Raw genomic sequence first — 54759 nt, 5'->3', positions numbered from 1 at the left:
TCGTGCCGGTGTGGATCAGCGCGGTCAGCCGGCCGTCTGGGTCGGCGCCCAGCGCGACGCGCTGTTGCGTCGGCGAACGGCCGCCGACGACGCGGTAGACGCCCTCGCGCGAGAGGACGAGCCGCACGGGCCGGTCCGCCAGCTTCGCCGCGGCGGCCGCGAGGATATGGTGCTGCCACAGGGTCTTGCTGCCGAAGCCGCCGCCGACGAAGGGCGAGGTCACGACGACCTGATCCTCGGCGATGTCGAAGACCTTGGCCAGCGTCCAGGCGGCATGGGCGACCATCTGCTGGGTGTCGTGCACGCGCAGCGTCCCGCCCTGCCAGGCGAGCGTCACGGCGTGGAGCTCGATCGGGTTGTGGTTGTGACGCGGCGTCGTATAGACCGCATCGACCTTGACGGCTGCCGTCGCCAGCGCCGCCTCGGCATCGCCCTTGGCGTCATGCAGCGGCTGGCCCATGAACTGGGCCGTGCGGGTGCCGCGCTGTTGCGCCTCCGCGAAGTCGGTTGCGGCTGCGTCGGTTTCATAAGCGATGCGGATCAGGGTCTTGGCGTGGTCGGCCTGCTCCTGCGTTTCCGCGAGTACGACGGCCAAAGGCTGACCGTTCCAGTAGATGCGGTCGTCCTGCATCACCGGAAGCGCATCGCCGCCCGAGGCCTTCTGCGACGACATGAAAACCGGAGTGGGCTTCAAACGCGGCGCGTTGCGATGGGTCATGACCAGGACGACCCCCGGCGCGGCCTCCGCCGCGGCGGTGTCGAGGTCCGCGATCCGGCCCTTGGCGACGGTACTGTAGGCGAGAGCCGCATAGACCATGCCGTCCATCGGGAACTCCGCGGCGAAGGGCGCGCCGCCTGTGACCTTGAGCGGGCCGTCCAATCGCGAGACCGGCTTGCCGACATGGCCGTGGCGCTGCTCGATCAGCGGATCGGGCTCGCCGCCGGGAATCCAGCTATCCGGCGCCAATGCGATGGCCTTCGCCATCGCGGCCTGGGCGACGCCCTGTGCGAGCTGCTTGGCGTCCTCGAGAATGCTCATGCGCGATCTCCCGCCAGTTGTTCAAGTGCCGCAATCATCGTCCGACGCAGCAGATCGACCTTGAAGGCATTGTCCTTCAGCGGCTCGGCCGCAGCGAGTTCAGCTTCGGCCGCGGCGGCGAAGGCGCCCGCCTCGGCGCGCGCGCCGCGCAGCGCGGCTTCCGCCTTCCAGGCCCGCCAGGGCCTGTGCGCGACGCCGCCGAAGGCGAGACGCACATCCGAAACGCGACCGTCGTCGACCGAAAGCGCGGCGGCGACCGAGACCAGCGCAAAGGCGTAGCTCGCCCGGTCGCGCACCTTGCGGTAGTCGGACCGCGCGGCGAGCGGCGCGGCCGGCAGGCTGATTTCGGTGATGAGCTCGCCGGGTTGGAGCACGGTCTCGAGATCGGGCCGATCGCCCGGCGGCCGATAGAGCTCGGCCAGCGCCACGCTGCGCTCCCCGCCCGCGCCGCGCAGTTGGACCCTCGCGTCCAACGCCACCAGCGCGACGGCCATGTCGGAGGGATGCGTGGCGATGCAGGAGGGCGAGGCGCCGAGGATGGCGTGGTTGCGGTTGAAGCCGCCGATGGCGTCGCAGCCCTGGCCGGGCTCGCGCTTGTTACAGCGCGAGCCTTCGTCGTCGTAGAAATAGATGCAGCGGGTGCGCTGGAGGATGTTGCCGCCGACGGTCGCCATGTTGCGGATCTGGGCGCTTGCGCCGGCCAGGATGGCGCGCGCGAGCACGGGGTAGCGCCGGCGCACGAGCCGGTCCTCGGCGACGGCCGTGTTGCGCGCGGCGGCGCCGATGACGAGACCGCCATCGGCGTTCTCCGCGATCTCCGCCGAGAGCCCGGTCACGTCGACCAGCCGCTGCGGCCGCTCGATCGTCTCGCGCATCAGGTCGACGAGATTGGTGCCGCCGCCGAGATATTTGGCGGCCGGCCCGGCGGCACGCCGCACCGCATCGGCGGCGTCGGCGGCGCGCTCGTAGCTGAAGGGCGTCATCGCGCGGCCTCCCCGTAGACGGATGCGATAGCGTCGATGATGCCGTTATGGGCGCCGCAGCGGCAGAGATTGCCGCTCATGCGCTCGCGCAGCTCGTCCCGATCGGGTACGATCGCGTCGGCATCGAGATTCGGCGTGACATGGCTGGGCAGGCCGCGCTTCAGCTCGTCCTCCATCGCCACCGCCGAGCAGATCTGGCCCGGCGTGCAATAGCCGCACTGGAAGCCGTCATGCTCGATGAAGGCCGCCTGCAGCGGAGCGAGCGCTTCGAGCGCCCCCAGCCCCTCGACGGTCGTGACCTCGTGCTCCTGGTACTGGACCGCCAGAGCGAGGCAGGAATTGATGCGCTGGCCATCGACCAGCACCGTGCAGGCTCCGCAGGCGCCCTGGTTGCAGCCCTTCTTCGAGCCCGTCAGGCCGAGATGGTCGCGCAGGAGATCGAGCAGGGACGTTCGCGGATCGACGTCGATCTCGACCGACGCCCCGTTGATGGAGAACCGCATGTCACGCTCCCGGACTGGAGTTTCACTTCATTCCAGTTCGCAACGCGGGGATGGGCGATCGGTTCGCTTCCCGAGAGGCGGGCGACCGACGGCGCTCTCGCCCTCCTACCGGGCCCTGGCGATGCAGAGGGCTGCGCAGCTACCAGCAATAGGAGCCGAGGCTGGCGCATCATTTATGGCAACCGCTAATGCGATAGGCTCGCCGCTCGCCCCGACGTCCCGACAACACGGTTTTGACGCATCCCTCTTTTGAGGGGGGCGTCAACACTTCCTCCACGCTGGAGCTCTCAATCATGAAGAGCACGAAACTCGGCGGGTTTGACGATCCATCCCTGCGAAGCTTGCTGAGACTGCCCGGCAAACCCGTCACAGCTATATCGCCGGCCGTCACGACCCGTCATCCTCTTCGGGACGATGGGCGTTCTGACCCTGTGAGCGTTATCAAGCCGGTTTACTGCACAGGCTGATGCTTCGCCTGCTCCTGACTCGCCCTGGCGAGCATTGCTTCCAATTCGATCAGGGCGATCATCGGCAAAACCAACAGCACATCAGCGTCTGCGGTCGTCTCGAATGTGATTGTAGCATCACCGCGGGGGTCGCTGCTCAACGCGAACGGAACTTAGAGCAATTCCACTTTGTTTAACTGCGGAATCGACCGCTCCGTGCGTGGTTGTCGCGCAGGTGTCGTGCCGCGCATCGCTCCGAATTGAATGAAGGATACCAAGCATGGCTCGCTCTCCGCGCTCAGGTTCTACCCCTGCGAAACCCAAGCCCGGCAATGGCGGCGAATTGCATCAAACGGCCTCGGCACCGGATCCTCGTATCACAACCAATCACGGGGCTCCCGTCAGCGACAACCAGAACTCTCTCAAGGCCGGTGGTCGTGGCCCGGCGCTGCTCGAAGATTTCGTGTTGCGCGAGAAAATCCAGCACTTCGACCACGAGCGAATTCCTGAGCGCATTGTCCATGCACGCGGCTCTGCAGCCCACGGTTTCTTTGAGCTGACGAAATCGCTGGGCGAATTCACGCGCGCAAAGGTGCTGACCGAGGTCGGCGTCAAGACCGAGGTCTTCACCAGGTTCTCGACCGTCGCTGGCGGCGCGGGCTCTGTCGACACGCCGCGAGATGTCCGCGGCTTTGCGGTCAAGTTCTATACCAAGGAAGGGAATTGGGACCTCGTCGGCAACAATATCCCGGTTTTCTTCATTCAGGACGCCATCAAGTTCCCCGACCTGATCCATGCCGTGAAGATGGAGGCCGACCGCGGCTATCCGCAAGCGGCCAGCGCGCACGACACGTTCTGGGATTTCGTCGGTCTGATGCCGGAATCGACCCATATGATCATGTGGGCCATGTCGGATCGAGCCATCCCCAGATCCCTGCGGATGATCGAGGGGTTCGGCGTGAATACGTTCCGCCTGCTCAACGACAGGGACGAACCGACCTTCGTCAAATTCCACTGGCGCCCCAAGCTCGGCACCCAATCGACGTGCTGGGACGAGGCGGTGAAAATCGCTGGCGCTGATCCCGACTACCATCGCCGCGATCTGTACGAGGCGATCGCCAAGGGAGACTTCCCCGAGTGGGAGTTTGGCGTTCAACTGCTCAGCCAAGAGGAGGCCGACGAGCTTCCGTTCGACATCCTGGACGCGACCAAGCTGATTCCGGAGGAGTTGGTGCCGATCCGCATCATCGGGCGCATGGTGCTGAATCGAAACCCCGACAACTTCTTCGGCGAGACCGAACAGGCCGCCTTCCTGCCCACCAATATGCCGCCAGGCATCGATGTCTCGGAAGACCCGCTCCTCCAGGGCCGCCTGTTCTCCTACCAGGACACGCAGCTTTCGCGGCTCGGAACCGTCAACTTTCACCAGATCCCCGTCAATCGCGCTAAGGGTTGCCCCTTCCAGAACATGCAGCGCGACGGCCAGATGCAGACGCAGGTCTTCACCGGCCGTGCCAATTACGAACCCAACAGCCTCGCCGAGGCGGGTGAAGATGGCGGTCCGAGGGAAGATCCGGCGGGCGGCTTCCGGACGGCGCCGATCCCGGTCGAGACGCATAAAGTTCGTCTTCGCGCGGAAAGCTTCGCGGACCACTACAGCCATGCGCGGCTATTCTTCCGCTCGCAGAGCAAGATCGAGCAGGCCCATCTGGCCAGCGCGCTCGTTTTCGAGCTATCGAAGGTGACGCTTGAGCATGTTCGCCAACGCGTGCTCTCCAATCTGCTGAATGTTGATGAGGAGTTGGCGCAGCGCGTCGCCACCGGCCTGGCGATGACATTGCCAAAGCCGTCGGCCGCGGCCGTCGCCGCGATGGACATGGAACCTTCGCCGGCATTGCGGATCGTTGGCAAATACCCCGAGACGCTGCGTGGCCGCGCCGTCGGCGTCCTCGTCTCGGACGGCGCCGACGGTGCCATCGTCGCAGCCGTCAAGGCTGCGGTGGAGGGAGAGGGCGGGACGGTGAAGATCGTGGCGCCGAAGATCGGCGGCGTGAAGCTCAAGGATGGCAAGATGCTGAAAGCCGACGGGCAGTTGGCGGGCTCGCCTTCAGTCATCTTCGACGCGGTCGCGATCATCCTTTCCGAGGACGGTTGTCAGGTTCTCATGACGGAAAGCGCCGCGATCGATTTCGTCAGGGATGCTTTCGGGCACCTTAAGGCCATAGGCCATAGCGTCGAGGCGAAGCCTTTGCTCGATAAGGCGGGCATCGAGACGGACGATGGCGTCGTAACCCTCGGAAAGCAGAATGAAGATTTCCTGGCTTCGGCTCGTACGCGCCAATGGGCGCGAGAACCCAAAGTTCGCACCCTGGCGTGAAGACCTGTCTGGCCACGCGAGAGTTCAGCTTCTCGGTGGTATCGTAGTCGTCCCCCATCGATGAGGTTCAGAAAGGGAGTTTCACATGGCTAAGCAACCAGAAGCGCTTGCGACATTCGCAGCAGCAGCGCGTAAGGACGGCAAGAAGCCTGCAGATATCGGGCTGGAGGCCACGCCGGAGACGGCCCCGATCCCGACCGATTCTGCCAAAAAGGATGACGCCGCGACCAAAGTCCTGCGCGAAGGCGTCTTGAAGACGGATCAAGGCGCCGAAGAGGCAATCGATGCACTGCCAGACCGGACGCGCGATCTTTGAGCCGATGCTGCTGCTGAGTCATCCAGCGAGGAAATGTGGCCTGAGGCGACCCATTATTATTGGGCCGGTTTGAGCTGGAGCATGCCAGGATGATCCGCTTCGAGGCGATACTGCGTGCGACAAGTTCCATCGTCATGATCGACGGGCGATCGCTTCCAGGCTCGTGACGGCTTCCCGCCAGCGCGACACGCCGGAGGAGCAACAGGCAATCAAGGCCGAGCGAATGCCGCGGCTTGGAAAAAGACGAACCGCCAAACTCCGGCGTAACGATGTGACGGTCGCCGGATGGACGACCGAAGGTCTGGGAGCGAATTTCACGAAAGCTAAGTCGCAGGCGAGTGGCCCCTTGCCACAGATCGATGCCGTCGTTCCCTCGTCGGCTATCAGTTCCATGTGTCAATCAACCGTCAGCGCGGGAAATCACCGGTATGAATGTTGCCGGAAAATGCCTGGAATCGAGGGGGATGGGCTATCCCCGCGCTCAAATGATTACCGCACTTATCATAAGCTAACATCGATACGTCCTCGACCTGATAACCTCGCCGGCGGCTCCGGGGACATTTTCAGGAGCGAGACAATGCCGCATCGATTCAAGCTCGGCGAACGCGTCGGCTTAGCGTTTGGCTTCCACGACCAAGACGCGAGCGGGTTATACGAGGTCACGGCGCTGCTTCCCACGCGGCCCGATGGCGATCCACAATACCGTGTCAAGGGAAGTGACGAGCGGGAGCATGTCATTGGAGAACGCCAGATCGGCGCTCCACACAGTGTTGAACGGCCGCCGCGTCGCCAAAGCTCCCATAACCCCATCACGAATGAGCTCAACCGTGTTCGTGACGGACAACGAGATATCGACCCGCAATCGATGACGCGGAAAGGTCAGTCTGCAGACAAGCTGTTCGGCGCCCCAGTCTTTGATCCGACAGGGAAGAAAATCGGGACTGTGCTACAGATCCAAGGAGCCGGGCGGTCCTTGTTGGTTATTGTTGAAGTCGGGGGATTTCTCGGTATCGGCGCTCGCCCGATCGCTCTCGGAGAAAGCGAGATCGCGTTTAGCAAAGCTGAGGATGGCTCGGTTCGCTGGGAGACGACCCTGACGAATGAATCTTTGAAGGATCGCGCGACTGTTCACGAGATTTAATAGCCGCCTTGCGGCGCGTCCCAGTGCTGCAGAGACGGAGCTTCAGGCGGCGACCTCGACCGGAGGCTAGAGCGGAACGAAGCTCGGACCTGCCGCGTATTACTGGAATGCCCCTGCATTGGTTTTCATCGCCGGTCTATCTCGCACGCCAAATGCCGGCGAGCGGTTCGCCGTCTACGAACAGACGTGGCGACGCGCGGTGGTTCGTGCATGGCGGCGATCAAGGGGAAGGATCAACGGCCGATACCCGATTGGCGCTCCCGGTCAAGCGGAACGCTTTTCCAGCAAACTCTTGAGGCGCAGGTTATGACCATTGAGACGGAAGATGAGTACCAAGCAGCTGTCATTCGATTAAAGGCCCTCGCCGACATCCCTGTCGGCGAGCGGGACCAGGCAGAATTCCTGGATATCTCGGCCGCGATGGTTACCTACGAAACACGGCTTGCCAAACCTTCAGAAGGATAGGAGGCACAAGTGTTCTCATTCCTCTCGCCCAGCGGCGCAAGTGGTATTGACCCCAAGCGGGCCATCGTCCGCTGCGTTGACGACTACGAGAGAGCGACCCAGCGCGTATCGGAACTCGGCAGCCCTCCACCTGGAACGCCCGAGGAGATGGAGCTGATTGGCCTCATCGAAGCAATCGAGAAATGGGAAGCCCGCCACGATGACGAAGAGGGCTGGTGTTAACTGCGCCGATCGATGACGCTATTTTCCCACGGAAAGCGCGGCAGCGAGATCATTTGCGCCGTAGGGTTTCGCCACCAGTCTCGTTCTGTCATCCATCGCGAAACCTTCTAGCTGACTGCGGCCGGTAGCGAAGACGACAAGCAGGCCGGTATCGCGTTCTCTCAGCTGGGTCGCGAGTTCCATGCCGCTCATGTCTGGAAGCCCTACGTCCGTCACGAGACAGTCTATGTCGTGCGAATCTGCCAGAGAGATCGCTTCAAGCCCCGAACCAGCCTCGAGCACGTTATGACCGAGAGATTCGATCATTTCGGCTGCGTCCATGCGAATGAGGGCATCGTCCTCAACAAGCAGGATCCTCAACCGAACCGATCCGTCCGATACGGACAAGCTGTCTGCAGACTGTATGGTCTTATCCGCAGCTAGGACATGTCGAAGCTTCCGCGCCAGGGCCTCACGCGTATAAGGCTTCGACAGGAGATGAACGCCTTCATCCAACCGCCCACCGTGAACGATCGAGTTCTCGGTGTAGCCGGAGGTAAATAGTACGGCGAGGCGCGGGAGGAGCCGCGTCGCGCTTCGCGCGAGTTCCGCGCTTTTCAGCGGGCCGGGCATGATCACATCAGTGAACAGAAGATCGATTTCCGTGCCGCTTTCGATGATCGACAGGGCGCTCTGCGCATTGGGAGCTTGCAGAACGCGATAGCCCAGTTCTGCAAGCATGTTCACGACCGTCTCTCGAACCGCATCGTCGTCTTCGACGACCAGGACCGTCTCGGTCCCGCCGATGACCGGGTGATGGTCGTTCTGGTCGAGAACATCTTCCGCGCCATGCGAGCGCGGAAGGTAAAGCTTGATGGTCGTCCCATGTCCGACCTCGCTGTAGATTTTTACATGACCGCCGGACTGCTTGACGAAGCCATAGACCATCGACAGGCCAAGACCGGTCCCCTTGCCGACCGGCTTCGTCGAAAAGAACGGCTCGAACACCTTCGCCAGCACGTCTGGCTGCATTCCGTTACCCGTATCCGTCACGCTGACGACAACATATTGCCCAGGTGCCGCTTCCGGATTCCAACGGACATAAGCATCGTCGAGAAAGCTGTTACCCGCTTCAATCGTGAGCCGCCCCGCTCCATCCATCGCGTCGCGCGCATTGATCGCCAAATTCAAGATGGCGTTCTCGACATTTGTGGGGTCGACGAATGTGTGCCACAGGCCTCCCGCGACGATGGTTTCGATCTCGATCTCCTCACCCAGCGTTCGCCGCAGCAGATCATCCATGCCGCGGATAAATCGCCCGACGTTGATCACCCTAGGCTCAAGTGCCTGACGCCGGCCGAACGCCAGCAGCTGGGCGGCCAGTTGAGCCCCTCGCGAAACACCGGCCATGGCATTGGCGATGCGGGTCTGGGCTTTCTCCGTCAGCCCGGATTCCTTTTTGAGCAGCTCGAGGTTGCCGCCGACGACCTGCAGCAGGTTATTGAAGTCATGCGCGACGCCGCCGGTAAGATTGCCGACAGCCTCCATCTTTTGAGCCTGGGCAAGCATCGCCTCGACGCGCTGGCGTTCGGCCGCCTCCGCCTTCACCAGTTCGCTGGCATGCGCGAGTTCTGCGGTTCTTTCCACGACTTTGGCCTCGAGTTCCAAGCTGCTGGCATTCAGCTTTTGCGACGCCTCCGACATCGCGTCCCGCAACGCAATGAATTCTGTTAGCTTCGTCGGAACCTGGACTGGACCTGAGAACGTCCCTAGCCTTGCGCTCACGAGAGTGAGGCGACGCAATGGGCTTGCGATCAGCCGCCAAAGAAGGGTTGCTGCGATCAGCATCACGATGAGGCTCGCGACGCCGCCGGCGGTCAACGCAACGACAGCGCTTCGAAGCGGCTGCTCGACCACGTTTTGACGGATATTGGCGGCAACGAGCCAATCGGACAATTCCGAATGCGCGTATCCGACTAGGACGTCTTCACCCAAGGCACTCTTACCGACGAAAGTGCCTTGCTTACGCACGGCTTGAGCGAGAAAAGCAGGTGCTCCGGGTTGCCCAGTGAACCTGTCGTGATCTTCCGAACGCGTGACGTAGACCCCCTCACGATCCCCGATCGCCACGAACCAGCCGGATGGAATGATGGGCTTGATGACATCGGCAAATAGTGCCGTTTCCGCGCCGGCATGGAGGAGGTAACGCGGCGTGCCGTCGACGAAGACGGGGACGATTACAGCAACCAATGGCCGCTGGGCAATTGCACCGGTAAACACGTTTGAGACGTGAGGCTTTGCGGACGCGATCACCTGCTGGTCGACGGGAAACGGCGTGAAGGGCAACGGCTGCCCCCACGCTTGTCTCGTATTGACGAGTTGCTGACCGCTGAGGTCCCGCAGTCCGATGTCGGCACCAATAAATCCTTTGACCTCAAGGGCCTGGCGATAAAAGCTCTCCAGATCGCCGGCCTTCAGCGCTTTCGATGTCCCGAGTGTCTGGAGCGTGATCTGCCAGCTGCGAATGTGACGATCCACGAGGGCGGCCGCCGTTGTTGCGACCTCGATCGCCTCTTGCTGATAGCGGCCCCGCTGCGCTTCGGAGTATCGATGCAGGAGAATGGTTGCGAAGACGATGCCGGGGATAATGATAACGGCGAGCACGCCGGCTATGACAAGCCTCGCAGGAATGCCGGAGCTGAAAATGCGTGACATCCGGCTCGATTCCCTAGCCCATGGAGCGCGCATCGCACAGTTCTCGTCGCGTGCCAACCTATCGGTACATTGGCGGCTCCCGACTCCGTCAGGCCATCCGGCTGCGAGGCCCGGAGCGAGGCATGCGGGCCGGCAAGGCGCAACGGGGGAGGGGCCCCGCAACCTGATGACCGATCAGCGGGCGCGCCACTAAAGATCCGGGGACTTCGAAACCGTGCCGGGTGCAGATCGTTGCGCCCATGCGGAGAGTATGAATGGCAGCGCATGCAGGATCGCCAAAGGTCATCTATGCGGCGCTGATCGCAAACCTCCTGATCGCAGGCACGAAATTCATCGCTGCAGCCTGGACCGCAAGCTCGGCCATGCTGTCGGAGGGTGGTCATTCCCTGGTCGATACAGGCAATGGGGCGCTCCTTCTCTACGGACCCGCGACACATCGAGACCATTCTCGACGCTGATCTTGCGGAGATGCGGCGGGCGGAGGGTATCCAAGCCGCGAAGGAGGATCGTCGTCGGGCGGCCGGCCGGGCCGCGTTGACACGCGGCAAGAAGCAGCAGGTTAAATCGAACCCCGTTTCAGCCGCTTCGGAAGCATCTGATCCACAGTTGGAGGGACTGGGAGGATTTCGACCCGGAAGGCCTCTTGCGTTGACCTCCGCCGGACCAGGTCCCACGCGTCGCGCGCGTTTTAAAAAGTCTTTGCTCCCGGCAAGACGCTGCGGCAGCGGCTATATCCGCAATAGCCGGTCCGCGATGCAATGTTTCTGCGGCGTCGGCCGACGGCAACAAGATGCGGGGAGAGCGCGTTCAATGTCGGCACGGAATCGAGCTGTCGAGGAGAGCATGTCTGAGCGAGCTGTGGCTTTTGTTGAGAGGTGGATCTCGGACAACGTGTCTTCCGAGGCTTTTCTGAAGGATGGGAACGACCGCCGTCCAGGGTGCCGCCGATCGCCAGCTCCGCCGGTAGATCGACAATGATGAGTAACGGGTCCGAAAAGGGCGGCGCAGCCTCGCGATGGATGAGCGTGCTGGCTGTTGCTGTGGGCGCCGCCGGCGTCTGCCTGGCTCTCAATCTCGCTATCCGCGGCGGCCGCCCGGATGCCCGCGAGCGGAAATTTGCTGCCAAATCCCGATCGCGTTCCGAGGAGGGGAGGGCAGCTTCGGCGCCAACGCAGATTCCGCCGCGAGGTTGGTGGGAAATTGCCCGCCGAACCTATGAGGAGATGAACCGCGACCGGGTGCAAGCGGTTGCGGCGGGCGTGACGTTCTATAGCCTGCTCGCTCTCTTCCCGGCATTGACCGCCCTCGTTTCGCTTTACGGCCTCGTCAGCGATCCGGCTTCGATCGCCGGCCAACTGGAGAATCTCGACGCGTTCCTCCCGACCGGGACAACTGCGTTCCTGGCGGAACAGATTGCCCGTATCAGCACGGGAAACGGCGCGACGCTCGGCTTCGCCTTCTTCATTAGCCTGGGAGCCGCACTTTGGAGCGCCAATGCCGGCGTCAAGGCGCTGTTCGATGCGCTGAATGTCGCCTATGGCGAGGACGAGAAGCGCGGCTTTTTCAAGCTCAATGCAATTTCGCTCGTGTTCACCGCCGGCATCATCGGGTTCCTACTGATCGCCCTCGGCGCCATAGCCGCTATACCCATCATGCTCGACTATCTCTTTCTCGGTTCGGCGAGCGAGTGGCTTATATCGATCGGCCGCTGGCCCGTGCTCTTCGTCGTGCTCGTCATCGGCCTAGGGATTCTCTATCGCTTCGGACCCAGCCGCGACGATGCGCAGTGGAAATGGGTAAGTCCCGGCGCTTTGATCGCTGCGGTGGCCTGGGTGCTCGGATCGGTTCTTTTCTCGTGGTACGTGGCGAATTTCGAAGACTACAACAAGACCTATGGCGCGATCGGCGCAGTCATAGGCCTGCTGATCTGGATGTGGCTTTCGGCGACTATCCTGCTCGTCGGTGCGGAGCTGAATGCCGAAGCCGAGCGCCAGACAGATCGCGACACGACGGAAGGTACACCCATGCCGATCGGCCTGCGCGGAGCCGATGCCGCGGACCGCAAGAGCTGACAGGCGCCGCGCTCACGATTCAGGACCGAGACGGCCACTGCATCAGTTTTCGTAAGAATCTATCCACATCGAGCCCAGACGCACCAGCGGTGACGTTGACAGCCCCGCCGGAAGAGCACCTGTGCGGCTCGGTCGCCGAATCCAACCGGCACGATTTAACAATGCGCATTCAAAGCGGTTCCGTGCCTACCGGCGAACCAATAGCGGGACCAAGAAAACGATCAGTGCCATCATGAGCAAGACGAAGGCGAGCCGAACGGCAATGGCTTTAGACTCTGCGCTAATCTTCATCAGGCTGTTCGCATCGTTCTTTTCGGCTTTCAAGCGGTCCATCAGCTTCGCCAAACCTTGTCGCGCTCCCGCTCTGGCACTGAGTCCCTTATTTCGTTCCAGACCATTTCCAGTGCGGCAAAGGCGCGAGCGAGATCCGCAGGATCATTCAGCAACGAAAATGGCATTGTTCCGTCCTCCAAATCCGTCTCCCCGAGATGATTTAAGAGCGTTGCACACGGCTTCAAGAGGCGGGAAAATCTGCTGGCCAGCCATCTCGGAACTCTAATCGAGGGGCCGCTGACCTCGCCAAATTTGAGAGCTCCGCTGCCGGTTCAAACATCGTGAAATTTTGCCCCCGAGAAGCGCGCCTCGATACCTGAGCCGCTCTTCAGGGCTTGCGGAACTGAGCTATTGACGTCGCGTTGTAGGCGAATGCGGATTCTGAGCATCTTTACAGTCGTTCTGGTGATTGTTGCGCTGGTGGCCGCGGTGACCACCGCTCTTCTGGTTTGGTTGTTGTAGAATGCAACCGTGTCTTCATGGACATGGGCCGCGCACGCTGAAACCGAACGAGGTCGCCGCCCTTCCCGGGCGAAACAGCAAACGCCGCCGCCAGCCGGATCTGACGCTCGAAAATTGGTTCCGTCACGCAGCACGGGCAGCGACCAGATCAGCCTCTCGGATGATCAACCGCAATTAAGGTTGCGTTAACCGTCCAGCGCAAAGCATAAATAGCGTGTGGGCCAGCAAGGAGGCGCGTATGAAATCTCTTCTCTAGGCGGCCGCCATCACGCTCGCAGTGAGCTTTGCGGGGGCGGCAGGCGTAGCGGACCGTCGATCCCGCACCTGTGGAAGCGCCCGTTTACTTGCCACCGGCTTTCACATGGACCGGCTTTTACGTCGGCGCCAACGCAGGGTACGGCTTTGGCCAAGCGACACGAACATCGGCTGCAGCGGACATGGAGGGCTTCGCCGGCGGCGGCCAGATCGGCTACAACTATCAGATGGGCCAATTCGTCCTCGGCCTCGAGGCTCGCCTCCAGGGTGCGGATCTTAGCGTGAGCGGCCCCGGTGGGATCATCAAGACTGATTATTTCGCTACAGTTCGTGGCAGAGCCGGCGTCGCTTTCGATCGCTTCATGCCGTACATTACCGGCGGCTGGGCGTATGGTAACGCGAAGACCTCGGTATCGGCCGTGGGCATTTCGTCTGACAATTCGCATTGCGGCGGATGGGCCCTCGGCGAGGGCGTCGAATACGCGATCACCAATAATCTCATCACCGGCGTCGAATATCTTTATGTCTACCTCGGCGAAAAGGGCGTGCTCAACAACGGCCTCAAAGTCGGTACCGACTTCTCAGTCGTTCGGGCTCGCCTGAATTATAAGTTTTGACCACACATGGGCCCCCGCCGGCATCGCTGGCGGGCCGCAAAACTCGAACGGCTTGCCCATCAACCTGATCGAGCCGCTCCTCGACCGGTCATCTCACGCCTCTGGGCCAAAGCTGCGGCGAGGAGCGCGCCCAGCGCCAATGGACTAAGCCGCCCTCGCGGCAGGGCGCTGCGGCACGCTCATCCGTGAGATTTCGCCTGTGAGGCACTGCATCCGAGGATTTGGTGGTCGTTACCCTTATCCTTGGAGACCTCCATGATCGATCCCGTCACCGTCGCTCCTCTGCGCCAGCGGATGATCGAGGACATGACGATCCGCTGGTTCGGCGAGTATACGCCGCGCGATTATGTCCGGCCGGTCCGCGAGTTAGCGGCCTTCCTTGGCCGCGGAAAACTCTAGCTCAAAGTGACCCAGCTTTAAGGGCTCAGATCAACGTCGATCGACTGTGACGCGTGCTTGACCAACACGGATACTTAGGAGTTGGGACCTCCAACAAACCCAGTGCGCACTGCATCGGCACGCAAAGACCCCATAGACGCGATCTTCTGAAAACCATGCGATCGACAAAGTCGCGATGGTACCGTTTTGGCAATGAGTTAGTGAGGCGCTAACGACTGATGAGATAAGTTGCCCTCGCCCGAGACTTCGGTCGCCGCAACGGGCCGCCGCTGATAGGCTTGGCTTCCCCCAGCACCTGTCGGCGGCGTTACCAGCGGGGCGCTGTCACCGAGCATTTCATATGTGGCGCATATTTGTTCAAGGCATTATCCTGCCGATCTAACTTGAAGGAGATTCGGAGAAATCACGTTGTCCTATGCGGGCGCTTATAGCATTGAAGAGTTAGTTTGCGCGTGTAATCCGGCTGAAGAATTATGTAACGTAAAATATTTACCGGGAAGCCTGTCTAGAATCTTTTCCGATATCGGTAGCGCGCGTACTTTTGCTTCGGATGAAACCCTGTTCAGGGCCGGACAACCGAGTCGGTTCTTCTACCGGATCGAAGCTGGGATGGTGCGGCGGTATGTGGCGGTCTCTGCGCGTTGTCGCCAGATCACCGGCTTTTCACTGCCCGGTGACTGGATCATTCCCTCGCTAACAGGCCAGAGCCGGTATTCCGCAGACGCCATTGATGCGGTCACGGCAACATCATTTGCGCAGTCATCAGTCGCCAGGGCGTGGCGCGAATATCCAACGATACTGGAAGAATTTCATCGGCTCGCACACGATCAGTTAGCTGCCGCAGAAGATCACCTGCGGCTTCTCGGACACCGACGCTCCGAAGACAAGATCGCAGAATTCCTGCTCATGATGCGCGATCGATGGGCGCAGGCTGGCATCAAATCAATCACCGTTCACCTGCCGATGCCCCGTCGCGACATTGCCGATTACCTCGGTGTCACCGTAGAAACGGTTAGCCGAACACTAGCGCGCTTCGCCCGCGAGCGGGTCATTCTCTTGGTTCCCCAGGGCGTGAGATTGATGGAGCCCGACATTTTGAGGCGCGATTTGGCAACAAGATAGATCGTGGTTTTAGGTATCGGCTCATTCCCGCTTTGCGCTTGTTGGGTGTTCGCCGTTATTGATCTCCACTTCATTAACGCAACGTCACATTGACACCGCAGCTTTGGGGTCGCTCAATAGCTACAAGCCGACTACCCCGCTTGGGCGGTTAGCATTCTCAGTTCCCGCGTCGCACGCGGACGATCGGCTTAATCATGAACCCGTCTTCCCAATCTTATACAATCGCTATGCCGTGGTACGAACGTACCGATTTCGAGGAACTTTGGGCTCTGTCTGCTGACAAGGACGAGGTGCCGTGTGATTATGATCGTTGGCACGCAGAGGCATCCCGCGTGATGAGAGATCATCTCGCTCGCGGCGTAGCAATCCAGTTCATCAGGATTCGGCCTGTCGAATATATGGAATGGCTCGCTGGTGCACCCAACACGGCATCAATGCGTCGGACCTATGTAGAGTATCTCGCGGCGGGCGTCGCCCGCCAGAGCGAGATCATCGACGCTGCTTAGATCGCAAGAGCCTCTTCAAGCTTGCGAGGCATAATCGGCTTGCTAAGGAACTGAGCGTCTTCGGGAAGCTCGTCGGCTGCGGGTTTCATCCGGCCACTAATGACGATGATTTCGACCAGTGGCCAACGGTCTCGCGTCAATCGGGCCAGCTTCAGACCATCCATCGATCCCGGCATATCAATATCGGTGACCAAACGTTGGATCGCGGGTTCGCGTTCGAGCACCGTCACTGCTTCGTCGGCGTCTCCGGCTTCGATCACATCGAACCCCGCGTCCTCGACCATCGTGGCGATGTCCATGCGGATGAAGGGGTCGTCCTCAACAACCAGTACGCGGGTTTTCAAATCCAACTCCTGTGCGCGCGCAACGGCCCCTAACGCGTCTAGTTAGGGCGTAGTTCCACATGCCTTTCAAATTTCAAAACGGAACGGCGCAGCGTGATTTATCACGGGCTTCCGACCACCAGCCCGAGCGGGGGAATGACGAAAAGCGCTTGGGTCCCAGAGTGCTTGTAGAAGCTTCCTGAGCTTCGCAGCGCCTGTTCGATTCCACGGGGCCATAGCCAGGAGCCGGTGCGCCCACAATGGAGTGAGAACGCCGAGCCGTCCTTGAAAAACGATGAGGGCAAGGGCGTGGGCTTCCATTCACCTGAGAACAGCGGCCGCTCAGCGCGATGGCCCTCCCTCTCGATGTCCGCAAAATACGCGATCCCCTGCGCCTCGATCGCCGAAACTGTGGTCTGAGCCAAGCCGAATGCGTAAGACCGCTGAAAACCGGGAAACGCGCCGCAACTGCCCTCAGCGTAGAACCACCCGAGTTGGAGCTTTGACGGCAGTGTCTGGCGCTGAATTTCTCGATTGATCAGGAGATAGGCAGCGTAGGCGGTCAAAAGGAGCAGTGCGAACGCTGCTACGATGTAAAGGACTGGCTGGGCAGCGGATGCGCGTTCCTGTTCGCGGTCAGTGCCAAGCGCTGCCGTGTGCAGGTATGCGGCAACGTCGTTCTCATCGGGGCGTGAAGGCATATCCAAGGTTCACGCCCGTCAAGGGGTGGAGACGAAAAAGCTTTGCCCGATCCAAGAATGTGCTCAAGACGAAATGGCCAGGGTGGTTGATGAGTGATTGGCGAGATCATCCAATCCGGCATGTGCCTGCGGAAATCGATATGGTCGCGGCAAATACGGGGCAGTCATTTGAGCCAGCGGATAACTGACCAAATTACGGCGAATCCGGCGGATAGATCACTCTTCCTGCGGCCGTTCTTTTTGCCGCAAGCGTCGCAACAGCGTGGTCAATTTGGCCCGGCCCCATCAGGTGATCCACAGCATGGCCGTTTAAGAGCAGGTAGTCGGTGATGATCCGACGATGACATCGCCACCAAACGGCCTCCGAGCACATCAACGAGACGCGCCGCCCCGTGCCCAGATGCACCAGTTCCTGGAAAGCGTTCCAAAACTCGGCACTTAGCGCGTAGTCGGCGTAGTTATGAAAGCTCTGAACCCGCCATGACGCGTTTAATTCCTCGTCTACGCCATGCTGCTTGCGCCTCCGCCCGCCAAGTTCGGGCACGTGGCGATACCCAATCTGGAAGCGCTCCAAGGCTCCGGGTAGGGAATCAATATTGAATACGGGATTGGTTCTTGATCGCGGGAAGGCGCGTACACCGAGCAGCAGATCGACACCAGCTTCGCGCAGAATCGGCACGAACTCGGAAAGCGTTCGATTGGAATGGCCAATGGTTGTGAACTGCGCCACCATCAGCCGATCTTCGTAAGAGCCGTGCCCTTATGAGCCGCCACGTGGTCGGTCCTGTCGCTTTCGATCTCGTACTGCGGCTCTTCCCTCGAAGCGCGATGTCGATGGCCCTTATAGTCGAAGTCAGCGCGATGGACCTTGACGATCCTTCCACTCACCATCCCGGCTTCTGAGTTCCACCGAACGTGATCGCCTACCTTGAATTTCATCATGAAAGAAAGGCCTCCGTTTGAAAAATGCGTCGCGGGAGAAGTTGTTCCGGGAGGCTCGGCGCGGAGCGTCGCGTGACAAGCCGCACGGAACAGTTCGGCGAAATTGGTCGTTGGAGACCATGCTGGGGAATGACGTGAGCGGGAGAAGAACCGTCTTCTGCCTCCAATTTCAAATCCCTGCATGGAGACAAAAATGGCCGATGAGACCGAAAACGTCAGCGGAACAGGAATGGAGCAAATCAAGATCGTCCTGAACTCGATCTATCTTTGTCTTTCGTTTGCGATGAAGCATATAGCTGAAAACGAGGGAGAAGCATCCGCCGCGACGTTCAAAGCCAAGATGCTGGAAGCTTTGAAGAACGGCGATATCGACATGGCGCTGCTGGAAGAGTCGAGGACCTACGAGTTTGTCGTGTCCAAGATCGAGGCGCTGGGAAACACCAGCGACGGCTAGAAGTCCGGTTTCTGCCCGTATGAAGCCGGGATGAGGCATCAATGAGCGCTTCTTCAATCAATGGAACAGATCAGGCTGAGCGGCGGGTATGTTCCGACGTTTCCGCGGCCAGGCGTGAGCAATCAATGCGGCGCTAGATGACGAGCATCGGGAGCTTCGAGGATCTCACGCTCTTCGGCGATTTGAGGAGCTTTTCGGGCGCGAGAGGGCTCGGGTGAAGCGCTTGAGTTTTTCAACCCGTCATGCGCTTTTCCATCCTTCGAGGGTGAGGTGGCGGCCGAGGTTGGCCCTGAAAAGATGGCGGCTAGCACCTGGCTGTAGCCATTCTGCGAGAGCTGTCCTCCACCCGCAAAGCTAGCACAGGCATTCTACGGTGCTCGCGAACAAGCAGCTGGTGTCAGCAAGGCGCCGTTCTTGTGCGGATGAAAAGATGGCGCCCTAGTTGTTGCTCCAGGGCCTTGACGCGCGAGCTGACGGCGGTCTGGCTGATGTTGAGCTGCTCGGCGGCGCGCACGAAGCTGCGCATCCGCACGATCTCCAGACAGTTCGGGCCAGCTCGATATCCATGCGCAGCGCCTCCACGGTCTTTGTAGTACAATTAATGCACTCAACCTGCCCTTAAATTCGTTTGTTCGCTTCTTTTAAATGCGCAACATGGCGGAACTGGGCAACGCCATCGTCCATGTGGAACAGCTGACCGGCGGGATTCCCTGAGCATAGCGGGCCCAGTCTTCTGGGATGGGGATGCCATGGGCGTGCGCGCCGCCGATTTTACCGGAACGGATATCCTCCTGCTGGCTGCCGAACTATCTGCTGCCAGCCGCGCCTTCGCGCTCGGAGTCGTCGTCGAGGCGCAGGGTTCCAGCGCAGGCCGCAGTGGCGCGAAAGCGCTGTTCGATGTCTAGGGCGGGGGCATCGCCGGCTGGGTCTGCGGCGGCTGCGCCGAATCCACGGTCGCTCATGCCGCGGTCGAAGCCTCTGCGACCGGTATGCCGCAACTCGTCGAGGTCGATCTCGACAGCGAGGTGCTCGGCGCGGGCATGCGTTGTGGCGGCCGGTTGCGGGTCTATCTTGAGCCGGTCTTGGCGCGACCAGCGCTCTGGATCCTGGGGCATGGCCGCGTCGCCGAGTGCCTGTGCCACTTCGGCGCCCTGCTGGGGTTCGCGGTCATCGTCGATGACACCATGGCCGTTGCGGAACGGTTTCCCGAGGCCTCCCGCATTATCACCGACGATCCCGACTATGCGGCGGCGACGCCGGCCGCCGGCGATTTTGCGGTCGTCGCGACGCAGCACCGCGGCGACCATGAATCACTTCGCCGCCTGCTTTCGAACGAGGTCGGTCATATCGCGTTGATCGCCAGCCGCAAGCGCGCCGGGTTGGTGCTGGCCCATCTGCGCAAGGTCGGCTTCGACCGCCAGGCGCTTGATCGGATCCAGGCCCCGGCGGGACTCGCTCTCGGCGCGCGCACGCCTGAGGAAATCGCGTTGTCTGTCATCGCGGAGATCGTGCTCGTCCGCCGCAGCCGCGTCGAGCGGGTAGAGGCGCCGCAAGCGGGGGATCTGGCCGCGACACGGGCCGAGCCACTGCGCCTCGTAGGGAGAATGAGATGACAGCTCACGTCGAGACCGCCGACCACCGGCCCGGCTTTTGGACCCGCTGGTTCCTGTCGACCAACCACAAGGACATCGAAACGCACTACCTGATCTTCTCCTGCCTGGCCGGCGTGCTGGGCACGGCCCTGTCGGTCGCGATGCGGATGGAGCTGCAGCAGCCGGGCATGCAGATCTTCGCCAGCCCGGCGGTGTTCAACGTGGTCGTCAGCGCCCACGGCCTGATCATGATCTTCTTCGTGATCATGCCGGCTCTGATCGGCGGCTTCGGCAACTGGATGGTGCCGTTGATGATCGGCGCGCCGGACATGGCCTTCCCGCGCATGAACAACATCTCGTTCTGGCTATTGGTCGCGTCCTTCGTGCTCTTCCTCTGCTCGCTCTTCGTCGAGGGGGCACCGGGCACCTCCGGCCATGGCGGCGGCTGGACACTCTACCCGCCCTTCTCATCCGCGGTCGGCCAGCCCGGCCCGGCGGTCGATTTCGTCATCCTGTCGATTCACCTCTCAGGCGCGGCTTCGATCCTGGGCGCGATCAACTTCATCACCACGATCCTGAACATGCGCGCGCCGGGCATGACCATGCACCGCATGCCGCTCTTCGCTTGGGCGATGCTGGTCACCGCCTTCATGCTGCTCTTCGCGCTACCCGTTCTGGCGGGGGCGATCACGATGCTGCTGACCGACCGCAATTTCAGCACGACCTTCTTCGATCCGGCCGGCGGCGGCGACCCGATCCTCTACCAGCACCTGTTCTGGTTCTTCGGGCACCCGGAGGTCTACATCATGATCCTGCCGGCCTTCGGCATCGTCAGCCACGTCGTCTCGACCTTCTCGAAGAAGCCGATCTTCGGCTATCTCGGCATGGCCTATGCCATCGTCGCGATCGGCCTGATCGTCTGGGCGCACCACATGTACACGGCGGGGCTGTCGCTCAACACGCAGCGCTATTTCGCCTTCGCCTCAATGGTGATCGCGGTGCCGACCGGCATCAAGATATTCTCCTGGCTCGCGACGATGTGGGGCGGCTTGATCCGTTTCAGCGTGCCGATGCTCTGGGCGATGGGCTTCATCATCCTGTTCACCATCGGTGGCGTCACCGGTGTGGTGCTGGCGAATGTCGGCATCGACCGCGTCCTGCACAACACCTACTACGTCATCGCCCATTTCCATTATGTGCTGTCGCTCGGCGCCGTGTTCGGCATCTTCGCAGGCTTCTACTACTGGTTCCCGAAGATGAGCGGCTACCTGACCAATGAATGGCTTGGGCGGCTGCATTTCGCCCTGATGTTCATTGGCGTGAACCTGGTGTTCTTCCCGCAGCATTTCCTCGGGCTCGCCGGGATGCCACGCCACTATGCCGATTACCCCGACGCCTATGCCGGCTGGAACTTCATTTCCTCGGTCGGCTCCTACATCTCGGCGGCAGGTTTACTGGTCTTTTTCGTGATGGTCGGCGAGGCGTTCTGGCGCAAGCGCCCGGCCGGCAACAATCCGTGGGGCGAGGGCGCGACGACGCTGGAGTGGGCGTTATCCTCGCCGCCGCCCTTCCACCAGTTCGAGACGCTGCCGCGCATCGTCGGCACGGACCATGAAGCCTGACGCGCGCCGGGAGCCGGAGCCGGGACAAGGAGGTCGCGATGCCCCATGAAGCCGACAGCACCGGGCTGAGCACGCTGCTTTGGCTGATCTGCATCTATTGGAACCTCGTCTGGTTCACACAGCAGTTGACTTCGCTCGGACAGGCGGGGAATGGCGAGCCGGCCGAGCAGACTGCCGGCGATCAGGCGCAGCAGAAGCCCGACCCGCGTGCCCTGTCCGCGATCGCATCGCGCACAGCCGCCGCCATGCGCGAGATTTTTGCAGCGGGATGGCACGACCTCGGTCGAGGCTTTCGTCGGAAAGGCGCTCGCCACCTATGAAGTGGTCGTTTCTGCCTTCGACGCCGGGGCTCGGGGTGCTTTGAGTAGCTGGCTCTCGCCCGAGGTCTACGATGCCTTCAGCAAGGCGATCGGCGAGCGCGAGGAGGTGGGTGAAGCGACGGTTGAAACCTTGTTTTCGAGCATCGAGCTCGAGATCGTCGAAGCCCGGGTCGAAGAGGAGCGGATGGAGTTGTCGATCCGCTTCACTAGCGAATCCTTCAAACTGCTGCGCCGCCCCGTGAGCCTGTTCTTCCGCAATGTCTCGACCCCGTTGCGCAACGTCGGCATCTGGACGTTCGCCCGCAACCCGGCGGTGCCGGACGATCTCTGGCGCGTCGTGGCGACGCAGACGGAAGGATGATGACCGACGATGACGATGACGAGCCGCGCGGTTACGCCTCGCCGCTCTGCTTCATGCGTGAGGTCGATCCCGCTTATTTCGGCCTCGCTCCTCCGCCATCGCCCACGCAGGGCGTCACGGCCTGGCGCAAGGTCCAGCGGGAACGGCTGATCGCGGAACGCCTTGCGCTTCCAGCCTCGGTCCGTGCCGAAGGGGCGGAAAGGATCGCGCGGGCACTGGACACGCTGATCGGCGACCCCGACGGGCGTGTCGTCAGTGCCTATTGGCCGTTCCGCGGCGAGCCGGATCTGCGGCCCTGGCCAGCGGCGCTCCAGGCTCGCGGCGCGCGCACGGCACTACCCGTGGTGGTCGCGAGCCGGGCGCCGCTCATCTTCCGCAACTGGCGACAGGGAGACCGCCTGGCGCCCGGCGTCTGGAACATCCCAATCCCGGCGGATGGCGAGCTGGTCGTGCCGGACATCGTGATCGCACCACTCGTCGGCTTCGATCCCGACCTCTACCGACTTGGCTATGGAGGCGGCTTCTTCGATCGCACTGGCGCAATTGCCTGCAACCGCGATCGCGATTGGCGTCGGTTATGAGCAAGCGGCAATGGCTTCGATCATGCCGCAGCCCCTCGACATCTCGATGCGTCACATCATCACTGAAACCGGCATCAGGATCGGTCTTCCGCGCATGCCATAAGGCCGCCATGCTCCACAGGATCGGCCCATCCTCCACCGGCCGGTTGACGCTGACGGAGTTCAATGCAACTCGCGTGGTGCAGCAGCGATGCGGGTACATTGCTTGCTTTGCCAATGCTGCTCTGCGGCGCAGTCCGAGCTATGGCTTCACGGCGAGCAGTACGCCGGTGGCGCCGACCATCCAGTCGTCAACGGCGTCTCGTCCAGAATGATCCGCTTGCTGTCGTAGGACCGCGCCAGTTGTTGCGCGGCCATCGACGACCTGTACGACGGACAGGGAGGACCTAAGCTGCTTGGCAACAAGCGTAGTCCGCCTGAATGCCCGATCCGAACTGGTCGACAGGTCGGTGCTGACCAGAATTCGTCTCATCGATCACTCAGTTTGTTTCGCCAGCATCACAAGCCCTCAGAATTCGCGCCCGCTCGGCCCATATCCCTGCCTAAGTCTTGAAGGAGGCCGTAGATTGCGACCGTGCAATGGATCGTCGGGCGCGCCATCGAAGCGACATCATGAATCACATGCCGATCCTTCGGAGCATGGTCGGAATCCAGTACGGAAATGTTGCTATGGCTATCGCGATCAGCAACATATTGATCAATATCGTCAGAAGCCTAACGTATAAGCCGAGGCATCTCAGAAGTTTGTAAGGTATCGTTCCATATATCCAGTAGTTGTCGTTTCTCATTTTATTCTCACTCAGTTTCCGATTGCATCGTTGAATGGTGATATCAATGAGGCAGGACATCACGGCACTCTGTCGCTGGAAACGATGCCGCCTTCACCTTCCAGGCGAGCGATCCGCTTGGCTTCCGATTCCGTGAATTTCAGGCGCACGCCGATGCCGCCGCCATTGTCCTCGATGAACACGGCGCCGAGCGTCTCGAGCGCGGCCTTGAGGGCACCGATCTCTTTCGGCTCTGGTTCTTGAACTTTGCGCTCGAACTGCTCGATGACGGCTTCATGCACGCCAGAGCGGCTGGCCAGCTTCGCCCGGGTAACTTCGACGAGCGCGCGTCCTGCACGACATTGCGAACCTGTGATCATAAAGGCTCTCCTTCTCACGACAATAAGACCAGACAGCGAGAAATGTTGGCAGACGGTGTGTGCCGGCCGTGTTTCGGCGGGGACATGTACGGGAGGCTCTTTCGAAGTGCCTCCGAGGCGAGGCGGAGATCGAGCGCCTACGCCAGATCATCAAGGCATTGCGTCCGGCTGCGGGCGCGAATAATCTCCACGACGTCGCTGGCGGGCGACCGGCCCACCAGCTTGTTTCTTGGACGCCCGGCTTCGCTATTTCCCGCCCTTCTTCCTAGGCTGGCTCTGCAACTTGCCGAGTTCGGCGATGGAGGTCGCGGTCTGCACCGGGAGTTTCGGCTGCTTGGGTTTCTTCGGCTCTCGGTTTCCGCTGCGGTTCTTCTTGCTCATGATCCGTTCTTTCAGCTGGGAAGCCGCTCCTGCGCCGCATGCTTCGGGCGCCAGGGCTCATGGTTTGCTTTCTCGAGCAGCTTCCTATTGGCATCAAATGCCCGGGTTCTCGTGCGCTCGCGGGGCTTGCCGGCGAGAAATATGGCACATCGCCTCTCGAGAATTCCGGGCCAGCTAGTTTACCCTGGCTCGGACGCGCTCAAATGCCTTCAGGCGGCGTCGAACCAGGGCTACTGGCGTGCGAGCTGGCTGCCGGTGCAGAAAACACCGGCCAGAAGAACGGTTTTGATCATAGCGCAGAGATGTTGAAGCATAAGAAAAATAAAGTCAAATCTCAGATTGGTGCTCTGAAGTTATTTTTGTGGTGCGATTGAAGATCGTCGCGGCGCGATTATGTACGGTCTATGGTAAAACGAATTCAGACGCTGATGACTACGGAGATCCGTAAAGAATATGTCTTTACCGGAGGGGCTCCGTGGCAGTCTGATAGTGCTGACGCCGATCTCCTCCGGGCCTCGACCAATGTCAGACCGTGGTGTTCCGCGCCGTTCGCTGGCGCACAGGGGAGTTGGATCCGTGACTTTTCGTTCCAGATTGGTCTGTGCGAGCTGCAATCGCAGCGTGCCGCGGGCCGCCGCCCGTTGTCCGTGGTGTTCGAGCCTCGTCAATCCGTTCGGATATGGTGGGCTCGTTGGGGGGCATCGGTCCTCTGGAGATACCGGCGGTATGCAGCCGTCAACCATCACGCCGGATCGACGGCGGCCCGAACGCTCATGAGCGTGCATATTCTGGTCGCCAACGCCGTCCGGCGGCTTTCGAGTGCGCTAAACTGTTCCGCGGCAGTCTGATACCCGGTTCGCAAGGCGTTGCCGGCTCCATCCAGGCGACCGGAACCAGTTCCTCGGCGCGCCTTGTCGCGCGGGCACGCTCCTCGGCGTAGCTCAGCGGCCGGTCGCCATCGGCGTCCTTGATGTGGGTGGGCAGTCCCATGCGGTCGAGCAGGGCGAGGAAGGGCCTCGGCGCCAGCTCCTCGACATTGACAATCGTCCGCACGTCCCAGTTGCGCTTGGCGATGAGCAGCGTCGCAGCAGCGGCCGGAACGCCCGCCGCATAGGAGATCGCCTAGCTGCCGACTTCCGCGAAGGCCTCTGCGTGGTCGGCGACGTTGTCTATGAAGACTTCTGCGGCTTGTCGTCGCGCCGTCGATGAGGCCGCGCAAGAGGTCGAAGACGGCCCGGGTCGCGAAGCATTTGAGCGCCAGCACGACCTTTGTCCTGGAGTGCTTCCGGAATGCTCGATCCCTCGCTGATTGCGCAGCAGCTTGATTTTGTCGATCAAGTAGTAAGGGAGCTCGATCATCGGAACCTTGTGCCGCTTGCGATAACGATTGCGGCTGCCGTGTCATGGTGGGCGACCGTGCCGAACGACGTTGCGGATGAGGATGCGGCGCAGCGTTTCCACAGCCGGCCTGCTTGGAGGAGATCTGGGATGGGCGCCGCCGACAGGCGGTCGGCGCATACGCGCTCAAAACGCGGAGCGAAGAGCCCCTGTCGCCTCGCGAAACGCGAGCACTTTCGCTCGTTTCCCCTCCGCCTGGCCCGCCAATGAAGCCGATTGGCCAGCGCCCGCATGGCGCGCCGAGAATCCAGCCCAATCAGCGAGACCCAATCATCGAGCAAGCGGCCATATTACCATGTTTCACATGGTCACCCGTCCGGCTGCGACTGGGGAAAATGCAATCGCCTTACTCGTTCGGACGCATTCTGAGCCAGGCGGTCAGCGCTTCCCGAGTCGGGTCCGTCAGCTCGAGTGGACCAGGTCTAGCGGTCATCTGCTGGACGATCGACGTCCCAAACCTCACGGTTCCGCCAAAGTACGACATCGCCCACACGCAGGCGAACCAGGTCACAGCCTCGCAGCTTACTGTCGAGATTGAACATCGCCAGGTCTCGAACCCGCCGATCTTGCTGCAAACGTGTTCGGATTGCCCAGATGTGGCGTGGCGCAAGTGGCGGCTTGCGACCAACGATACGACCGATGTTCCACGCGGGGCGCTGATCGATCTGTTGAGCTTCGACAGGCATGACGCATCCAAAATTGGAGCCGTATCCGAAGCTATTTTACCTTATCGGCGGTGCAATCGCGCCAACTTCCGACATCCGGCCTATGCCTGACCCGTGACCGGTGCCGTTAGGCAGCGAGTTCGGTAGAGGGCCGTAGGAAGCGCTTCTCAAACTCCGCAGCTCGGATCGGACGGCTGATCAGATAGCCTTGGCCCTCGTCGCAGCCCTCTGCGGTAAGCATCGCTGCGACCTGTTCCGTCTCTATGCCCTCGGCGATGACAGACAGGCCGAGTGCATGACCTAGCCTTATCGTGGCGCGGACGATCGCCGCATCGTCGCTGCCGGGCACAAGGTTGCGCACAAATGACTGGTCGATCTTGATGGTGTCGAGCGGGAATGCCTTGAGGTAGGTCAGACTGCCGTAACCCGTGCCGAAATCGTCGAAGGCGATTTTGACGCCAAGGGCCCGCAGCGAACCGAGCATGGCCTGCGCGGCGCCGGCGCTTTCCAGGATGATGTCCTCGGTCACTTCCAGTTCGATGAGATCGGGACGCAGCGCCAGGCTGTCGAGGTGGGTTTTAACGTCCGCGACCAGATCGCCGACCGTGAACTGCGACTGCGTCAGGTTGATCCCGATGCGGATCGGGTTGCCGCGTTGCTGCCAGGCAGCGGCTTGCCGACAGGCCGTTTCCAGGACCCACGCTGCGACACTCTCGGAAAGGGAGCTCGTATTGACCACCGGCATGAACTCGCCGGGGGAGACAAACCCACGTTCGGGATGGTGCCAGCGGATTAGCGCTTCGGCACCGATAACCGCTCCGCTGCGCAGATCGGTCTGCGGCTGATAGAACAGCTCGAACTCGTTGCGTTGCAGGGCAAGCCGCAGCTCCGCCTCCAGAACCTCACGACGCTCGATCGCAGCGCGCATGTCGGGCTCGTAGGTCTTTGGTTCGGCAGCTGCTGCAGCCTTGGCCGCGGAGAGGGCGAACTGCCCGTTGCCCAGCCAGTTCTCCGCGTCGGTCGCCTCGGCCTTGTTGGCAATGCCAATCGACAGGGGCACGCGGCGAGCACGATCGCCGAACGTGATCGCCTCCTGCCGGAACGTCTCCATTGCCGCGGCGGCAACGTCCTCGGCTTCATTCGGTGATGACGCCAGAATTGCGAACTCGTCACCGGCAAGGCGTGCAATCATCGGACTGTCGGGGAAAAGCCTCTGAAGGCGGCGAGCAACAGCTATCGCTATGGCGTCGGCTGCCGAGGCGCCGTGAAGCTGCGTGATCTGTCGATAGCGATCAATGGACAGCAGAACGATGGCAGCGTTCCCGGCGCGACCATCGCGATGCTCACGATCCAGGGTCGCAAGCAGCGAGTTGCGATTGGGCAACCCGGATATCGGGTCGCATTCGGCGAGGTAGCGAATGCGCTCCTGCTGGCGCTTGCGCTGCGAGATGTCGCGCAGAACGGCGCCGTGCTGAAAGCCCTCGGGCGTCTCCCATCCTGAGAGACTGCATTCCAGATCGAACATTTCTCCGTTCGATCGCAAGCCGACAAGTTCGGTCAGGATGCCACCGCCGTCTTGCAGGGCGCTCCTTGGTAGGTCGCTCAAGCCGAATGGCCCTACGCCAGACCGTTTTTCCTGCCCTGCCAACAAGGTCTCGAACGGCTTGCCGATAATCTCGTCCGAATTGTAGCCGAAGATGCTCTGCGCACCGTTATTCCAGAGTGTGATACGGCCCGCCGCATCGGTGCAGACCAGCCCGTCGCGAAGCGACATGGCGATGCGATGGAAGCGGCGCTCCGCGACCATTCGCAGCAGCCCGCGTATGTCGATCTCATCGAGCGCAGCGGCCAGTGCATAGGTCAGCCCTGCGGCGACAACGAGCGTCGTGTCGATCGCGATCGGCCAGTGCATCTGCACGACAAACGCGGTGGTCTCGGTCGCGATGGCGATGACAATCATGCTCGTTGCGAGTTTGCCGACGCTGAGCCGGCGCCACGCCCACGTCACGCCAAGCGATATGATGAAGAGGCTAGCAAGCGAGGTATAGCGCGAGGTTAGGCCGATCGCGCGTCCCTGAAGGATCGACTCGGCGGCGAGCACCTGGATCATCGATCCCGGCATGATCCTGCCGTTGGGTGTCAGAAAATGGTCACCGAGTTCGGCGGCTGTCCCCGAGACGATGACGCGTTTGCCTTGAAGGGTCGCCAATGCCCTCGCATCGGAATTGAGAACGTTGATGACCGGCACGGACGGGACCGTTTCAGTTCGGATGCCGAAGTCGATCCGGAAGCTCGGCGCAGTGTCGTCGTGCCGGCTCGCGAGCAGCGACCCCACGGACGGGATGAATTCGCCGTTGATGCGCGCGCCGAACGGATAACGCCGAATGACCCCGTCCCTATCCGGCAGGACATTGACGAGTCCGGACCATGAATGCTGGGCGAAGGCGGCAATCGGGCGATTGATGTAGATCGATTTCCCATCGGCGCTCGGGCTATGCCGCTGACGAAAGGCCGGAAGGATCGTGGAACCGCCGGCCGCCTCCAGGGCCGACGCAAATGCCGCGTCATCCTGACTATTGGACGGGGAGCTGAAATCCACGTCGAAGACGACATCGCTGACACCCGCCTTTTCGAGCGCCTGCAGCAGCTTAGCGTGAACGCTGCGCGGCCAGGGCCACTGCCCAATTGCGGAGATCGACGGCGGATCGATTTCAACGAGCGCGATAGTGGCGGAGGCGGGCCGGGTCAGCAGACCGTAGCGCAGATCGATCAGTCGTTCCCGTAGCCAGCCATGCCCGCCTGACAGCACGAGGGCAGAGAGCACGATCCCGACCAGCAGGTGGATACGCAGACGCGACATCTTCTTCCCCCGTGCGCCGGAAGCCAGCCTGGCTACTTCTTGCCGTTTCCGTTGCCGTTCCCGTTGTTCCCGTTCCCGTTGTTGCCGCCGTTCCCGTTGTTCCCATTCCCGTTGCCGTTGTTGCCCCCGTTTCCGTTGCCGTTCCCGTTGGTCCCATTCCCGGTGCCGTTGTTGCCCCCGTTTCCGTTGCCGTTCCCGTTGGTCCCATTCCCGGTGCCGTTGTTGCCCCCGTTTCCGTTGCCGTTCCCGTTGGTCCCATTCCCGGTGCCGTTGTTGCCCCCGTTTCCGTTGCCGTTCCCGTTGTTCCCATTCCCGTTGCCGTTGTTGCCCCCGTTTCCGTTGCCGTTCCCGCTGTTCCCATTCCCGTTGCCGTTGTTGCCGCCGTTTCCGTTGGATCGCCCCGGCGATCTCGCGGGTCGCGGCATAGACATAGGACAAATCGGCGAAGCCGTCGCCGCGGCGCGAGGGCGTGCCGACCGCGATGAACACCGCATCCGCGTCCGCGACGGGCCCGGCGAGATCGGTGGTGAAGGACAGGCGCCCCGCCGCCGCGTTGCTGCGCACCAGTTCCGACAGGCCGGGCTCGAAGATCGGGATCTCGCCGCGCTTCAGCGCCGCGACCTTGGCCTCGACCTTGTCGACGCACACCACGTCATGCCCGAAATCCGCAAAGCAAGCCCCGGAGACCAACCCCACATAGCCAGACCCAACCATTACGATCTTCATCGGTCACTCCCTGGAGCCGCCTCTTCATGGCAACTCGTGGATTGCTGTTCGCATGTGCGGCATAGCGCAATCCCCGCAAAACCGGAATTGGCTTCTTCCCGACGGCCCGCCGCGTCGATCTCTGCCATCGCCGTGACGTCGTATCGTTATCGCTTGACAGCGGGGCCCGCCGCTCGTCATCTGCATCCGTTCCCAGGGGGGCCTCGCTAGGAGGCTGAGATTCCGCCGGCCGGGCTTTCGAGCCCAAGCAACGCGGTGACCCTCCGAACCTGATCCGGATCATACCGGCGTAGGGATGCGGGACATGCGGCCGTCACAGGCCCTGATTCCAGCTTGCGCTCGTGATCCTCCAGCGATCGACGCTCCCGGCCTGGCCGCGCGTCCGAACGGAGTGGGTTTAAGTGACGCAAGCCGAGATCATCGCGGCGCTATCGGCGTTCATCGCGCTTCCCGACGCGTCGGAAGCCGAATTCGAGGCGATGGCGCTCAAGGTCTTCGCCTATCAGTTCCGCAACAACGAGCCCTATAAGCGCTTCTGCCTGCAGCGCGGCCGCACGCCGCTTTCCGTCCGGCACTGGCGCGCTATCCCGGCCGTACCGATCACCGCCTTCAAGGACCTGACGCTGAGTTGCAGCCCGCCTGAGCAGGCAAGCCACGTCTTCATGACCAGCGGCACGACGCAAGGCATTCGCGGCCGCAGCTATCACCCGACGCTCGACGTCTGGAAGCGCTCGATGCTGGTGAATTTCCGCGCGCGCTTCATGCAGGGCCGCGAGCGCATCCGCATGGGCATTCTCTTCCCGAACGAGACGGAGCTGCCGAATTCTTCGCTCGCCACCTATCTCTCACTCGCCAAGCGCGAATGCGGCACGGCGGATTCCGAGACCTTCATCAATTCGGCCGGGCTCGACCTGGACGGGCTTCTGTCGGCGCTGGAGCAAGCGGAGACAAGCGGCGAGCCCTACGCCCTGCTTGGCGCGAGCTATTCCTTCGTGCCCGTGCTGGACGCGCTCGCCGCGAGCGGCCGGCGCTTCGCCCTGCCGGAAGGCAGCCGCATCCTCGATACCGGCGGTTTCAAGGGCCAGTCGCGCGAGTTGGGACCGGACGAGTTCTATGACGGGCTCGCCAGCGCCTTCGGCGTGCCGCGCGCGTCCTGCATCAACATGTACGGGATGACTGAGCTCAGCTCGCAGCTCTATGACGACGGCAACGCCGTCTGCCCGTCCGTGAAATCCGGACCACACTGGATCCGCAGCCGCGTGGTCGATCCGCTGACCGGGGCTGACCTGCCTCAAGGCCAGCGCGGCGTGATCGTCCATCACGACCTCGCCCATTTCAACTGCGTCGCGGCGATCCTGACCGAGGATGCCGGCGAGATCGTGCCCGGCGGGTTCAAGCTGCTCGGCCGCGTCGATGGCGAGGCCTCGAAGGGCTGCTCGGTCGCGGTCGCCGAATTCCTCGCGGCAGCACGGGGCTGACCACGGTGATCGAGCATGCGGGCCACCTGCCGGGCCTGAATCGCGAAGCACTGCGCTGGCGCGAAGTCAGCCACAGCGCCTGGGGCGAGAGTGCCGTCATCGCGCTGCCGGAACTCGACGAAGCGCAGGCGGCAACGCTCTGCGCGCATGTGCGCGACAATGCCCGCGCCCGGCTGAAGCGGATGGAGACGGCCCGCATCGTCGCCGCGATCGATGCCGCCATCGCGCGCCTGCTCGATCGCACGCACCCGCTGCGGCGCAAGGCCGAGCACCTGTTGCCGATCGTCACCGGCTATGATCGCGAGACGGTGCGCCTCGGCCTGACCGGCTATCTCAAGACCTTCCGCAAGCCGCAGCTCCAGCGCTTCCTGGCGGAGGATTTCGCCAATCCCGCCGTGCTCGACGGTTTCCAGCCGACGCCCAAGGGCGGTTATCTGCGCGCTCATGGTCCGCAGCTCCTGCTGCATGTCTGGGCCGGCAATGTCCCGGCGCTCTCGCTCTGGAGCCTGATCTGCGGATTGCTGGTCAAGGCCGGCAGCATCGGCAAGCTCGCCTCGGCCGAGCCGCTGACGGCCGGATGGTTCGCCAGCCTGCTCGCAGAGGTCGATCCCGAGATCGGCGAATGCCTCGCCATCACCTGGTGGAAGGGCGGCGAGGCGACCACCGAGCCGATCTTCCTGCGCGAGGCCGAAACCGTCATGACGTATGGCGGCAACAAGACCCTGACGGCGCTGCGCGCCAAGCTGCCGATCACCACGCGCTTCCTGCCGCATGGCCACAAGATCGGCTTCGGCGTGATTGCACGCGAGGCGCTCGACAGCCGCAAGGCCCCTGCCCTCGCCCGCCTCGCGGCCCATGACGTCACCCGCTACGAGCAGCAAGGCTGCTACTCGCCGCAGATGCTCTTCATCGAGCGCGGCGGGCGAGTCGATCCCACAGAGTTCGCCCGCTACGTCGCGCAGGAGCTTGCCGCCCTCGCCTCTCGCCATCCGCGCCGCGCTCTTTCACAGGGCGAAGCCGCCTCGATCGTGTCATGGCGCGCGGCGCAGGAAACCCGCGCGATGGACGGCACGGCCAACCTTCTCGGCGACCCCACCGATGCCTGGAGCGTCGTCCATGTCGAGACGCCGGAAGCCCTGAGTCCGACCGGGCTCAACCGCACGCTCAAGCTCGTCACAGTCGAGAGCCTCGACGATGTCCCTGCCCTCGTCGCGCCCTATCGCAGCTTCCTGCAGACGGCCGGCGTCGCAGCCTCGCCGGAGCGGTTGTTCCGGCTTTCCGAGCAACTGGGCGCAATCGGTGTCAGCCGCATCGCCCCGCTCGGCCGCATGACCGCGCCGGAGGCCGGCTGGCATCATGACGGACGCTTCAGCCTGCTCGACCTCGTCACCTTCACCGAGATCGAACAATCGGCGGAAACCGCGGCAGAAGGGTTCGCGCCCTATGTCGACTGAACCGCACAGGTCCGGCTTCGTCACCATCGAGCGCGCCAGCTATCGCTATGCCGCGAGCGGCCCGGCCGTCGTCGACGCGGTCGACTGGACGATCCCGCGCGGCGAGATCCATTGCCTGCTCGGCCGCAGCGGCTGCGGCAAGACCACCTTGCTCAAGCTCGCCGCCGGCCTGCTGATGCCGACCGAAGGCACGGTCCGCATCGGCGGCGAGGCGCTGACCGGCCCGAGCCTGCGCGCCGGCTTCGTCTTCCAGGCGCCGACGCTGCTCGACTGGCTGAGCGCCCTCGACAACGTCCTGCTGCCGGTCTCGCTGAAGCGCCGCCCGACAATCGCTGACAAGGATGCCGCGCTCGACCTGCTGGAGCGTGTCGGCCTCGCCGATTTTGCGATGCGCCGGCCGGCCGAGCTCTCCGGCGGCCAGCAGAGCCGCGTCGCGGTTGCCCGCGCGCTGGTCGGCAATCCCGACCTGCTCCTCCTCGACGAGCCCTTTGCCGCGCTCGACGCCCTGACGCGCGAGGAATTGCAGGACGACCTGCTGCGGCTCTGCGCGCTCAACGGCACCACCGCGCTCTTCGTCACCCATGATATCGGCGAGGCCGTCTATCTCGCCGATACGGTCGCGGTGATGGCGGCCGGCCGCGTGACGCATGTGCGCCGGATCGAGCTGGCCCGCCCGCGCCATCGCGACATGCGCTATGCGCCCGGCTTCATCGCCGCCTGCCGCGAATTGCGCGACGCAATGGACGGCGCAGCCGCCGTCAGCCGGAGGCCGGCGGCATGATCGCCCGCCTGCCCTCGCTCCTGCTGCTCATCGTCCTGATCGCCGGTTGGGAAGCCTGGTGCCGGTTCGGCGGGCTGTCGCCGCTCGTTTTGCCGCCCCCCTCGGCCGTGCTCGCGACGCTGTGGAGCGAGATCATGACCGGGCGGCTCTGGCCGCATCTGGCGATAACGGCCACGGAAATGGCGCTGGGCCTCGGCATCGGTGCCGTCGTCGGGCTCGGCACCGGCATCCTGCTGGCGGAATTCCCGGCGCTGAGCCGCCTGCTGCGGCCCTATGTACTGGCGAGCCAGCTCGTGCCGAAGCTCGCGCTCGGGCCGCTCTTCATCATCTGGTTCGGCTTCGGCATGACGCCGACCGTCGTCATCACCGCGCTGATCTGCTTCTTCCCGCTGATGGAAAACACGCTGACCGGCATCAGCGAGGTCGATGCCTCCCGGCGCGAGCTCTTCCGCATGCTCGGCGCCGGCCGCCTCCAGACCCTGCTGCGCCTCAAGCTGCCGGCGGCGCTGCCCGTCATCATGGCGGGCCTGCGCGTCGCGGTCGTGCTGGCACTGGTCGGCGCGGTCGTCGGCGAGTTCATCGGGGGGCGCACCGGGCTCGGCGCCTCGATCATCGCCGCGCAGAGCGTGATGGATTCGAGCCTGATCTTCGCGCTCTTCATCGTCATCATCGCCCTTGGAATGCTGCTCTACGAGGCCGTGCGCCTGATCGAGCGCCGCGTCCTGCATCGCTTCTCGAAAGGCTGAATACCCATGCGCGCTTTGCCTGCCCTCCTCGCTCTTGCCCTATCGTGGCTGGCCGTCGCGCCCGTAAGCGCGCAGGCGCTGGACAAGGTCACCGTCGCCGGCTGGAGCCAGCCGATCAGCGAGATCACCAACCTGCTGGCCGAGCCGGACAAGGGCTTCTTCAAGGCCAAGGGCATCGCGCTCGACTATATCCCCGGCAATGGCGGCGGCGCTGCCTTGCAGAACATGCTCGCGGGGCAGGCGGACATCGCCTTCACCGATCCGGCCGCGCTCTATATCGCGCTCGACAAGGGCGAGAAGCTCGTCGCGATCTACAACATCTATCCGCAGAACGTCTTCAACGTCGTCGCGCTGAAGAGCAGCGGCATCCGCACGGCCGCCGATCTCAAGGGCAAGCGCATCGGCGTCTACAGCCTCGCCAGCGGCACCTATCAGAACCTGCTCGTGCTGCTGCATCAGGTCGGCCTCGGCGAGAAGGACGTCACGGTCCAGCCCACCGGCCTGCTCAATTTCGCGCCGCTGATGCAGGGGCAGGTCGACGCCACCGCCGCGACCGATACCGGCCTGCTCGTCGCCCGCGCCAAGGGACTCGGCGAGGCCAACGTCATCGAGGTCCGCGACCAGCTCAACCTGCCGAGCGACATCTTCGTCGTGAAGGAAAGCTATTACGAGCAGAACAAGCCGCTGCTGAAGCGCTTCATCGCCGCCTATCGCGATTCCGCCACCTGGATGATCGCCAAGCCGGAAGAAGCGGCGCGCATCGCCGTCACCCGCGCCATCAATGGCCGTGACGAGGCGGTCAATCTCGAGATCATCAAGCTGCGCAATGCCTCGAGCGTCTCGGCGACGACGGAGCGCGAGGGCCTCGGCCGCTTCGATCTCGATGCCCTGCAGAAGGGCGCCGACACCTTCCGCAGCCTCGGTCTGGTCAGCCGCCAGATCGACATGAAGACGGTGGTGAAGAGCGACCTGATCCCCGCGAAGGACAACGCACCGTGAAATTCCGCGACAGGGCCATCCTCGTCACCGGCGCGAGCCGCGGCATCGGGGCGGCGATCGCGAAGGCCTTCGCCGCCGAAGGCGGGATCGTCGTCGTCAACTACCGGACGAACGAGGCTGCGGCCGAGGCCGTCGCCGCGGAATGCCGCGCGCTCGGCGGCGAGGCAATCGCCATCGCGGCCGATGTCACCTCGCCCGAGGCCGCCGCCGCCATGGCGACGCGCATCGCCGAGGAGGTCGGCCGGCTCGACGTCGTCGTCAACAACGCCTTCGCGCCCTATCGCTTCGACCCGGACAACCGCGCCCGCTTCTGGGAAACGCCCTGGGAGGCCTATGAGCAACAGTTCGAGGGGGCGGTGAAGGCAGCCTATACGGTCAGCCGCGCGATGCTGCCGCTGCTCCAGCGCCGCAGCGGCGGGACCATCGTCAATCTCGCCAGCGATCTGGTGACACGGCCGAGCATTCCCTATCACGACTACACGACCGCCAAGGCGGCACTCACCGGCTTCAGCCGCAATCTCGCGGCCGAGCTCGGCCCACTCGGCATCCGCGTCAACTGCGTCGCGCCGGGGCTGGTCTACCCGACGCAGGCGAGTGCGGAGACGCCGGAGGAGGTGCGCGAGATGCTGATCGCGCAGACGCCGCTCCGCCGGATCGCGACGCCCGAGGATATCGCCGGCCCGGTACTCTTCCTCGCCAGCGACTGGAGCCGCTTTGTGACCGGGCAAGTTCTTCATGTCGATGGCGGGCTGGTCATGGCTTGAGGGCCAGCCGTTGAAACAGGGCTCCTCTCCGTCAGGAAGCTGTGGCATCCCTGAGCAAGCATCCCCCGGGAGAAGGCCATGGCCGGGCTCGATTTCATCTTCATGCTCACCCGCCATGACCGGACGGTGCCGGAAGCCATCGACCATATCGCGACGGCGCTGGAGGCTGGCATCCGCCATATCGGCTTCAAGGATATCGGCCTGCCCTTCGGAGAGCTCAGGACCATCAACCGCCTGATCAAGGCCGGCGGCGCGACGAGCTATCTCGAAGTCGTCTCGCTGGATCGCGTCAGCGAAATCGCTTCGGTGAGGGCCGCGATCGATCTCGGCGTCGACAACCTGCTCGGCGGAACCCATGTCGAGGACGTGCTGCCGCTGCTACGCGGCACCGGCATCCGCTACTATCCCTTCCCCGGACGGGTTTCAGGGCACCCGAGCATTCTGGAAGGCTCGGTCGCCGAGATCGCCGGCAGCGCCCGTGCCATCGCCAGCCGGGACGGCGTTAGCGGGCTCGACCTCCTCGCCTACCGCTCCCGGACGGATGTGGAAGCGCTTATCGCAGCGGTTTGCGCCGCGACGCGCAAGCCCATCCTCGTCGCGGGCTCGATCGAGCGCCCCGAGCAGATCGCAGCGATCCGTCGATGCGGAGCCGCCGGCTTCACCATCGGCACGGCCGCGCTGGATGGTCGCTTTCCGGCTGCCGGCCCAGCTCTCAGCGCGCAACTGGAAGCCATCGCCGCCTGCATCTGAGCCGACGGCGCGAGCCACCTTACACCGCCGGGCTACGAAATCTCGTCACTGCGCCTTCTTGCCGGCGGCGTCGAACTGCTTGAGATAGGCGAGCAGGTCGGCGATGCGTTTCTCGTCCTTCAGCCCGGCATAGATCATCTTGGTGCCCGGGACCTTGGCACGCGGGTTCTGGATGTATTCGGCGAAGGTCGCCTCGTCCCAGGTCAGGCCGGAATCCTTCATCGCCGTGCTGTAGCTGTAGCCCTCGCGCGTGCCGGCCTTCTGGCCGACGACGCCGTTGAGGGCGGGGCCGACCAGGTTTTTGGCGGCTTCGCCGACCTGATGGCAGGCGCGGCACTGGGCATAGACCTTCTCGCCGGCGGCGGCATCCTGGGCACGGGCAGGCTGGATGGCGGCCGCGAGCAGGGCGGCGCCTGCGAGGATTGCGAATTTCATCTCGGATGATCCTATGGCTTCGGAGCGAAGGGGCTGACCCAGCCGCCGCTTTGGGCCGGCGCTTTCGGGGGGAAGGCCTGCGCGAGATAGTCGAGCAGGGTCTTGCGCGTCTCCGCGTCGGGCGCGGGCATATTGTGCTTCTCGGTCATCCAGTTGAGCGTCTCGTCCCAGCGGACACGGTCCATGCCCTGCCGGCCGACGACCTTCATCGAATGGCAGCCGATGCAGTAGCCGAAGGTCTCTTCGCGGCCGGGGAAATCGGGCAGCGTCTCGGGGCTCTCCTCCTGAGCCAAGCCGGCGGAGGGGGCGAGGAGGATGGCCGCGAGAGCGGCCATCCGAAGCGTGTGCGTAAAGCCCATCGTCAGCTCACCATGATGGCAATGCGATGGAGCGGGTTGGAGCCGTAGCCCTGCGGGTTCCAGTTGGTCGCGACATGCGGCTGGGCGACGCCGCGGGAATCGGTGGCGCGGGCCCAGAGCTCGAAATAGCCGTCGCTCGGCAGCTTCACCTTGCCGGTCCAGCGCACCCAGTCATAGCGGTTCTTCGGCTGGGCCAGCGTCATCGCATGCCAGCGCTGGCCGGCATCGAAGGACACTTCCACCTTCGCGACATTATGGTCGCCGGCCCAGGCCGCGCCACGCAAGGTGACCTCGCGCGTCGCCGCCGGCAGGCGCGTGCCGTTCGCCGGCTTGCTGATGATCGAGCGCACCGGCATCGAGGTCAGATCGGTGAAGTTGGTCTTGCCGTCGGCATTCGAGCCGGGAACGAGCGGGACGGTCGGCACGCGGTAGGAGGTGCCTCCCATGCCCTGGCCGTCATGCGGCGTCGCGCGGACGAGGATGCGGTTCAGCCATTTCGACGAGAGCGAGGCCGGCCAGCCCGGCACGACGAGGCGCAGCGGGCCGCCATGGATATGCGGCAGCGGCTCGCCGTTCATCGCCCAGACGATCAGGCAATGCGGCTCCATCGCCTTCTCGATCGGCATGCCGCGCGAGATCGCATCCTTGGTGGTGTCGCCGGAGAGATGCGGATCGGCGCCGTAATGGCCGGTGAACTTGGCCGTAGACTTGAGGCCTGCCGCCTTCAGCACGTCGGCGAGGCGCACGCCGGTCCATTCGGCGCAACCCGCGCCACCATTGGTCCACTGGTTGCCGCGCGCCGCAGGCTGGTAGAAGGAGCGGCCATTGCCGCCGCACTCCAGGACCATGCGGAAGGTCTGCGGCTTGAAGCGGGCTTTGAGCTCCTTGACCGTCAGGGTCAGCGGCTTGTCGACCTCGCCCTCTATCTTGAGCTGCCAGCCGTCGATATCCTTGATCGGCTCCGGGATCTGGCCGTTGTTGCGGACGAAGAACTTCGCGATCGGCGTGGTATCGTCATCGAGCAGGCTCTCGGGCGTCTCGGCGACGAGAGGACGGTCGCCGAGCAAGGTCAGGCCCTTGTCCTTGCCGGGATAGTCGAAGGGCTGCGGCCCCTTGGGCGGCGCGGCAGCCGGCGCAGCGCCCTGGGCGGCGGCCGGCGAGATCGGGGACAGGCGCGGCAGGCCGCCGGCAGCGAGGCCGAGTGCGGCGAGGCTGCCGCCGAGCAGAAGACGTCGCGATGTGCGGGGGGTATCAGCGGCGCCTGCGGTGGGCGCGGCATCGGTAGCGGCTGCGCCATCGCGCAGGTCTGCTTCGTTGAGCATGGCGTTTCTCCCGAGGACATATTCCTCACTGGAGACGACGCATCGGCTCTTCGATTTATTCCAAGCCGAGAGAACTTTTTCTCAGCCGATGCAGGCGGGGCCAACGCTGCGCGCCTCCGACAGCGCCGCCACCTGCTCGCGCGGGACGCCGGGCTCGTCCCGCGTGATCCGGGCGACGAGCGCGGCGATGCCGTCGAGACGGGCCGGATCGATGCCGCGCCCGAGCAGGGCATAGCTCGCGCGCTCGCCGCGCCAGGCACGTATCGCGAGGCCGTCGCGATCCTGAACCGCGGGTTGCAGCGGCAATGCCGCCTCGACAGGCGCTATCCAGAGGCCGACGCGGCAGCCGTTCGGGCCGACATAGCCGGCGAGCATGCCGCCGCCACCACGCCCTGCCGGATCGAGCGAGAGATGCACGAGGCGCAAAGAGGCGAGCGTAAGGTCCGGCAGTGCTCCGGCTTCGGCACCGGCGAGCTCGACGCCGAGACGCGGCGCCGTGCCGGGCGGGGTCTGGGCGAGCCAGAGCTGATGTGCGGCGACCGCGGCGGATAACGACGAGCCCTGCGCCGCCCGATGGCCGATGCCGAGCGAGGCCGCGCCGAGGACCAGAGCGAAACAGGCGGCCGCAGCCCAAGGCAGCCAACGCGCCACGCGGGGCCGAGCCTGCGGCAACACGAGGGGCGGCGCCTCCGGCATGGGCGATGCGGCTTTGACCGTGGCGCGCAGCTTCGTCAGCGTCGCGACCTGCGCCGCCGCCTCGCGGTCATGAGCGAGCACCGCCGCGACCTTGGCGGCTTGCTCGGGCTCCAGCTCGCCGTCGACATAGGCGTTGAGCATGGCCCAGGAGAGGGTGTCGCGTTCGGTCACTTAATCGCTGGCTCGTTTGCGCTGCCGCACGGCGAAGGGGCGGACGGAGCCACCCTCAATCGCATTCAGAAGCAAAAGCCGCGCCCGGCTGAGGCGGCTCATCACGGTTCCCACGGGCACGCCGAGGATATCCGCCGCCTCGCCATAGCGGAAGCCGGCGAGATCGACCAGTTCGATGACCTCGCGATAAGGCTGATCGAGACGTTCCAGCGCCTGCCGGACGGTGATGACCGCGATCATCCGGTCGTCACGGCGCCATTGATCGTCTTCCAGCGCCTCTTCGGCGATGGCTGCGCCGGTCTCGCCGCGGCGGTGCTCGTCGATCCAGATATTGCGCAGGATCGCGAAGAGCCAGGCGCGGATACGCTCCCCGTCTTCCGGCGGCGAAGCGGCGAGCGCCTTGGTCGCGCAGGATTGCAGGAGATCGGCCGCGCCGTCGCGATTGCCGCTCAGACGCAGCGCATAGGAGAACAGGCGCTCCCAGTTCTGGCGCAGCGCATGCTCGACGATGACACGCAAGGACGACGCCCTCCGCCGCGGGTTAGCTATGTCTATCGCAGCCGCCGGGCGGCTCCAAGCCTGACCATGGGAGGCCTTCAACGAAAAGCCCCGCCGGCTGAGCCGGCGGGGCTGATATTTGAGCAATGTTCGCGATCGAACGGCTCAGGCCAGATCGGCGCGGTCGGCGTTCATCACCTTGGCCCAGGCCGCGACGAAATCGTCGACGAACTTCCGGGCGTTGTCGTCCTGGGCATAGACCTCGGCATAGGCGCGCAGCACCGAATTCGAGCCGAAGACCAGGTCAACGCGGGTCGCGGTCCACTTCACCGCGCCGGTCTTGCGGTCTCGGATCTCGTAAAGGCCGCCCGCTGCCGGGACCCAGGCGTAGGCCATGTCGGTGAGGTTGACGAAGAAGTCGCTGGTCAGCGCACCGGCACGATCGGTGAAGACGCCATGCTTCGTGCCGCCGTGGTTGGTGCCGAGCACGCGCATGCCGCCGAGCAGCACAGTCATTTCAGCCGCCGTCAGGCCGAGGAGCTGGGCCCGGTCGAGCAGCATCTCCTCGCCGGTGACGACATAGGCTTCCTTCTGCCAGTTGCGGAAACCATCGGCGAGCGGCTCCAGCGGCGCGAAGGAATCGGCATCGGTCTGCGCATCGGTGGCGTCGCCACGCCCCGGCGCGAACGGCACGACCACGTCGAAGCCGGCGGCCCTGGCCGCCTTCTCGACGCCGACATTGCCGGCGAGCACGATGACGTCTGCCACGCTGGCGCCTGTCGCAGCCGCGATCGGCTCCAGGACAGCCAGAACCTTGGCGAGGCGCGCCGGCTCGTTGCCGGCCCAGTCCTTCTGCGGGGCGAGGCGGATGCGGGCGCCGTTGCTGCCGCCGCGCTTGTCGGAGCCGCGGAAGGTGCGGGCGCTGTCCCAGGCGGTCGAGACCAGATCGGCGATCGAGAGGCCGCTCCCGGCGATCTTCGCCTTCACGGCAGCGACGTCGTAGCCGACGCGGCCGGCCGGGACCGGGTCCTGCCAGACCAGATCCTCGGACGGAACGTCCGGGCCGAAATAGCGCGACTTCGGGCCGAGATCGCGATGGGTCAGCTTGAACCAGGCGCGGGCGAAGGCATCCGAGAACGCGTCGAAATCGTTGAGGAAGCGCTCCGAGATCGCCCGGTAGGCCGGGTCGACCTTCAAGGCCATGTCGGCATCGGTCATCATCGGGTTGTGGCGGATGGCAGCATCCTCCACATCGACAGGCTTGTCCGCGTCGGCGATCGAGACCGGCTCGTATTGCCAGGCGCCAGCCGGCGACTTGCGCAGCTCCCAGTCATGGCCGAGCAGCATCTCGAAGAAGCCGTTGTCCCAGCGCGTCGGATGGGTGGTCCAGGCGCCCTCGATGCCGCTGACGACCTGATCGCGGCCGATGCCGCGGCCCTTGCGGTTCATCCAGCCGAGGCCCTGGTCCTCGAGCGAGCCGCTTTCCGGCGCCGGGCTGAGATTGGCCGCGTCGCCATTGCCATGGCTCTTGCCGATGGTGTGGCCGCCGGCGGTCAGCGCCACCGTCTCTTCATCGTTCATCGCCATGCGCGCGAAGGTCTCGCGCATCATCGCGGCGGTCTTGAGCGGGTCCGGCTTGCCGTTCACGCCTTCCGGGTTGACGTAGATCAGGCCCATCTGGACGGCGGCCAGCGGGTTCGCCAGCGTCTTGGCGTCGGCGACATCGCCATAGCGATTGTCGCTCGGCGCCAGCCATTCCTTCTCCTCGCCCCAGTAGATGTCCTTCTCGGGGTGCCAGATGTCCTCGCGGCCGAAGGCGAAGCCGAAGGTCTTCAGGCCGGCGACCTCATAGGCGATCGTGCCGGCGAGCGCGATCAGGTCGGCCCAGGAGACGCGGTTGCCGTATTTCTTCTTGATCGGCCAGAGCAGGCGGCGCGGCTTGTCGGTGTTGGCATTGTCCGGCCAGGAGTTCAGCGGGGCAAAGCGCTGGTTGCCGGTGCCGGCGCCACCGCGGCCGTCGGAGATGCGATAGGTGCCGGCGGCATGCCAGGTCATGCGGGCCATGGTGCCGACATAGCTGCCCCAGTCGGCCGGCCACCACTCCTGGCTGTCGGTCATCAGCGCGCGCAGGTCGTTCTTCAGCGCCGCGACGTCGAGCTTCTTCAGCTCCTCGCGATAGTTGAAGTCTTTGCCGAGCGGGTTGGTCTTGCTGTCCTGCTGGTGAAGGATGTCCAGGTTCAAGGCATTCGGCCACCAGTTGGTAACGGAACCGCCGCTCTGGGTCATTCCGCCATGCATGACCGGGCACTTGCCGGCCTTCTTCACGTCGCTGCCGTCCATGATATCCCCCTTCGGAGCCTGCTGAATCGGGTCTGTCCGGAAGGCGCCTGACGCCTCGCGCCGGAACACGGCTACGTCCCGCATCCGCCCGAGGCCGATGCCGCGCCGTTCCATTCGAATGGTTCTAGGGAAAAGCTATCATAATGAGAACTTGAATTTTCAAATCAGTACGATAATTTTTTCAAATGATATCGATCAAGCACCTGCGCTATTTCGCGGCCTTGGCCCAGCACCGGCATTTCGGCCGGGCGGCGGATGCCTGTGCGATCAGCCAGCCGGCCCTGTCTCTGCAAATCAAGGATCTGGAGGATTTTCTCGGCGCGCAACTGGTCGAGCGTGATCGCCGGCAGATCCGGCTGACCAGCCTTGGCGAGGCCTTCGCCACGCGGGCGCAGCAGATCCTGCAGTCGGTGGACGAGCTGGCCGATCTGGCCCGTGCGTCGAATCCCTCGCTGGGCGGCCGGCTGCGGATCGGTATGATCCCGACGGTCGCGCCCTATCTCCTGCCGGCGGTCATCCGGCGCCTGGCGGAGCGGTTTCCGGCTGTCGACCTGCGCCCACGCGAGGCCGTGACCGGCAAGCTGACGGAAGACCTGATCACAGGCGGGCTCGATGTCGCGGTGATGGCGCTGCCCGTCTCCGAGCCTTCGCTGCAGGACCAGCCGCTGTTCGACGAGGAATTCGTCCTGGTGCGCGCACCGGCCGAAGGGCACAAGCCGCCGCCCAGCGTCGAGAGCCTGCGGGCCATGCGCCTGCTCCTGCTGGAGGAAGGCCACTGCTTCCGCGATCAGGCGCTGGCCTTCTGCAACATGGCTTCAGGCCTGTCTCAGGATCCGATGGAGGGCAGCTCGCTGGCTACGCTGGTGCGCATGGTCGGCGCCGGCATGGGTGTGACGCTGATCCCCGAAATGGCGGTCGCGGCGGAAACCTCGGCCGTGGAGGTCAGCATTGCCCGGCTGGCGGAACCGCGGCCACGCCGCAGCATCGGCCTGGTCTGGCGCAAGACGAATCCCCTCGCCGAGCATTTCCTGCAAGTCGGCGAAATCGTCCGCCAGGAGCATGATGTCCTGCGCCGCCATGGCGACGCGAGATGGCTTCCCGATCCAAGCGCCCGGGGCGGATCAGATCGCGCCCACGATCTGGCAGGCCACCCATAGGAGCAGGCAGAGCCAACCGATCTGTATCGCACCCAGGAACAGCGCGAGCATAACCGTCATGCTGCGCTCGTCTGATTCTTTGGAGACGCCGGCGGCCGTCGAATCCAACGCGGTCATGATCTGCTCCCTCACCGATATGATCGGCGTAGCGCAGGGATGACGCTACGGAAACAGAATGGTGAATTCATCGTAAATGCGGTGAAGGCGGCTCCGGCTCGCACCGGGCCGCCTTGTGTTCAGCCTGCCCGAATGAAAAGCGGCCCGCTACCGGGCCGCCAATCGATGGAGGATGATTGCGGGAACCGCTTACCAGCCGCGGTTACGGCGATAGTAGCCGGGCGGGGGGCCGTAGCCGCGCGGACCATAGCCATAGCCCGGGCCGTACCCGCGACGCGGACCATAGCCATACCCGCCACCGCGCCCATAACGCTGCTGCCGCATGGTTTCACGCATGATCATATGGCGCCGCTCGGCGGCGGCCGACCAGGTATATTCCGCGTCCTGCTTGTCCAGGCGCTGGGCCATCGCGGCCGGCAGCTCTTCCGAGGCCATCGCCGGCGCCGCCAGCGACAAGCCGATACCCAGAGCGGCAAGCGTGAGCAATTTGCGCATATGTCTTCTCCTTGTGCTGACCACATTAAACGCGCCAGCGTAGCAACGGTTCATGAACCGCATTGTTGGCTCCCGTTCATCCAGGCCGCATTGCGGGACGGCCTGGACCTTTAGGGGGCAATGCCGTTTGAATCCCCGATTGGGGCAGAGATGCGGCACGCGCGGGCAGCCATGCGGCGGCTGGAGGATTCGAACCTCCGCATGGCAGTATCAAAAGCGGAATCAAACCTTGAGCACGTTAATGGCTGGTTATCCGATATGCCCTGCGCCACCGGACTTCATGAAGGATCACATTGCGGATCCTTGAATTTCGTGTTCGGAATTTACCTATGTCAGCATCTGGTCGGGCTTCGTCTATGTTGCCCTCGTCATCGACGCCTACCCCTACGCCCGCCGTATAGTTGGCTGGCGCGTATCCCGGACCGCACGGGCCAGCTTCGTGCTCGACGCGCTGGAACAGGCCCTGAATGAGCGACGGCCCCTCCAGTGCGGCGGCCTCGTGGGCCATGCCGACAGGGGTCTCGATACGGCACATTCGATACGCCGAGCGCCTCGCCGAAGCCTGTATCGAGCCCTCCGTCGGCAGCGTCGGCGATAGCTGCGACAACGCTCTCGCCGAGACGATCAACGGCCTCCACAAGGCGGAGCTGATCCACCGCGAGGACCCTGGTGGAGCTTCGAAACCGTAGGGCTCACCCCGCTGAGCTGGGTGGACTGGTTCAGTTCCTCGGTTGAATTTCCATTGATCGAGACACGCGAGAGGAACACTCTGCTCAGACACGGGTCGTCGATGGAGCTGCCGAATGCGCAATATCCTGGCTGCAACCACGTTGTGCTGCCTAGCCTGGCCCGCAAACGCGGTGGAGTTAACGGGGCGCTATGGATACGCAGGGGAGTGGGCGCTCACTGCAAAATTCACCGAGGATGTTCCCAAGTCGCCGGCGGCTTCGCTCGCCGGGGAGCTGCAGTTGAAGCACTTGGCCATATGCGGACCCGGCGAAGTTTCTCAGAAGACGGGTACAATCGGATTTCAAAAGGCCGGACGAAGATATGCCGCAAAAATGACGATCGACGGCCAAAACTGCACCGTCAGTGGTACGCTTGCGCAGGACAGTGTCGCTTTCGTCGATTGCGGAAAAGGCGGCCAGGTACCGCTTCGGCTTTGGCTGCAATAGCGCGAGGCCGAACTTCTGCTGTTTTCAGTTCGCGGGAGGGGCTGAAATCCGATCCGCTCGGGAGGACGTCTCGTCGCATCGACATGGCGATCCGTCGCCGGAATAGACTGCACCTCTGATGCGAAAATTGGCTCTGATAGCCGCGCTGATTTGTGCCGGTGCGGGCGTGTTTGGCAGTGTCCTGATCGCCATTCGCTTGATGAAATAGTGGTGCTGCGCGCACGGACCGGCTCGGTTCTGGTCGGCTCGATCGCTGCCGAGACCAACCGCTTCTAGCCGGTAGAGACCGGCCATCGGACGTGAAGATCGTCAATCACGATGGAATGGGCGTGACGCGCGCCATGTTCTTTGAAGTGCGGGTGATCGGCCGGTAGTTCGGGATGGTCATGCTCCAGCGGCTCCGCCGTACCTGCGGGCCAAAGCTGCCACGCGAGGCAGGTAGCCAGGAGGGTCGCCACCGCGAACAATGCAGCCAACGTCCCCAAGGGAAGCGCGGCCCCCAGCCAGCCAGCGAGCGGATAGGTGATGAGCCAGCAGGCGTGCGAAAGCGCGAACTGGGCAGCGAACACCGCCGGTCGGTCTTCGGCATGGGCGGATTGCCGCAGAAGGCGGCCGGAAGGCGTCTGCGTGGCTGAGTAGCCGACGCCCAGCAACGCCCATGTCGCGAGCAGGAGTCCCCAACCAGCGGCCGTTGGAGCGGGTGAGTACGCCCAGCCATTGACCATAAGGATCACCGCGAACAGACCCAGGACTGCCGCGAGGAAGATGGCAGCGGTCATCATGACTGCCCGATCGGCGACGCGCTCCAGAATGCGCGGCAGTATCAGCGCCGAGAGCATCGACCCGCCGCCGAAGCATGCGAGCGCGAGCGCCACGGCATTGTCATCGAGGCCGAGGCGCCCCTTCACGATGACGACGGTGTTCACGATGACCAAGGCTCCTCCCATGGCCACTGCCATGTTCAGTGCCAGCAATCCACGAAGCCGAGGCGTCGCGAGATAGATGCGGGACCCACGCGTGGTCTTGTCGTAGATGCCCCCCTCGCGGGGCCTTGCTGGGGAGATGGGCAACGTCACCGACAGCACCAACGCGGCCGACACCATGAATCCGACCACCGTTCCGGCGAACAGCCAGTGGAAATTGATGATGGTCAGGAGGGCCGCGGCCAGCATCGGGCTGACGATGCTTTCGAGGTCGTAGGCCAGCCGCGAGAGAGACAGCGCGTTCGTATAGTCCTCCTCTTCCGTCAGGACATCAGGGATCGTCGCCTGGAAGGTCGGCGTGAACGCGGCCGAGGCCGATTGTAGGATGAATACCGCGAGGTAGACCTGCCAGACCTCTGAAATGAAGGGCAGCGACAGAGCGATCGCTGCCCGGACAAGGTCCATCGAGATCAGGAAGGCCCGTCGCGGGAGCTGGGCCGAGAAGGCGCCAACGATGGGCGCGACCGTGACATAGGCGATCATCTTGATGGCCAACGCAGTGCCCAGCACAGCCCCCGCCCTGTCACCGGCGACGTCGAAGGCGAGCAGGCCTAGCGCGACGGTGAGAAGGCCAGTTCCCACCAACGCGATGATCTGGGCTGAGAAAAGCCGCCCGTAGGTCCGATGCGCGAGAACCCTGAACATGCCTACCTCAGAGAAACTTGGTAATCTGCTTGAACTCGTCGATGGGCCGGCGCTTCTCGGCTGGAAGCTCCCCCACGGCTTCGTCCAGGCAGTGATCGAGATGGTCCTGCACCAGCGTCCGCTTGGCCTGTGCGATGGCACTCTCGACCGCTTGAAGCTGGGTCGCGATGTCGAGGCAAGGCCTCCCCTCCTCAATCATCTGGACAACCTTGGACAGGTGCCCTCCAGCCCGCTTCAGGCGTTTCACGATGGCGGGATGGGTGGCGTGCTGATGCGGCTCTGACATCTCTTGCTTGTATCCCCCTGAGGGGGATATGTGAACCCTTATTGAGTCGGTATCGGCGTCAACGCCTCGTCAAGGATAGGATCGGAGATTGCTCGGGAATGACGTGTCGCAGCACAGCCCATTTGCTGAAGCTCGTCGTCGCCTTCGTCGTGGCAGCGGGGATGCTGCTGTCTGCCATTCACGTCACGTCGAGCCATAATCCGCTCGTCCTCGCGCAGGCAGAAGCCGAACGTCACACCGCCCTCGGAGTCGAGATGGCCGAGTACGGGCACACCCATCTCGACGGCGAGGAAGCCGAACGCATTCCCGGCCACCTGCACGGGCACAACTCGACCGATCACATCCACGACGTGGTGACGGTCATCCCCGTTCCCGGCGTCGGCCATCGTGTGCCCGTTAGGGTCCCCTTACCGGCCCTTCAGGAAGGCGCCGCACATGACCGCCAGCATGACCGAGACCGCCCACCGAGACCGCTCGTCGCCTGACGTGCGCCGCCCCCGCGGCTTCCCTCCATGACGAACTCTCGGAATCTACATGAAACGATCCTCAATCGAGGGGCGCCGCAAGCTGCGTGCGCTGCTCATACTCCTGCTCATCGCGATGCTGGGGCTGATCAGCCTCAACGCCGCGCTGGCCCATGCGGTCGCCGAAGGCGACAAGGGCTACATCAATGAGATCACTGGCATCCAATTGCTGCCCTTCACCTATCTCGGTGCGAAGCACATGGTCACCGGCTACGACCACATCCTGTTCCTGTTCGGGGTGATCTTCTTTCTCTACCGGCTGAACCACATCGCGCTCTATGTCAGCCTGTTCGCAGTCGGCCATTCGACGACCATGCTGCTCGGCGTCTATTTCAACGTTGGCATCAACAGCTACATCATCGATGCGATTATCGGCCTGTCGGTCGTCTACAAGGCGCTCGATAACATGGGGGCCTACCAGCGCTGGTTCGGCTTCCAGCCCAACACTAAGGCCGCCACGCTGATCTTCGGGCTGTTCCATGGCTTCGGGCTGTCGACCAAGATCCTCGAATACAACATCTCGCCGGACGGCCTCGTCCCGAACCTGCTCGCCTTCAATGTAGGCGTGGAACTCGGGCAGCTCACGGCACTCGCGATGATCCTGATCGCCATGGGCTACTGGCGGCGCACCGCCGGGTTCTGGCGCCACGCCTACACGGCCAACGTCTGGATGCTCACCGCAGGCTTCGTCCTGGTTGGCTACCAGCTCACCGGCTTCATTGTTTCCTGACCTCCAAGGACCTCATCTCATGTACAACACAGACATTCCGACCCGCGCCGAACTGCCGACCACCAAGCAGCTCCTGCGCTCCACCGCCATCGCCCTCGTCTCCGCGGCCGGCATCCTCGTGACGATCGTCCTCCCGGCCGAGTACGCCATCGATCCGACGGGCATCGGCCGCGCACTCCAGCTCACCGAGATGGGCGAGATCAAGACCCAACTGGCGCTGGAGGCCGAAGCCGACCGTGCTCGCGACAACCAGGCTCCATCAGGCCCTGCGGAAACTGTGCCGGTGGCCCCTGCACCAGACAAGCGGTCCAGCCTGTTGACATACGTCTTGGCCAACCTCCTCGTGACGCCTGCCCACGCACAAGGAACAGGTAGAAGCGACGAGACGGTGATCACGCTCAAACCGAACGAGGGCGCCGAGTACAAGCTCACGATGAAGGCCGGAGCCAAGGTCAGCTTCAGCTGGACGACCGAAAACGGCAACGTGAACTACGACATGCACGGCATTCCCGCAGGAGGCGGCAAGGAGAAGAGCTACAAGCAGGGCCGAGGTGTCCCCGGCGACGAAGGCGTCCTAACGGCGGAAAGCGACGGAGGCCATGGCTGGTTTTTTCGCAACCGAGGCAGGGCTGACGTCACGATCAAGCTCAAGACCACAGGTGCCTATACCGAGATAAAGCGCATGAGCTGACGAAAGACGGGGCAGTGCGAAAGCACTGCCCCGTTTTGAGATCTAGAACCAATCATTTCGGCCCGGCGGGTGCCAAAGCCGTGGAGACGAGCCTTCAGGTCCAGACCCGCAGCGAGCGCTCCAACCGGTCAGCGGCCGTCGTCACCAAGAACGCGATGATCATGTAGATCACGACAGCGATCACGAATGCCTCGAGGTAGTAGAAGTTCAGTGCGGCCGTGAGCTGAGACTGGGCAAAAATGTCGACCACTTCGATAGCGAAGCCGAGCGACAATGCCTTCATGATGACCATGATCGAATTGGTCAGGTCCGGAATCGCCGCGATGACGACCTGCGGGAACATCACCCGGCGAAATAGCTGGCCATTGGTGTATCCAAGCGAGCGGGCCGCATCGGCTTGGCCATTGTCGAACGAGTTCAGGGCGCCCTTGATCACCTCTGCCTGAAAGGCGGCGATGCAAGCGGTCACGCCGATGACGAGCAGAACCCAGTTCGGAGTGTGGTGCCCGTTGAAATTTATCCCGATCAGCGATGCCAGGAACTGGATCGTTGGCGGCAGGCCGTAATAGCCAAGGAAGATGACGATCACGAGCGGGATGCCCTTGAAGGCGACCTTGTATGCAAAAATGAACTCCCGCAGGATCGGGATATTCCGATACTCGGCGAGGGCGAACAGGCTGCCGATGATCGTCGAGAACACGAACGTCACCAGCGCCATGAACAGCGTAAACGGCACGGCACTGAGGATTTCTCGAATGTCTTCGAGGAGAATGTCCGCTTCGAACATGTCGGTCGTCCCTGCTCTCAGAGGCTAGGCATGGCCACGCGCTTGGCGGGACCGACTGCTGGCACGTACATGGGTGAGCGGCGCTCGAAGTACCGCACGATCACCCAGATGATCAGGCACATGATCGAGTAGATGACCGCGAGGACCAGGTAGGTCTCGAACTGGTACTGGTTGTACGCGCGCTGCATGATGAGATGTGCAGTCGCCATGACGTCCGCCGCGCCGATGTACATGACGAGCGCAACATTATGGGCGAGATAGATGAGCGCGTTGCCGTAACCAGGCAGTGCGATGTGTACTGCCTGGGGGCCGACGACACCCATCATTTTCTGCCTGAAGGTGTAACCAAGGCTATCCGCGGCATCGTGCTGGCCACGATCGACCGCGAGATACGCCGGGCGCATCACCTCGGACAAGTAACCGCCATGATAGAAGCTCAACCCCAGCATCGCTGCGACGTTCGGGGTAAAGAAGTCAGCCATACCGAAAATGGCGACGAGGAGCGGCAGGCCATAGAATGTCACGAACAACTGCAGCACGACAGGAACACTGCGCGCGTAGGATACGTAGAGCGCCGCGAGCGAACTCAGGACCGGGATGTGAACGACGCGCAACGTCGTCGTTATCAGGGCCAGGCAGAAGCCGGCGACCATCGCCACGAAAGTGATAGCGAGTGTCAGCGGCAGAGCCGTCATCAACTCGGGGATCATCGTCTTAAGATCCACGTTCACTTCCCTTTCAAAATCGGCGGTCGTGTCGTCGGCTTCTGTCGGTCGTTGGAGCTTGAAAGCTCTATTTCATGAACCGGACGATCTCTTCGCCGAACCATTTCTGCGAAAGTTTATCCATCGTCCCGTCTTCTTTGAGCTCCTTCAGAACCTTGTTCACGTCCTCGGCGAGGGCTTTGTTTTTGTCGGCCTTGTGGATCAGCATGTAGGTGTTGGCGCTGAAGACCGGGTCGGACGCCTTGATGTCGAGCTTCTGCTCCTCGATGACGGTCTGCTCACCCAGGTTGGACGGTAGGATCAGCGCGTCGAACTTGCTGTTCTGGACCTCTTTGAGCCGATCCGGATACGGGATGCCGGCGCTCGAGGTCGTGATTTCCAGCTTGTGGCTCGGGTTTTCCTGCATCCAACTGACGACGAAGCGATAGGTACCGCCACCGGCGGTCAGCGGAACGATTCTCTTTCCTACGAGGTCCTTCATCGCCGCAATGTCGCTGTCCTTGCGGCTGTAGATCTTCAGCAAGCTCGCGCCCATCGGGTTCTCGGGGATGATGAACTGCTTCGCGCGGGCGTCCGACCTGTAATAGCCACCGCAGGCCATATCGTACTTGCCTGTCGCGAGGCCGGTTTCCTGGGCGATGTCCGCAACGCCCTCCATCTCGAACTTGTATTGGGGGAGCTTCGCGTTGATGGCGCGCAGCAGGTCGGGCTCATATCCCTGCGGCTCGACGCCGATCGCGCCCCAGGCGAGCGGCTTGGATTCTGCTGAAGTCGCAATCTTGACGACCCGCGGCACACCCCCAGCGGCCTGCGCAAGAGCGCCGGTTGCGGTGGCGAGCAGGATCATGGCGCTGCCGGTTACGACCGCGAACCCGCGGCGAGAGATTGAATTCGTCGCAGACATCTTCAAAACTCCTTTTCTCAGTGGAAGGCGAGTTCGGTTTGCAGGAACTGGGCAAGGCGTGGGTTGGCTGGGGCGTCAAAAATCTCGGCCGGGCTACCGTCAGCAGCAACGACGCCCTGATCCATGAAGACGATCCGGTTCGAGATATTCTTGGCGAACTGCATCTCGTGCGTAACGAGCAGCGACGTGATGCCGGACGAGGTCACATCCTTGATGACCTTCAGCACCTCGCTGACGAGTTCGGGGTCGAGTGACGACGTCGGCTCGTCGAACAGCATCACATCGGGCCGTACCGCAAGTGCGCGAGCGATGCCCGTCCGCTGCAACTGGCCGCCTGAAAGCTGAGAGGGATAGCTATCCCGTTTTGCGGAGAGACCGACGCGCTCCAGCTCCCGCAGGGCGATCTCACGTGCCTCATCCTGCGACTTCCGCTGCACAACGACCAGCGGGTCCATCACGTTCTGGAGGACGGTCATATTCTTGAAGACGTTGAACTGCTGGAAGACCATGGCGGTACGCAGCCGCACCGCCTGAATGGTCTTCTTGTCGGCTTGGGCATAGTCCATGTGGAGCTGATCGAACGCGATGGTCCCGGACGATGGCTTCACGAGGTAGTTGATGCACTTGAGCAGCGTGGTCTTGCCTGTGCCGCTTGGGCCGATGATGGAGACCACGTCGCCGCGATTGACAGACAGATCGACGCCGTTGAGGACCTGCGTATTTCCGTAGGACAGCTTGATATTCTTGAGTTCAAGCATGCGGGCTGTTGTCCTTTCCAGAGTGCGACGTCAAAGGGCGCTTGCCGGCTCAGCCGGGGAAAAACGGGCCAGTTTGCCGGTTCCGTTACGCAGCGGCATGCGGTGCTCCTGCGGCTGCGTCGGCATCGGTCCATTCGTCTCCAAGAAGTTCTGGCGTGTCGAACGCCGTGAGAGCCGCATAGTGGCGTTCTCGATCGGCCACGAAGAGGCTGCGAACGATCCCGCGAGCCAGCCGATCAGCTCCCTCGCTGATTGCCGGGATGTCCCCGGAGAGCTTGCCGTGGCTCAAGGTCGCCGGGAAGTTGAAGCAGTGAATCTGGTGCAGCGCCGGGCACGTACCGGGCACCTTTTCCAGGAATTCGAAGCTGCCGCCGAGGTCAGGTGAGTTTTCCAGCTCGGGGTTGGGCATGTCTTCGGGCGCGGCGAACCGATCGCGCCAGAGTCTGATAAACGGGGCGACGGCCGAAAGCTCCGGACGGGCCAGGAGATCGACCTGAAATCCCGTGCCGAAGATGATGAAGTCCACATCGTACGCGCCCTTCGGCGTCGTCAGAACGACGTGATCTCCCTGCTCCTCCAGCTTCAGAATTGGGCTTCCGAGATGGAAATGAGCGTTTGCGTGCTGCGACACGCGCAGTGTGCTCGGCCTGGGCGGCGGCGTCTGCGCTCTGATGGTGTGATCCAGGAAGCGCCACTTCCACTCGTCGGGCAGGCCCGCAAAGCCATGAATGACGCCCTGGCTGCCGATGCCAGTAAACTTGTTGACCCGCGGGATGTCCTCACGACGGATGAAGAGGTCCAGCCGGGCACAGCCTGTCTCAAGCGCCACCGCAGCATTATCCATCGAAGACGCACCTGCGCCGATGACCGCCAAGCGCTTGTTTCGCAGTCCTTCGAAGTCAATTTCGTCTGCGGTATGCGCCCAGAACCTTCGGTCAACGGCTTCAGTTATCGACGGGACAAAGGGGCCGCCGAGACCATCGCGGCCGCTGGCTAGGACGACGTGACGGGCAAACACCGTCTCGACTCCCGCATTGTGAGCGACCTGCAGCGCCAAGAGGCCATCGGGGCGCGGGTCGATCGCCTGAACCTCGACCTCGTTTTCGACCGGCAGGCTCAGCACCTTCCGATACCAGATCAGATAATCCATCCAGACCAGGCGTGGTGCGCGGTCGAGCTTCTCCCAGGCTTCACGCCCGAAACGGGCCTCAAAGTAGGCTCGGAACGTCAACGCCGGCAGGCCCATCGCCGGGCCGGTCAACTGCTTCGGTGATCGCAGTGTCCGCATCCGGGCGTAGGTTGCCCATGGCCCTTCCCGGCCTGACGGCGCTCGATCCAGAACCTGGTGATTGTCGACCCCAAGCCGCTTGAGCATGCCCGACGCGACGAGCCCTGCCATGCCGGCGCCGACGATGACCACATCGCGAACGCGCTGATCTTCGACGTACTGCGGCGGAACCCAGCTTTTCGCAGGCAACTCCAACCAGGCCAGATCCTGCGCAAGTCGCGCTTCCAGAGCTTTGAGGTTGGCGTCCGGTGCGGTCACAGCCGTCGCCTCCAGCCGTCGCGCTTTCGGCAAACGGTTCTTTTGGATGGGCCGCCTTCGCACCTGGCCAGCCAGCTCTTCGCATGCAGCAAAGCAACTGCACCTGCTCCTCGGCAGGCAGACCATCCCTGAACGGTCGATCCATTGGCATGCATTTGCTGGATGCTAAACGGCCTTTGATGCAAATCAAATATGAAGCTGTGATGAATGGCGGGCTCAATCGAACTTTTTTGAATACAAAGCCTCCCTTGATGCATCAGTCACATGATGACACGCTGGCCGCATCAAGGAGGCGCCTGCCGTGACACTGATCGAAGAGATCGTGGATGCTCGTCCTGGCTCGGATCTGGCCGAAGCCCTGACGCACCGCGCCGAGATCCTGCGTTTGAGCCAATCAACCCACGACGCCGTGCTGTTC

Annotated in this window: 61 protein-coding genes, 2 pseudogenes and 1 riboswitch (2 of these 64 cut by a window edge); of the genes and pseudogenes, 34 read left to right on the top strand and 29 right to left on the bottom strand. The window is 63.1% G+C overall.

Annotated elements, in window-relative coordinates:
* The 3 genes in view from Q9235_RS25385 to Q9235_RS25375 are tightly spaced (at most 50 nt apart) and all read right to left on the bottom strand, a layout consistent with a single transcriptional unit that may run on beyond the window.
* Window positions 1-985: the 5' portion of a xanthine dehydrogenase family protein molybdopterin-binding subunit gene (locus Q9235_RS25385; protein WP_306228444.1), read on the bottom strand. The gene continues 1295 nt to the left of window position 1, outside the view; the window shows 985 of its 2280 coding nt (coding positions 1-985); the start codon lies at window positions 983-985; its stop codon lies beyond the left edge, outside the window.
* A 50-nt stretch (window positions 986-1035) separates the two neighbouring features.
* Window positions 1036-2022 carry an FAD binding domain-containing protein gene (locus Q9235_RS25380; protein WP_306224525.1) on the bottom strand — a complete coding sequence of 329 codons (987 nt, stop codon included), beginning with the start codon at window positions 2020-2022 and terminating at the stop codon, window positions 1036-1038.
* On the bottom strand, window positions 2019-2525 hold the full coding sequence (locus Q9235_RS25375) for a 2Fe-2S iron-sulfur cluster-binding protein (RefSeq protein WP_306224524.1): 507 nt from the start codon (window positions 2523-2525) through the stop codon (window positions 2019-2021). Before Q9235_RS25375 ends, Q9235_RS25380 begins: the two co-directional genes overlap by 4 nt.
* Window positions 2526-3251: 726 nt before the next feature.
* On the opposite strand from Q9235_RS25375, the gene Q9235_RS25370 reads away from it, so the two are divergent.
* From Q9235_RS25370 to Q9235_RS25350, 5 genes are all read left to right on the top strand, one after another.
* A complete protein-coding gene (locus tag Q9235_RS25370) occupies window positions 3252-5348 on the top strand; it encodes a catalase (protein ID WP_306224523.1) in 2097 nt (698 codons plus the stop codon).
* 85 nt (window positions 5349-5433) lie between these two features.
* Window positions 5434-5664: a hypothetical protein gene (locus Q9235_RS25365; protein ID WP_306224522.1), complete on the top strand. Its 231-nt coding sequence runs from the start codon at window positions 5434-5436 to the stop codon at window positions 5662-5664.
* A gap of 577 nt (window positions 5665-6241) precedes the next feature.
* Window positions 6242-6805 carry a PRC-barrel domain-containing protein gene (locus Q9235_RS25360; protein ID WP_306224521.1) on the top strand — a complete coding sequence of 188 codons (564 nt, stop codon included), beginning with the start codon at window positions 6242-6244 and terminating at the stop codon, window positions 6803-6805.
* 210 nt (window positions 6806-7015) lie between these two features.
* A complete protein-coding gene (locus Q9235_RS25355; RefSeq protein WP_306224520.1) occupies window positions 7016-7270 on the top strand; it encodes a hypothetical protein in 255 nt (84 codons plus the stop codon).
* Between the two features lie 9 nt (window positions 7271-7279).
* Window positions 7280-7492, top strand: coding sequence for a hypothetical protein (locus Q9235_RS25350; RefSeq protein WP_306224519.1), 213 nt, complete (start codon window positions 7280-7282; stop codon window positions 7490-7492).
* An 18-nt stretch (window positions 7493-7510) separates the two neighbouring features.
* Here the strand turns inward: Q9235_RS25350 and Q9235_RS25345 are convergent, their stop codons facing one another.
* On the bottom strand, window positions 7511-10186 hold the full coding sequence (locus Q9235_RS25345; protein ID WP_306224518.1) for a response regulator: 2676 nt from the start codon (window positions 10184-10186) through the stop codon (window positions 7511-7513).
* 254 nt (window positions 10187-10440) lie between these two features.
* Between Q9235_RS25345 and Q9235_RS25340 the strand changes: the two are divergent.
* Window positions 10441-10611, top strand: a pseudogene (locus Q9235_RS25340) (cation efflux transmembrane domain-containing protein); the annotation flags it as partial.
* A gap of 594 nt (window positions 10612-11205) precedes the next feature.
* On the top strand, window positions 11206-12258 hold the full coding sequence (locus tag Q9235_RS25335; protein WP_306224517.1) for a YihY/virulence factor BrkB family protein: 1053 nt from the start codon (window positions 11206-11208) through the stop codon (window positions 12256-12258).
* A gap of 186 nt (window positions 12259-12444) precedes the next feature.
* On the opposite strand, the gene Q9235_RS25330 is transcribed toward Q9235_RS25335, so the two are convergent.
* The gene (locus Q9235_RS25330) at window positions 12445-12603 is read right to left on the bottom strand and encodes a hypothetical protein (protein ID WP_306224516.1); all 159 of its coding nucleotides are present in this window, start codon (window positions 12601-12603) and stop codon (window positions 12445-12447) included.
* Window positions 12604-13379: 776 nt separating this feature from the next.
* Between Q9235_RS25330 and Q9235_RS25325 the strand changes: the two genes are divergently transcribed.
* The 4 genes from Q9235_RS25325 to Q9235_RS25310 all read left to right on the top strand — a co-directional run bounded on the left by Q9235_RS25325 (window position 13380) and on the right by Q9235_RS25310 (window position 15952).
* Window positions 13380-13925 carry an outer membrane protein gene (locus Q9235_RS25325; protein ID WP_306224515.1) on the top strand — a complete coding sequence of 182 codons (546 nt, stop codon included), beginning with the start codon at window positions 13380-13382 and terminating at the stop codon, window positions 13923-13925.
* 255 nt (window positions 13926-14180) lie between these two features.
* Window positions 14181-14324 (top strand): hypothetical protein, encoded by a 144-nt coding sequence (locus tag Q9235_RS25320; RefSeq protein ID WP_306224514.1) that lies wholly within the window; start codon window positions 14181-14183, stop codon window positions 14322-14324.
* 408 nt (window positions 14325-14732) lie between these two features.
* The gene (locus Q9235_RS25315) at window positions 14733-15446 is read left to right on the top strand and encodes a Crp/Fnr family transcriptional regulator (protein WP_306224513.1); all 714 of its coding nucleotides are present in this window, start codon (window positions 14733-14735) and stop codon (window positions 15444-15446) included.
* A 194-nt stretch (window positions 15447-15640) separates the two neighbouring features.
* On the top strand, window positions 15641-15952 hold the full coding sequence (locus tag Q9235_RS25310; RefSeq protein WP_306224512.1) for a hypothetical protein: 312 nt from the start codon (window positions 15641-15643) through the stop codon (window positions 15950-15952).
* Here Q9235_RS25310 and Q9235_RS25305 read toward each other — a convergent pair.
* From Q9235_RS25305 to Q9235_RS25290, 4 genes are all read right to left on the bottom strand, one after another.
* The gene (locus Q9235_RS25305; RefSeq protein ID WP_306224511.1) at window positions 15949-16296 is read right to left on the bottom strand and encodes a response regulator; all 348 of its coding nucleotides are present in this window, start codon (window positions 16294-16296) and stop codon (window positions 15949-15951) included. The genes Q9235_RS25310 and Q9235_RS25305 overlap by 4 nt on opposite strands.
* A gap of 101 nt (window positions 16297-16397) precedes the next feature.
* Window positions 16398-16982 carry a hypothetical protein gene (locus Q9235_RS25300; protein WP_306224510.1) on the bottom strand — a complete coding sequence of 195 codons (585 nt, stop codon included), beginning with the start codon at window positions 16980-16982 and terminating at the stop codon, window positions 16398-16400.
* A gap of 187 nt (window positions 16983-17169) precedes the next feature.
* Window positions 17170-17709, bottom strand: a complete 540-nt coding sequence (locus Q9235_RS25295) for a DUF488 domain-containing protein (RefSeq protein WP_306224509.1) — start codon at window positions 17707-17709, stop codon at window positions 17170-17172.
* On the bottom strand, window positions 17709-17918 hold the full coding sequence (locus tag Q9235_RS25290; RefSeq protein WP_306224508.1) for a hypervirulence associated TUDOR domain-containing protein: 210 nt from the start codon (window positions 17916-17918) through the stop codon (window positions 17709-17711). The genes Q9235_RS25295 and Q9235_RS25290 overlap by 1 nt, the downstream gene beginning before the upstream one ends.
* A gap of 193 nt (window positions 17919-18111) precedes the next feature.
* Between Q9235_RS25290 and Q9235_RS25285 the strand changes: the two genes are divergently transcribed.
* On the top strand, window positions 18112-18372 hold the full coding sequence (locus tag Q9235_RS25285) for a hypothetical protein (protein ID WP_306224507.1): 261 nt from the start codon (window positions 18112-18114) through the stop codon (window positions 18370-18372).
* Between the two features lie 397 nt (window positions 18373-18769).
* Here the strand turns inward: Q9235_RS25285 and Q9235_RS25280 are convergent, their stop codons facing one another.
* On the bottom strand, window positions 18770-18898 hold the full coding sequence (locus Q9235_RS25280; protein WP_422678241.1) for a LysR family transcriptional regulator: 129 nt from the start codon (window positions 18896-18898) through the stop codon (window positions 18770-18772).
* Between the two features lie 223 nt (window positions 18899-19121).
* On the opposite strand from Q9235_RS25280, the gene Q9235_RS25275 reads away from it, so the two are divergent.
* From Q9235_RS25275 to Q9235_RS25250, 6 genes are all read left to right on the top strand, one after another.
* The gene (locus tag Q9235_RS25275) at window positions 19122-19277 is read left to right on the top strand and encodes a hypothetical protein (protein ID WP_306224506.1); all 156 of its coding nucleotides are present in this window, start codon (window positions 19122-19124) and stop codon (window positions 19275-19277) included.
* Window positions 19278-19361: 84 nt separating this feature from the next.
* Window positions 19362-19985, top strand: a complete 624-nt coding sequence (locus tag Q9235_RS25270; protein ID WP_306224505.1) for an XdhC family protein — start codon at window positions 19362-19364, stop codon at window positions 19983-19985.
* On the top strand, window positions 19982-21586 hold the full coding sequence (ctaD, locus tag Q9235_RS25265; protein WP_306224504.1) for a cytochrome c oxidase subunit I: 1605 nt from the start codon (window positions 19982-19984) through the stop codon (window positions 21584-21586). Before Q9235_RS25270 ends, ctaD begins: the two co-directional genes overlap by 4 nt.
* 38 nt (window positions 21587-21624) lie before the next feature.
* On the top strand, window positions 21625-21906 hold the full coding sequence (locus tag Q9235_RS25260) for a hypothetical protein (protein ID WP_306224503.1): 282 nt from the start codon (window positions 21625-21627) through the stop codon (window positions 21904-21906).
* On the top strand, window positions 21845-22267 hold the full coding sequence (locus Q9235_RS25255) for a Tim44 domain-containing protein (protein WP_306224502.1): 423 nt from the start codon (window positions 21845-21847) through the stop codon (window positions 22265-22267). Before Q9235_RS25260 ends, Q9235_RS25255 begins: the two co-directional genes overlap by 62 nt.
* On the top strand, window positions 22264-22848 hold the full coding sequence (locus Q9235_RS25250) for a 5-formyltetrahydrofolate cyclo-ligase (RefSeq protein ID WP_306224501.1): 585 nt from the start codon (window positions 22264-22266) through the stop codon (window positions 22846-22848). The genes Q9235_RS25255 and Q9235_RS25250 overlap by 4 nt, the downstream gene beginning before the upstream one ends.
* Before the next feature lie 241 nt (window positions 22849-23089).
* Here Q9235_RS25250 and Q9235_RS26945 read toward each other — a convergent pair whose 3' ends face one another.
* The 3 genes from Q9235_RS26945 to Q9235_RS25240 form a co-directional block, all read right to left on the bottom strand.
* Entirely contained in the window at window positions 23090-23320 is a 231-nt protein-coding gene (locus Q9235_RS26945; RefSeq protein WP_422678240.1) for a universal stress protein, read from the bottom strand.
* A 375-nt stretch (window positions 23321-23695) separates the two neighbouring features.
* A complete protein-coding gene (locus Q9235_RS25245; RefSeq protein ID WP_306224500.1) occupies window positions 23696-23995 on the bottom strand; it encodes an XRE family transcriptional regulator in 300 nt (99 codons plus the stop codon).
* Between the two features lie 246 nt (window positions 23996-24241).
* Window positions 24242-24376 carry a hypothetical protein gene (locus tag Q9235_RS25240; RefSeq protein ID WP_306224499.1) on the bottom strand — a complete coding sequence of 45 codons (135 nt, stop codon included), beginning with the start codon at window positions 24374-24376 and terminating at the stop codon, window positions 24242-24244.
* Window positions 24377-24435: 59 nt separating this feature from the next.
* On the opposite strand from Q9235_RS25240, the gene Q9235_RS25235 reads away from it, so the two are divergent.
* Window positions 24436-24750 carry a hypothetical protein gene (locus Q9235_RS25235; RefSeq protein WP_306224498.1) on the top strand — a complete coding sequence of 105 codons (315 nt, stop codon included), beginning with the start codon at window positions 24436-24438 and terminating at the stop codon, window positions 24748-24750.
* Window positions 24751-26109: 1359 nt separating this feature from the next.
* Entirely contained in the window at window positions 26110-26550 is a 441-nt protein-coding gene (locus Q9235_RS25225) for a hypothetical protein (RefSeq protein ID WP_306224497.1), read from the top strand.
* Window positions 26551-26566: 16 nt separating this feature from the next.
* On the opposite strand, the gene Q9235_RS25220 is transcribed toward Q9235_RS25225, so the two are convergent.
* The gene (locus Q9235_RS25220) at window positions 26567-30025 is read right to left on the bottom strand and encodes an EAL domain-containing protein (RefSeq protein ID WP_306224496.1); all 3459 of its coding nucleotides are present in this window, start codon (window positions 30023-30025) and stop codon (window positions 26567-26569) included.
* 184 nt (window positions 30026-30209) lie between these two features.
* A riboswitch (TPP riboswitch) is annotated at window positions 30210-30339 on the top strand.
* 87 nt (window positions 30340-30426) lie between these two features.
* On the opposite strand from Q9235_RS25220, the gene Q9235_RS25215 reads away from it, so the two are divergent.
* The 7 genes from Q9235_RS25215 (at window position 30427) to Q9235_RS25185 (ending at window position 36997) form a co-directional block, all read left to right on the top strand.
* Window positions 30427-31503, top strand: a complete 1077-nt coding sequence (locus Q9235_RS25215; RefSeq protein ID WP_306224495.1) for a LuxE/PaaK family acyltransferase — start codon at window positions 30427-30429, stop codon at window positions 31501-31503.
* Between the two features lie 5 nt (window positions 31504-31508).
* A complete protein-coding gene (locus Q9235_RS25210; protein ID WP_306224494.1) occupies window positions 31509-32957 on the top strand; it encodes an acyl-CoA reductase in 1449 nt (482 codons plus the stop codon).
* On the top strand, window positions 32947-33738 hold the full coding sequence (locus Q9235_RS25205) for an ABC transporter ATP-binding protein (RefSeq protein WP_306224493.1): 792 nt from the start codon (window positions 32947-32949) through the stop codon (window positions 33736-33738). The genes Q9235_RS25210 and Q9235_RS25205 overlap by 11 nt, the downstream gene beginning before the upstream one ends.
* Window positions 33735-34484, top strand: a complete 750-nt coding sequence (locus Q9235_RS25200) for an ABC transporter permease (RefSeq protein ID WP_306224492.1) — start codon at window positions 33735-33737, stop codon at window positions 34482-34484. The genes Q9235_RS25205 and Q9235_RS25200 overlap by 4 nt, the downstream gene beginning before the upstream one ends.
* Before the next feature lie 6 nt (window positions 34485-34490).
* Entirely contained in the window at window positions 34491-35483 is a 993-nt protein-coding gene (locus tag Q9235_RS25195) for an ABC transporter substrate-binding protein (RefSeq protein ID WP_306224491.1), read from the top strand.
* Entirely contained in the window at window positions 35480-36247 is a 768-nt protein-coding gene (locus tag Q9235_RS25190; protein WP_306224490.1) for a glucose 1-dehydrogenase, read from the top strand. The genes Q9235_RS25195 and Q9235_RS25190 overlap by 4 nt, the downstream gene beginning before the upstream one ends.
* Before the next feature lie 78 nt (window positions 36248-36325).
* Window positions 36326-36997 carry a beta/alpha barrel domain-containing protein gene (locus tag Q9235_RS25185; protein WP_306224489.1) on the top strand — a complete coding sequence of 224 codons (672 nt, stop codon included), beginning with the start codon at window positions 36326-36328 and terminating at the stop codon, window positions 36995-36997.
* 45 nt (window positions 36998-37042) lie between these two features.
* Here Q9235_RS25185 and Q9235_RS25180 read toward each other — a convergent pair whose 3' ends face one another.
* The 6 genes from Q9235_RS25180 to katG all read right to left on the bottom strand — a co-directional run bounded on the left by Q9235_RS25180 (window position 37043) and on the right by katG (window position 42818).
* On the bottom strand, window positions 37043-37432 hold the full coding sequence (locus tag Q9235_RS25180; RefSeq protein ID WP_306224488.1) for a c-type cytochrome: 390 nt from the start codon (window positions 37430-37432) through the stop codon (window positions 37043-37045).
* Window positions 37433-37443: 11 nt separating this feature from the next.
* The gene (locus Q9235_RS25175; RefSeq protein ID WP_306224487.1) at window positions 37444-37767 is read right to left on the bottom strand and encodes a hypothetical protein; all 324 of its coding nucleotides are present in this window, start codon (window positions 37765-37767) and stop codon (window positions 37444-37446) included.
* 26 nt (window positions 37768-37793) lie between these two features.
* Window positions 37794-39113, bottom strand: coding sequence for a sulfite oxidase (locus Q9235_RS25170; protein ID WP_306224486.1), 1320 nt, complete (start codon window positions 39111-39113; stop codon window positions 37794-37796).
* Window positions 39114-39194: 81 nt separating this feature from the next.
* On the bottom strand, window positions 39195-39980 hold the full coding sequence (locus tag Q9235_RS25165) for an anti-sigma factor family protein (protein WP_306224485.1): 786 nt from the start codon (window positions 39978-39980) through the stop codon (window positions 39195-39197).
* Complete coding sequence (locus Q9235_RS25160) at window positions 39981-40499, bottom strand: sigma-70 family RNA polymerase sigma factor (protein WP_306224484.1); 519 nt, start codon at window positions 40497-40499, stop codon at window positions 39981-39983.
* 144 nt (window positions 40500-40643) lie between these two features.
* On the bottom strand, window positions 40644-42818 hold the full coding sequence (gene katG, locus Q9235_RS25155; protein WP_306224483.1) for a catalase/peroxidase HPI: 2175 nt from the start codon (window positions 42816-42818) through the stop codon (window positions 40644-40646).
* Window positions 42819-43003: 185 nt separating this feature from the next.
* On the opposite strand from katG, the gene Q9235_RS25150 reads away from it, so the two are divergent.
* On the top strand, window positions 43004-43975 hold the full coding sequence (locus tag Q9235_RS25150; protein ID WP_306224482.1) for a hydrogen peroxide-inducible genes activator: 972 nt from the start codon (window positions 43004-43006) through the stop codon (window positions 43973-43975).
* Here the strand turns inward: Q9235_RS25150 and Q9235_RS25145 are convergent.
* Together Q9235_RS25145 and Q9235_RS25140 are read right to left on the bottom strand one after the other, a co-directional pair.
* Window positions 43940-44092, bottom strand: a complete 153-nt coding sequence (locus Q9235_RS25145; protein WP_306224481.1) for a hypothetical protein — start codon at window positions 44090-44092, stop codon at window positions 43940-43942. The genes Q9235_RS25150 and Q9235_RS25145 overlap by 36 nt on opposite strands.
* Window positions 44093-44281: 189 nt before the next feature.
* Complete coding sequence (locus Q9235_RS25140) at window positions 44282-44587, bottom strand: hypothetical protein (RefSeq protein WP_306224480.1); 306 nt, start codon at window positions 44585-44587, stop codon at window positions 44282-44284.
* A 316-nt stretch (window positions 44588-44903) separates the two neighbouring features.
* On the opposite strand from Q9235_RS25140, the pseudogene Q9235_RS25135 reads away from it, so the two are divergent.
* Together Q9235_RS25135 and Q9235_RS25130 are read left to right on the top strand one after the other, a co-directional pair.
* Window positions 44904-45311 (top strand): annotated as a pseudogene (locus Q9235_RS25135) (DDE-type integrase/transposase/recombinase); the annotation flags it as partial.
* A 79-nt stretch (window positions 45312-45390) separates the two neighbouring features.
* Window positions 45391-45762 carry a hypothetical protein gene (locus Q9235_RS25130; protein WP_306224479.1) on the top strand — a complete coding sequence of 124 codons (372 nt, stop codon included), beginning with the start codon at window positions 45391-45393 and terminating at the stop codon, window positions 45760-45762.
* Window positions 45763-46034: 272 nt separating this feature from the next.
* On the opposite strand, the gene Q9235_RS25125 is transcribed toward Q9235_RS25130, so the two are convergent.
* Together Q9235_RS25125 and Q9235_RS25120 are read right to left on the bottom strand one after the other, a co-directional pair.
* Window positions 46035-47390, bottom strand: coding sequence for an MFS transporter (locus Q9235_RS25125; protein WP_306224478.1), 1356 nt, complete (start codon window positions 47388-47390; stop codon window positions 46035-46037).
* Between the two features lie 7 nt (window positions 47391-47397).
* Entirely contained in the window at window positions 47398-47676 is a 279-nt protein-coding gene (locus Q9235_RS25120) for a metal-sensing transcriptional repressor (RefSeq protein WP_306224477.1), read from the bottom strand.
* A 122-nt stretch (window positions 47677-47798) separates the two neighbouring features.
* On the opposite strand from Q9235_RS25120, the gene Q9235_RS25115 reads away from it, so the two are divergent.
* Genes Q9235_RS25115 through Q9235_RS25105 form a run of 3 tightly spaced genes read left to right on the top strand, consistent with a single transcriptional unit; the run spans window position 47799 to window position 49621 of the window.
* A complete protein-coding gene (locus tag Q9235_RS25115) occupies window positions 47799-48161 on the top strand; it encodes a hypothetical protein (RefSeq protein ID WP_306224476.1) in 363 nt (120 codons plus the stop codon).
* A 49-nt stretch (window positions 48162-48210) separates the two neighbouring features.
* A complete protein-coding gene (locus tag Q9235_RS25110; protein ID WP_306224475.1) occupies window positions 48211-48930 on the top strand; it encodes a HupE/UreJ family protein in 720 nt (239 codons plus the stop codon).
* A 19-nt stretch (window positions 48931-48949) separates the two neighbouring features.
* The gene (locus tag Q9235_RS25105) at window positions 48950-49621 is read left to right on the top strand and encodes a transmembrane anchor protein (protein WP_306224474.1); all 672 of its coding nucleotides are present in this window, start codon (window positions 48950-48952) and stop codon (window positions 49619-49621) included.
* Between the two features lie 94 nt (window positions 49622-49715).
* On the opposite strand, the gene Q9235_RS25100 is transcribed toward Q9235_RS25105, so the two are convergent.
* The 5 genes from Q9235_RS25100 to Q9235_RS25080 form a co-directional block, all read right to left on the bottom strand.
* Window positions 49716-50408, bottom strand: coding sequence for an amino acid ABC transporter permease (locus Q9235_RS25100; protein ID WP_306224473.1), 693 nt, complete (start codon window positions 50406-50408; stop codon window positions 49716-49718).
* A gap of 17 nt (window positions 50409-50425) precedes the next feature.
* Window positions 50426-51133: an amino acid ABC transporter permease gene (locus Q9235_RS25095; protein ID WP_306224472.1), complete on the bottom strand. Its 708-nt coding sequence runs from the start codon at window positions 51131-51133 to the stop codon at window positions 50426-50428.
* Window positions 51134-51200: 67 nt separating this feature from the next.
* Complete coding sequence (locus Q9235_RS25090; RefSeq protein ID WP_306224471.1) at window positions 51201-52037, bottom strand: transporter substrate-binding domain-containing protein; 837 nt, start codon at window positions 52035-52037, stop codon at window positions 51201-51203.
* Between the two features lie 17 nt (window positions 52038-52054).
* Window positions 52055-52795, bottom strand: coding sequence for an amino acid ABC transporter ATP-binding protein (locus Q9235_RS25085; RefSeq protein ID WP_306224470.1), 741 nt, complete (start codon window positions 52793-52795; stop codon window positions 52055-52057).
* Window positions 52796-52880: 85 nt separating this feature from the next.
* Window positions 52881-54341, bottom strand: coding sequence for an NAD(P)-binding domain-containing protein (locus Q9235_RS25080; protein ID WP_306224469.1), 1461 nt, complete (start codon window positions 54339-54341; stop codon window positions 52881-52883).
* Between the two features lie 301 nt (window positions 54342-54642).
* Here Q9235_RS25080 and Q9235_RS25075 point away from each other — a divergent pair, with 301 nt between their 5' ends.
* Window positions 54643-54759, top strand: partial view of a CMD domain-containing protein gene (locus tag Q9235_RS25075; protein WP_306224468.1) — the 5' end (the start) only. The gene runs 351 nt beyond the window's last position; the window shows 117 of its 468 coding nt (coding positions 1-117); its start codon is at window positions 54643-54645; the stop codon falls past the right edge of the window.

Origin of the sequence: Bosea beijingensis, assembly GCF_030758975.1 — a bacterium.
GTDB lineage: Bacteria > Pseudomonadota > Alphaproteobacteria > Rhizobiales > Beijerinckiaceae > Allobosea > Allobosea beijingensis.
The sequence above is the reverse complement of the archived record's forward strand: the minus strand, read 5'-3'. Positions and strand labels throughout refer to the sequence as shown.

What these genes read in the sequence shown, in the direction of transcription:
- Q9235_RS25380 (WP_306224525.1), bottom strand. Translation starts at nt 2,022, where the DNA reads ATGACGCCCTTCAGCTACGAGCGCGCCGCCGACGCCGCCGATGCGGTG.
- Q9235_RS25375 (WP_306224524.1), bottom strand. Translation starts at nt 2,525, where the DNA reads ATGCGGTTCTCCATCAACGGGGCGTCGGTCGAGATCGACGTCGATCCG.
- Q9235_RS25370 (WP_306224523.1), top strand. Translation starts at nt 3,252, where the DNA reads ATGGCTCGCTCTCCGCGCTCAGGTTCTACCCCTGCGAAACCCAAGCCC.
- Q9235_RS25365 (WP_306224522.1), top strand. Translation starts at nt 5,434, where the DNA reads ATGGCTAAGCAACCAGAAGCGCTTGCGACATTCGCAGCAGCAGCGCGT.
- Q9235_RS25360 (WP_306224521.1), top strand. Translation starts at nt 6,242, where the DNA reads ATGCCGCATCGATTCAAGCTCGGCGAACGCGTCGGCTTAGCGTTTGGC.
- Q9235_RS25355 (WP_306224520.1), top strand. Translation starts at nt 7,016, where the DNA reads ATGGCGGCGATCAAGGGGAAGGATCAACGGCCGATACCCGATTGGCGC.
- Q9235_RS25345 (WP_306224518.1), bottom strand. Translation starts at nt 10,186, where the DNA reads ATGTCACGCATTTTCAGCTCCGGCATTCCTGCGAGGCTTGTCATAGCC.
- Q9235_RS25335 (WP_306224517.1), top strand. Translation starts at nt 11,206, where the DNA reads ATGAGCGTGCTGGCTGTTGCTGTGGGCGCCGCCGGCGTCTGCCTGGCT.
- Q9235_RS25320 (WP_306224514.1), top strand. Translation starts at nt 14,181, where the DNA reads ATGATCGATCCCGTCACCGTCGCTCCTCTGCGCCAGCGGATGATCGAG.
- Q9235_RS25310 (WP_306224512.1), top strand. Translation starts at nt 15,641, where the DNA reads ATGAACCCGTCTTCCCAATCTTATACAATCGCTATGCCGTGGTACGAA.
- Q9235_RS25295 (WP_306224509.1), bottom strand. Translation starts at nt 17,709, where the DNA reads ATGGTGGCGCAGTTCACAACCATTGGCCATTCCAATCGAACGCTTTCC.
- Q9235_RS25290 (WP_306224508.1), bottom strand. Translation starts at nt 17,918, where the DNA reads ATGATGAAATTCAAGGTAGGCGATCACGTTCGGTGGAACTCAGAAGCC.
- Q9235_RS25285 (WP_306224507.1), top strand. Translation starts at nt 18,112, where the DNA reads ATGGCCGATGAGACCGAAAACGTCAGCGGAACAGGAATGGAGCAAATC.
- Q9235_RS25280 (WP_422678241.1), bottom strand. Translation starts at nt 18,898, where the DNA reads ATGCGCAGCTTCGTGCGCGCCGCCGAGCAGCTCAACATCAGCCAGACC.
- Q9235_RS25275 (WP_306224506.1), top strand. Translation starts at nt 19,122, where the DNA reads ATGGGCGTGCGCGCCGCCGATTTTACCGGAACGGATATCCTCCTGCTG.
- Q9235_RS25270 (WP_306224505.1), top strand. Translation starts at nt 19,362, where the DNA reads ATGCCGCAACTCGTCGAGGTCGATCTCGACAGCGAGGTGCTCGGCGCG.
- ctaD (WP_306224504.1), top strand. Translation starts at nt 19,982, where the DNA reads ATGACAGCTCACGTCGAGACCGCCGACCACCGGCCCGGCTTTTGGACC.
- Q9235_RS25260 (WP_306224503.1), top strand. Translation starts at nt 21,625, where the DNA reads ATGCCCCATGAAGCCGACAGCACCGGGCTGAGCACGCTGCTTTGGCTG.
- Q9235_RS25250 (WP_306224501.1), top strand. Translation starts at nt 22,264, where the DNA reads ATGATGACCGACGATGACGATGACGAGCCGCGCGGTTACGCCTCGCCG.
- Q9235_RS26945 (WP_422678240.1), bottom strand. Translation starts at nt 23,320, where the DNA reads ATGAGACGAATTCTGGTCAGCACCGACCTGTCGACCAGTTCGGATCGG.
- Q9235_RS25245 (WP_306224500.1), bottom strand. Translation starts at nt 23,995, where the DNA reads ATGATCACAGGTTCGCAATGTCGTGCAGGACGCGCGCTCGTCGAAGTT.
- Q9235_RS25240 (WP_306224499.1), bottom strand. Translation starts at nt 24,376, where the DNA reads ATGAGCAAGAAGAACCGCAGCGGAAACCGAGAGCCGAAGAAACCCAAG.
- Q9235_RS25235 (WP_306224498.1), top strand. Translation starts at nt 24,436, where the DNA reads ATGGTTTGCTTTCTCGAGCAGCTTCCTATTGGCATCAAATGCCCGGGT.
- Q9235_RS25225 (WP_306224497.1), top strand. Translation starts at nt 26,110, where the DNA reads ATGCAATCGCCTTACTCGTTCGGACGCATTCTGAGCCAGGCGGTCAGC.
- Q9235_RS25220 (WP_306224496.1), bottom strand. Translation starts at nt 30,025, where the DNA reads ATGAAGATCGTAATGGTTGGGTCTGGCTATGTGGGGTTGGTCTCCGGG.
- Q9235_RS25205 (WP_306224493.1), top strand. Translation starts at nt 32,947, where the DNA reads ATGTCGACTGAACCGCACAGGTCCGGCTTCGTCACCATCGAGCGCGCC.
- Q9235_RS25200 (WP_306224492.1), top strand. Translation starts at nt 33,735, where the DNA reads ATGATCGCCCGCCTGCCCTCGCTCCTGCTGCTCATCGTCCTGATCGCC.
- Q9235_RS25195 (WP_306224491.1), top strand. Translation starts at nt 34,491, where the DNA reads ATGCGCGCTTTGCCTGCCCTCCTCGCTCTTGCCCTATCGTGGCTGGCC.
- Q9235_RS25185 (WP_306224489.1), top strand. Translation starts at nt 36,326, where the DNA reads ATGGCCGGGCTCGATTTCATCTTCATGCTCACCCGCCATGACCGGACG.
- Q9235_RS25180 (WP_306224488.1), bottom strand. Translation starts at nt 37,432, where the DNA reads ATGAAATTCGCAATCCTCGCAGGCGCCGCCCTGCTCGCGGCCGCCATC.
- Q9235_RS25175 (WP_306224487.1), bottom strand. Translation starts at nt 37,767, where the DNA reads ATGGCCGCTCTCGCGGCCATCCTCCTCGCCCCCTCCGCCGGCTTGGCT.
- Q9235_RS25170 (WP_306224486.1), bottom strand. Translation starts at nt 39,113, where the DNA reads ATGCTCAACGAAGCAGACCTGCGCGATGGCGCAGCCGCTACCGATGCC.
- katG (WP_306224483.1), bottom strand. Translation starts at nt 42,818, where the DNA reads ATGGACGGCAGCGACGTGAAGAAGGCCGGCAAGTGCCCGGTCATGCAT.
- Q9235_RS25150 (WP_306224482.1), top strand. Translation starts at nt 43,004, where the DNA reads ATGATATCGATCAAGCACCTGCGCTATTTCGCGGCCTTGGCCCAGCAC.
- Q9235_RS25145 (WP_306224481.1), bottom strand. Translation starts at nt 44,092, where the DNA reads ATGACCGCGTTGGATTCGACGGCCGCCGGCGTCTCCAAAGAATCAGAC.
- Q9235_RS25140 (WP_306224480.1), bottom strand. Translation starts at nt 44,587, where the DNA reads ATGCGCAAATTGCTCACGCTTGCCGCTCTGGGTATCGGCTTGTCGCTG.
- Q9235_RS25130 (WP_306224479.1), top strand. Translation starts at nt 45,391, where the DNA reads ATGCGCAATATCCTGGCTGCAACCACGTTGTGCTGCCTAGCCTGGCCC.
- Q9235_RS25125 (WP_306224478.1), bottom strand. Translation starts at nt 47,390, where the DNA reads ATGTTCAGGGTTCTCGCGCATCGGACCTACGGGCGGCTTTTCTCAGCC.
- Q9235_RS25120 (WP_306224477.1), bottom strand. Translation starts at nt 47,676, where the DNA reads ATGTCAGAGCCGCATCAGCACGCCACCCATCCCGCCATCGTGAAACGC.
- Q9235_RS25110 (WP_306224475.1), top strand. Translation starts at nt 48,211, where the DNA reads ATGAAACGATCCTCAATCGAGGGGCGCCGCAAGCTGCGTGCGCTGCTC.
- Q9235_RS25105 (WP_306224474.1), top strand. Translation starts at nt 48,950, where the DNA reads ATGTACAACACAGACATTCCGACCCGCGCCGAACTGCCGACCACCAAG.
- Q9235_RS25100 (WP_306224473.1), bottom strand. Translation starts at nt 50,408, where the DNA reads ATGTTCGAAGCGGACATTCTCCTCGAAGACATTCGAGAAATCCTCAGT.
- Q9235_RS25090 (WP_306224471.1), bottom strand. Translation starts at nt 52,037, where the DNA reads ATGTCTGCGACGAATTCAATCTCTCGCCGCGGGTTCGCGGTCGTAACC.
- Q9235_RS25085 (WP_306224470.1), bottom strand. Translation starts at nt 52,795, where the DNA reads ATGCTTGAACTCAAGAATATCAAGCTGTCCTACGGAAATACGCAGGTC.